The sequence below is a fragment of the Loigolactobacillus bifermentans DSM 20003 genome (assembly GCF_001434575.1).
Taxonomy (GTDB): Bacteria; Bacillota; Bacilli; order Lactobacillales; family Lactobacillaceae; genus Loigolactobacillus; species Loigolactobacillus bifermentans.
Genome location: NZ_AZDA01000082.1, coordinates 1 through 57671, shown reverse-complemented (window position 1 = coordinate 57671; position 57671 = coordinate 1). Strand labels below are relative to the sequence as shown.

The following is a 57671-nucleotide window of genomic DNA, read 5'->3' as shown; positions in this document are numbered from 1 at the left end:
ACGCAACTGCTTTAAGCTATACAGCCAAACCACGATCCCTTGTCGTTCTGTTTTTGTAAATGCCATCTACTCACCCTTTACTGTACAATGATGTGCTGTTGGTCGGCCAGTTTCGAAAAACGGATTGCCGGTTGCAACCATGATATCTTTTGAAATGCTGTTTGCAATTGTCACACTGATTTCATCTAACACAGTTTGCAGATCAAGCTCACACTGCCGAAAAGTAGCAACGCTTGGGTCTAATGCAACGACCCGTTGTGCCTTTTGTGCGCGGCGGCGTAATTGACGATAATCAGGCGCATACTGCCCATAATCTTTAATTTGATCGTAAGCAGCCTTTGCTTCTTGCAAAGCACTTACCTTGATCTGTGCCGCCTGATCTTGTGCAAGCCGACGTTTAGCCACTAAATAAGCCTGAAAAACAGAGCTTTCTTTTAATTTCGAGCTGACAAGATCGACTTGGTCGAGCATTGCAAACGTTGTCTCATTGATAATCACAGTTCTCATTCCTATTCGTTTTCTTCTTTTTCAGCCTTTAATTCCAATAATAAGTCATTACTGTCGATTAAATCACCTGGTTTAACATACAGATGACTAACACGTCCGGTAAATGGCGCTTGAACCGTTGTTTCCATCTTCATCGCTTCTGTTACCAACAAGGCATCCCCTTGTTGCACATTTTGCCCTGTTTTGACTAAGACTTTCAAAACAGTCCCTGTCATTGAGGCCCCAATTTGCTCACGGTTCGTTGGTTCTGCTTTCTTAGCAGTAACACTACTCGTTTGGGCGTGCTTGTCGTGAATGACAACTTCACTACGTTGTCCGTTAACAGTGAAGTATAAGGTCCGGTTACCTTCAATATCAGGTTGCCCGACTTCATTTAACGCAAGAAGCAGTGTCTTACCAGGACGTAATGACACTTCGATTCGTTCGCCAAGGCGCATTCCTTGGAAGAAGGTTGGCGTGTCTAAGGTCGAAACATCCCCGTATAGATCCAAACGGTCTTGATATTGTAAGAAGACATCAGGATACATGATATAACTTAAGACATCTTCATCCGTTGGCTCAGCCTTGATTTTTTCAGTTAATTCTTTTTTAACGGCTTCAAAATCAACTGCAGGCGCCAAGCTTCCTGGCCGAGCAGTAGATGGTGTCTTCCCTTTTAAAATAGCCTTTTGTAACTTCTTCGGGAAACCACCAACTGGTTGGCCTAAATTCCCCATAAAGAAGTTGATGACAGAATCTGGGAAATCAATACTTGCAGATTCAGCATAGATCCGTTCTTCTGTTAAATCATGTTGTACCATAAATAATGCCATATCCCCAACAACTTTAGAAGACGGCGTTACTTTAACAATATCACCAAACATTAAGTTAACGGTTCGATACATCTTCTTAACGTCTTCCCAACGTTCACCTAACCCAACCGCACGTGCTTGTTGCCGTAAATTAGAGTATTGCCCCCCTGGCATTTCAGCAGTGTAGTTTTCAGTTTGTGGGGCATTTAAACCGTTAGAGAAATCATCATAAAATGGCCGAATACCTTCAAAATAGTGATTTAAAGTTTCAGTTGCTTGAATATCTAAATCTGGTTTGCGATCCGTATTCGCTAAAGCATAGTACAAACTTTGCATACTAGGCTGACTGGTTGTCCCAGACATTGCACTTTGCGCAACATCCACAATATCAACACCGGCAGCTGCTGCCCGTTGATAAGTGATGACACCATTACCAGCTGTATCATGGGTGTGCAAGTGAATTGGAAGATCAACAGCGTCTTTTAAGGCACTTACCAAGGTGTACGCTGCTTCTGGTTTTAACAAGCCTGCCATATCTTTAATGGCTAAAATATGAGCCCCAGCAGCTTGCAATTCTTTTGCTAAATCCGTGTAATACTTCAAATTATATTTTTGTTTATCTGGATCTAAAATATCACCCGTGTAACAAATTGCAACTTCGGCCAGTTTTCCTGTATCTCGAACAGCTTGAATACTCTTTTCAAGTTGCGGTACCCAGTTTAAACTATCAAAAATCCGGAACACGTCAATACCGTCAATCGCTGATTGTTTGATGAAGGCTGCAATTGCATTGTCAGGATAGTTCTTATAACCGACTGCATTACTCCCACGGAATAACATTTGTAATAAGGTATGAGGCAACTTCTGACGTAACTTCTTAAGGCGTTGCCATGGGTCTTCAACCAAGAAACGATAGGCGACATCAAAGGTGGCACCGCCCCACATTTCATAAGAAAACAGATTTGGCATCGCTTGTTGCATATCATCAGCGATAGCTAACATATCATGTGTCCGCATCCGGGTTGCAAACAAGCTTTGATGCGCATCCCGCAACGTTGTATCTGTCAGTAACAATTGTTTCTGGTCCTTGATCCATTGAACGGCACCGTCTGTGCCAGATTCATCTAACACCGTCTTGGCCGTTACTAACCCCTTTGGAAATGGCTTGAATTCTTCCATAAATTGATTTTCAGGATAGTATTTCTTTTCATGGTGTTCAATGTCACCAAAGCCATTCACGGTAATATCCCCAATATATTGCAGTTTCTGTGCACTTGTATCGATTTCACGTGGGAACGTGAACAATTCTGGCGTCTCATCGATAAAGGTCGTTTCTGCTTCACCAGACAGGAATGTTGGATGTTTGACAACATTCTCCATAAACTTCAAATTCGTTTTGACACCGCGAATCCGGAATTCGTGCAACACACGTACCATTTTGTTGGCTGCTTGTTGGAACGTTAAACCGTGCGTGCAAGCTTTTACCAATAATGAATCGAAGTAGGGTGTGATAACGGCACCAGAATAAGCATTCCCACCATCTAACCGAACCCCATTGCCACCTGGTGACCGGTAAGTTTCAATGGTCCCTGTATCTGGCATAAAGTTATTTTGTGGGTCTTCCGTTGTGACACGACACTGAATGGCCGCCCCTGTAAAGGTTAAATCTTCTTGATGAGGCAAGCCAATTTCACTGTAAAGATCCATTCCTTGCGCAATTTTCAACTGTGTTTGGACAATATCAATGCCAGTGATCATTTCAGTGATCGTATGTTCAACTTGTACCCGGGGGTTAACTTCAATGAAATAAAATTCATCCCGTTCAGGTTCAAAAAGGAATTCAACAGTTGCCGCATTTTGATAATGCACGTGTTCCATAAATCGAACCGCTGCTTGACAAACTCGGTTCCGTTGCTCATCTGTCAATAAAATACAAGGTGCAACTTCAATCACTTTTTGATGCCGTCTTTGAACAGAGCAATCACGTTCAAATAAATGCATGACATGTCCATGTTGATCAGCTAACACTTGCACTTCAATGTGCTTCGCTGATTTAATGTAACGTTCAACGTAGATCTCATCACTGCCAAAAGACTGCATGGCTTCACTTTTAGCCCGTTCAAAACTTTCAGCCAAGTCTTCTGGTCGAGATACGACTCGCATCCCGCGACCGCCACCACCCATGGCAGCCTTGATCATCATTGGAAAGCCGTGTTTTTCACCAAAGGCCTTCACTTCATCCAAACCACTAACCGGTTCGTCTAAGCCCGGAATCGCTTGCACATTTGCTTCAGCAGCAGCGCGTTTCGCAGCTACTTTGTCACCGAACATTTCCAAAAGCTCAGGTGTTGGTCCAACGAAGGTAATTCCTTCTTCCTGACAACGCCGTGCTAAAACAGCATTTTCAGATAAGAAACCATACCCCGGATGAATGGCATCCGCACCACTTTCCTTGGCAATTTGAATAATCGCTTCAATATCCAAATAAGCCGCAATCGGTTGTTCCCCCTCGCCGACTAAATAGGCCTCATCAGCCCGGAAGCGGTGTAATGAATACTCATCCTCCTTTGCATAAATAGCAACCGTCTTCAAACCAAGTTCTCGACATGCACGAATAATCCGTACCGCGATTTCACCACGGTTCGCGATTAAAACCTTCTTCATGCTTTCATCACCTTTCATTTTTCTTTTTTGTTGTAACCTACAGCGCACTACGACGCTTTCAGCCGACGTTTCTCCATTGCACTAATATTCAATACCAGTCCAATGGATATCGTCAGCACCAACATCGAAGATCCCCCATAACTTACAAATGGAAATGTAACACCAGTAATCGGTAACAACCCCGAAACCCCGCCTAAATTAAACGTGGTCTGGATGAAAAGCATGGTACCGATGCCGATACACATCAACGCATTAAATGGATCTTTGGCACGAATACCAATCAGTGTGATCCGGACAGTTAAGAAGAAGATCAAACCAATCAAGATGATCACCGCGATCACCCCAAGTTCTTCTGCCGTTACTGCTATGATAAAGTCGGTATTGGGTTCTGGTAAATAGCCCTTTTTCTGAATGCTATTGCCTAAACCAGCACCGAACAAACCACCATTATGAATTGCATAGTACGAATTGATCAATTGTTGGCCTGCCCCTTTGGACAGTTTAAATGGGTCAACAAAGGCGAGTAGTCGTTGGGCTTGATAACCATGTAAAAACTTACCGACATTCAAATGGGTTACCAAAAAATAACCGACACAAACGCCTAATACCCCCATACCGCCTAAGCCAAAACCGGATCGCAACGTGACACCACTCGTCAACGCCATTACAAATGCAATTGTCAGTAAAATTGAAAAGCCACCAACATCCGGTTGTACTAAAGTTAACAATAATAACAAAAAGACAATGGTTAACGGTCCCCACGAACGCGTTAGCCATTGCGCCCACGTTTGCGCTTGTGGTAATTTTTTTTCGCGCAAACTAAACATATGGGCTAAATACAGAATCAAGCCAAGCTTCGCAAATTCACTGGGCTGAATGTTAATTGGTCCCAATGGAATCCAGGCCGCCGCACCATTCGTCGCCGTGCCATGAATTTTCAAATACACCATTCCAGCAAAAATGAAAAGCAAGTAAATCATCACATTGCGGCCTTTGTGGAATACGCTTAACCTCAAGCTATAAAAAAATGTGGTAACCCCTAATCCGACAATGACCCACATGACTTGTCGAATCAAATAGTAACTGGGGTTTTGACCACGCATACTCGCTAAATCTGAACTTGAACTATACACCATCACGATCCCCACTGCACATAGAATCAGGTAAGGGACTAAAATGTAATAGTCAATATTTCGTAACTTTTCTCGCACGTCCAGCTCCTACTTCCTATCTTTATTGCTCTTTCGATTTTTCGAAGCTATCCGCATAAATTTGATTCAGTCGTTTTTCAAGCTCACTGACCATATGTTGACCAGCTTTAGGCGTTAAGTAGCCCATGCGGACCACAAACGCCACTTCTTTCGAATAGCCAAACATTTGGGTATCCACAACTTCTTCAAAAGCCGGACACTGCGTTAAGCACAATGAATTCTGCTGTTTGCCGACTAATTGAATAATATTCTCTGCATCGTCCTTTAAAACTGATAAAGCACGTTCTTTTTCCGATGTATCGATCATCTTTAAACATCTCCCACAATCATTATACTGTTCAAGTCTTGGACTCAGCATACCATATCACTGCTGATGGTCAATTAAATCAGCACATTTGTGATATAAGTTTAAAATTCTCTATTTATTTAAATATTATAGCATAGCCCTTAATACTCCTAACGACTTTTCGAAAAAAATAAAAAAATGATTAAAAAAAGAGCGTCCTTTCTAAGGACGCCCTCATAAAACAAATGATTAACCTTTTTTAGAAGCAATCTTCTTACGCTTGGTAATCCGTTCACGATCACCTGTGTTTAAAATCTTTTTACGTAAACGAATGCTTTCAGGTGTTACTTCACAGTATTCGTCTTCGTTTAAGAATTCAATTGATTCTTCAAGTGTCATCTTACGTGGTACTGCAATCGCAGCAGAATGATCTTTACCAGAAGCACGGGTATTGGTCATCTTCTTACCTTTGGTAACGTTCACTGAAATATCATTTTCACGGTTACTTTGACCAACAATCTGACCTTCGTAAATATCAATTGCGGCGCCTAAGAATAATTGGCCGCGGCTTTCGATATTTTCCAAGCTATAAGTTGTGGTCTTACCAGAGTTGATTGAAACCAAGGCACCATTACGACGGCCAGGTTCCCAATTCTTGATCACTGGCAAATATTTAGAGAAGGTATGGTTCATGATCCCATAACCACCAGTTTGTGATAAGAATTCTGATGAGTAACCGATCAGGCCACGTGAAGGTGCTAAGAAAGTTAAGCGCGTTTGACCATTGCCTTCGCTTTCCATATTTTGCATTTCACCTTTACGTTGTGACATTGAATCAATGATCGTCCCAGTATATTCATCAGGTGTGTCAATGACAACAGATTCAAATGGTTCGCATTTTTCACCGTCAACATCGCGATAAATAACTTGTGGACGTGACAATTGTAATTCATAGCCTTCACGACGTAATTGTTCAACTAAGATTGACAAATGCAATTCCCCACGGCCTGAAACCGTCCAAGCACTTGCAGAATCAGTGTCTTCAACTCGTAACGACACATCAGTGTGTAATTGAACCTTTAAACGGTCTTCCAACTTACGTGCTGTGACAAACTTACCTTCTTTACCAGCAAAAGGTGAGTCATTCGCAACAAATTGCATTTGTAAGGTTGGTTCGTCGATCCGTAAAATCGGCAATGCTTCTGGATGATCAACTGGCGTGACGGTTTCGCCGACGAAAATATCTTCCATCCCTGAAACAGCAATCAAATCACCAGCCTTGGCTTCATTGACTTCAACACGTTGTAAACCGAAGAAACCAAATAACTTAGTCACCCGGAAGTTTTTAACTGAACCATCAAGCTTCATAACAGAAACTTGATCGCCTACTTTGATCTTCCCACGGAAAATCCGACCAATCCCGATCCGACCAACGTATTCGTTGTAGTCCAATAAGGCAACTTGGAATTGTAAAGGTTCGTCAGAATTATCAATTGGTGCTGGAATTGTTTTGATAATCGTATCAAACAATGGGTTCATCGTATGTTTTTGTGCAGCAGGATCAGAATCCATGCTTGAAGTACCATTAATAGCACTTGCATAAACAACTGGGAATTCTAATTGATCATCATCAGCACCTAATTCGATAAACAAATCAAGTACTTCATCAACGACTTCTTCAGGACGTGCGCCTGGGCGGTCGATCTTGTTAATGACAACAATTGGTGTTAAATGTTGTTCCAATGCCTTTTTAAGCACGAAACGTGTTTGTGGCATAGTCCCTTCAAAGGCATCAACAACAAGCAACACCCCATCAACCATTTTCATGATCCGTTCAACTTCGCCACCGAAGTCTGCGTGTCCTGGGGTATCTAAAATATTAATTTTCTTTCCTTGATAGTCAACGGCCGTGTTTTTCGAAAGGATCGTAATCCCACGTTCCTTTTCAATCGGGTTGGTATCCATTGCCCGATCCTCCAAATTAATATGTTCATCTAAAGTATCGGATTGTTTAAGCATTTCGTTGACCAATGTTGTTTTACCATGATCGACGTGGGCAATAATAGCGATATTACGAATATCATCTCTACGATTCACTGAATATTCTTCCTTTCAAGCCAGTTTTTTTCTGGTAAATTGCACTCGACTTTTAATTATAACAGAAAAAATCCGACTTACAAATGTTTTCTGAAAAAATATAAGATTTAGTGTGACTCACTGATTATTTTGTGTTGTGATCCCCTTGCATGATCTGTTGCACTTCTTGTAACGCCTGCGCATTGGTCGTCACAATCAATTCGCGCTTCAGCATGCTTAACGCATTTTCTGGTGGGACAACAACTTTTAACCCCACAGTTTCTGCCAACACGCGACCAGCCGCAACATCCCAAGGTGCTAAATAAGAACAATAGCCAATCGAATTTCCCAGCACCACTTGTTGGAATTCCAAACCGGCACTGCCTAACACGCGGGTTCCTAAACTGGCCAATGCCATATCTTGGACATGATAACGATTTTTCGCAAACATTGGGCCATTCACGCCAAACAGACCGTCCGCCAATGGTCGTGGTGTCACAGGTGCAATTCTGAACTGATTCAAATAAGCGCCCATGCTAGGGCCACCATGTACAAATCGTTGCCGACGCACATCTAAAATATTGCCATAAACTGGTTGGCCGTCTTCATAAAGTGCCACCATCATGGCAAAATTATCATGCTGTTTCACAAAGTTCAGCGTGCCATCAATCGGATCGACAAACCAAACGCGGCCTTTCAACGACTGTACGTGATCACCAAATCCCTCTTCACTAAAAATTTGATCATCTGGAAAAGTCTGTTTGATCTGTCCCACTAAAAACTGCTCCGTTTCACGATCTAAGTTCGTAACGAGATCGGAGCGGCCGCTTTTGGTGTTTACCTGTAACTGATCATCTAAATGTGCAATCAAACGATTTGCACCATGTTGTAGCCACTGCATCACTAACTGGTCAAGTGCCTGAATGTCCATAATTCGCCTCTTCTATGCGTCCGTATATTTTAACTGTTTCCGTTGATGGGTTTGCACAAACTTCACCGCGCGGTAAATTGAATAGCCTGACTCTTTTTGAAAATCACGATCAAGTTGTTTTTCCTCTGCTTTACTCGGAATCACAGCCTTAAAAGCCTGATAGGCAGCTAAAAATGTTGCCCTATCACAGTGACGCTCATAAAGCTGTTCCACTTGCTGATAAAAATCCGTCACTTTAATTAATTCGGCCGTGGTCACACCTTCCGGCAATGGGTATTGATAATTTGCTTGCATTTATTTTCCTTCCAATTTACCTGTTTCAATTTGGGTCAATAGTGCTCGCCCAGGTTGATAACTTGTCGTCACCGCTTCTTGCTCCGCCTCCGTCAATGAAGCGGTCATAAACTCGCGTGTTCCCGTTTGATTCAAATAAACAGGTAAACTATAACTTAATTGTTGATCATTGGTCTCAGTCAACACTGTTAATGCTGAAATAAAGCCGATTTCATGGGTTAAACCTTGCAGTAGTTTTGGCAAACTACTAACAGCTAGCGTTCGAGCATCCTGGGCCAACAACGCCTGTAAGCGTTGTGTCAATTCCGTTAGCAAGGTGGCATCCAAGTCATTATGTGCATCTGCAATCAAACGTAATAAAGGAAAACCACCAATCATCGTCCGACTCCAAATAATAGCCGGCTGTGCAAACGTCCCCAGTACATAAGTTCGCACGTCATGATCCCCTACATGAAATTTAGCTTGTAGTAGCCGCTGTAAGACTAAGGTTGCCGTAAAAGTCCCTAAGCCAAAAATTTGTTGCTGTGGCAAACCTGAAAATTTCCAAGCTAAATAAGTCCAAACTTCATCATAAGTTTGTAAACTACAGATCTGTCCTGCAAACCCCTGACTCATCGCATGACTGATTATTTCACGAAACTCAGGTAAATTAGCCGTTACAAATTCTTTCATTAATGTATCTGATGTAGCAGGTACAAAATCAACCAGTAGCAAGAGATCGGCTTCCTTAAAATAAGCCATTGGACTGCGGGTTAACGTGATATTAGGCGCTAACACACTTAACGCCATGAGTTGCTTAAAATTTGCTTCATTAAAGTAATGATCCTCAATAAAATGAATATCCAATTCCAAATCAGCATTGATCAAAGTCGTTGCCACTAGCTGGACTTGAGTTGAATCACCATAAATTACCACTTTTTTCTTCATACGCCCCAAACCTCCCTTCCTATTGTAACAAGTTTGTTGTCAATTTGCTGGAAAAATGGCACAATAGACACCGTTTGTCTGCAAAATATGCTAAAATTATTGCTAGCGAAACGTTTAATTATTGGAGGTCAACCGTTTGATTAAGATGAAAGATATTATCCGCGATGGTAAACCAACCTTGCGGGCAGAAGCTGCTAAAGTAACGTTCCCCTTAACAGCTGAACAAAAAAAATTGGCAGAAGATATGATGCTTTACTTGGAAAACAGCCAAGATCCTAAAATTGCCGAAAAATATCATTTACGCGCTGGTGTTGGCTTGGCAGCGCCACAGGTTGATGTTTCATTACAAATGGCAGCCGTATTAGTACCTGGCCCTGATAATGAGATCCTATTTAAAGATGTGATCGTCAATCCCGTCATTGTGAGCCATTCAGTTCAAGGTGCCGCGCTGTCTGAAGGCGAAGGTTGTTTGTCTGTTGACAAAGATGTTCCTGGTTATGTTGTTCGTCATGATCGCATCACTTTACGTTATGATGATGTTGATGGTAACGAACATAAAATTCGATTAAAGAACTATCCAGCAATTGTTTGCCAACATGAAATCGATCATTTACATGGCATTTTATTCTACGATCATATTGATAAAAAAGAACCATTTACCATGGACGACAGTGATTTGATCATTGAATAACTTAAAAGCACCTCATTTCACGTTATAACGTGAAATGAGGTGCTTTTTGATTACGCTTCTGTCGGTGTTGTTACTTTTTGCATATCACGCACATAATTCACAGTGGCCTGATTCGCCGTAAAGGCCACATCAACATGCCATTGTCCCGCCTGCTGCCAGCTATCAGAAATCACAAATGGTTGTAGCTGCTGACTGGCCGCAACTAACCCTTGCTCGATAGCGCTACGGTTTAAGGTTGTTTCAAACTGTTCTTTTAACGTCACAAGATCAACAGTCGGTTGTTGCAATCTGATCTCAAAGCTAAACAGTAGGACACCTCGTCCCCATATTTTTGAATTCACTTGTGACTGCGCCACTTCTTGATTTGAAAAACTCACTTGATCTGGATGTTGTTTCGTTAAGGCCACTAACGCGACTGTCACAGCTTGATTGGTTGTCTGTTGTGCATTCCGTTGCAGCATGAGCTGTACCCGCTTTTGTCGGCTGCGATGCACAAAAAAGCCTAGCAAAAGCACAAAAATGACAACTAAAATGATGCCGATCATCAGCACATTGCTCACCTCTCTTATTGAACACTGATTACTTAGCTTTAATGTACCATAAATCAAGATAGAACCCTATCTTAATGCTAATCCTAAAGAAACCTTAATTTCAGTAATCGAGCCGGTATACTTCTTTCTTAATCTATGCTAAAATTGCTGTACATGTTGTTTTCACAACCAATCGTTCGGTAATTGATCACAAAAATGGTATTATCTGTCCCACATTTCCTGTGTGGGTTTTTTAGGTAAACAAATTTAAAGGAGCGAACTATTGCATGATTTATAAAGTATTGTACCAAGAAAGTAAAGATCAGGCCCCACGGCGGGAAACCACCGAAACCCTCTATATGGAGGCCGAAAATTCAATTGAAGCTCGTGCGACGATTCAGGCAAACACGAACTATAATATTGAGCTCATTCAAGAATTAACTGGCAATCATTTAGACTACGAACAAAAGAGTGCCAACTATCACTTAACGGAGTTCACAAATGAAAAAACTGACCGTCAAGAATAATGAAACTGCCGTTTTCGCCATCGGAGGGCTTGGTGAGATCGGTAAAAATATGTACGGCATTCAATTTCAAGATGAAATTATCTTAGTTGATTGTGGCATCAAGTTTCCTGAAGATGATTTACTTGGGATCGACTATGTCATTCCTGATTTCTCATATGTCATGGCAAACCAAGCTAAAATCAAAGCTTTAGTGATCACCCACGGCCATGAAGATCACATTGGTGGGATTCCTTTCCTATTACAACAAGTTAATCTCCCCATTTATGCAGGGCCTTTAGCCTTGGCGTTGATTCGTGGCAAATTGGAAGAACGTGGTTTACTTAAAGATGCTGAATTGCATGAAATCAACGAAGATACCGTTTTGAAATTCCGTAAAACCAGTGTTTCTTTCTTTAGAACGACCCACTCTATCCCAGATACGTTAGGGGTAGCCGTTAAAACACCGCAAGGTATGATTGTTGAAACAGGCGATTTCAAGTTCGATTTGACGCCTGTTGGTGATCAGCCTGCACCTAATTTTCAAAAAATGGCTAAATTAGGTGGCGACGGTGTGTTATGTTTAATGTCAGATAGTACCAATGCCGAAGTCCCAAGCTTTACAAAATCCGAACGTTTTGTGGAAACCTCAATTCGACATATTTTTGATAAAATTGATGGCCGAATCATCTTTGCAACCTTTGCTTCCAACATTTCCCGTATTCGTGAAGCAGCGGATGCGGCACTGAAAAACAACCGTAAAATTGCAGTTTTTGGCCGCTCCATGCAAAATGCCATCGTCAACGTCACTGATTTAGGCTATTTGAACATTCCTGAGGAAATGCTCGTCGATGCCAACGAGATCAATCATCTGCCTGCAAATGAAGTCTTGATTCTCTGTACCGGGTCGCAAGGTGAACCAATGGCTGCCCTAAGCCGGATTGCCAACGGCACACATCGGCAGATTTCCATTCAGCCTGGTGACACCGTCGTCTTCTCTAGTAACCCAATTCCTGGGAATACCACCAGTGTGAATCATGTGATCAATGAACTAGCCGAAGCTGGTGCTGAAGTTATTCACGGTAAAGTAAACAACGTGCATACTTCTGGACATGGTGGCCAAGAAGACCAAAAACTCATGCTGCGGTTAATGAAGCCTAAGTTCTTCATGCCAGTTCACGGTGAATATCGGATGCAAAAGATCCACACTGAATTAGCAGAACAAACCCACGTTCCTGAAGATCATACGTTTATTCTACAAAATGGTGACGTGCTCGCCTTAACCAGTGATTCGGCACGAATTGCTGGCCATTTCAGTGCTGGTGATGTTTATGTTGACGGCAGTGGCATTGGTGATATTGGCAACGTTGTTTTACATGATCGGCAAGTACTTTCAGAAGAAGGCATTGTCATTGTTGTGGCCACCTTAAATCTGAAAAAGAAAGAAGTTCTGGCTGGACCAGATATTCTATCGCGTGGTTTTGTCTATATGCGTGAATCTGGCGAATTGATCAATCAAGGTCAACGGCGTATTTATCGGGTGATTCGGAATTGCTTCAAAAATAACGAAGCCGTTACGGAAGCCCAGTTACGCGAAGCCATTATTGCTGACCTGCAAGAATTCTTGTTTGATAAAACCGAGCGTCACCCAATGATTTTACCAATGTTAGTGACGATTTAAGAGGATTTTCGGATCCTCTTTTTTTATACCATCATCACCCCGTATCCTGCTTTTCGGGCTTGTCTTCCACAAATATCATCGCTATAATAAGAACATTGTGAAAAGGAGGACTCGCTTTTGGCAGCAAGTCAGCATTATGAAATTATTTTAAACCAATTTGCTGGTAGTGGCCGGGTACATATCGTCTGGCCTAAGCTACAGCAGCAATTGGATCACGCCCAAGTAACGTATCAAGTTCATGAAACACAGTATGCCGGGCACGCCAATCAATTGGCACAAGAAATTATAGATCAGCAATCTACACAAATTATTTTACTGGTTATTGGCGGTGATGGCACATTACATGAAGCCTTAAACGGTGTTGCCCAGCGTCCTGATCCATCAGTGACGCTGGCCTATGTTCCTTGCGGTTCAGGCAATGATTTCGCCCGCGGTGCAGGCATTGCCCTTGAACCGACAACTGCCTTACAACACTTATTAACACAGCCACAACAACACACACTTGATATTGGCTTTTGTGAAAATCTCGAAAACCATAATTGGTGTGTTTTCAGCAATAATATCGGCATTGGCTTTGATGCCCATGTCGTTCATCGAACCAATCTTTCCGCTTCAAAACGCTATTTAAATAAATATCATCTGGGTTCATTAGCTTACCTAGCATCTTTGATCGGCGCCTTTTTTAAACAACGGTCCTTTCCAATCCAGATTCAAACGCCAACCACAAAAGTACAATTTAAGCGGGCCTTTTTAGTAACAACCACCAACCATCCTTATTTTGGTGGCGGCGTGCCAATTATGCCACAGGCAACACTTCACGATGGCCGCTTAGATCTCGTGATTGTCGAACGGATTCCAACCGTTGCCTTTATTGGCTTATTCGCTTTAATGATGCTGCCAGGCCATTTACATACACGTTTTAAAGCGGTCCACCACTATCAGGCTGATACCTTAACGGTTGAAAGTACAACGCCACAATTTGGTCAAGCAGATGGCGAAGACCTTGGCAAGCGGTCCTTTCACTTTAAGTTTAGTGTCCGGCACCAGAAATTTATTTTTTAAACAGAAAACGGACAAGTTTAGCACCTCGTTGTGCTAAGCTTGTCCGTTTTTAATTAAGCTGTTTTAAAATCTTGCGGGGTTAAATTTTTCATACCAATCATCGGATCTACCTGTCGCTGTTCCACCATCGCAGTTGTTAAAATCGTCTGATCTGGTTCAGACATTGCCACGACTGGCGTCGCAGTTACGGTTTCAGCTGGTTCTTTTTTAGCCGGTGTTTGCACTGGTTGTTCGCCATTAAACACAGTTTGCAACCGTTGTTGTAGCGTCGTTTTGCGATTGATTGATTCATGTGCCACTGCTGTTGCAAACGCATCTTGCTCCCCAATTAGAATCAGTAAGTCTTGTGCACGCGTAATCGCCGTATACAGTAAATTACGCTGCAACATCCGTTGGTATTGGTGCACAATCGGCAAAATCACCATTTTAAACTCACTGCCCTGCGCTTTATGAATCGATGTACAAAACGCCAATGTGAGCTTCGACCAATCATTCCGCCCATAAGTCACCTCGGTGGCATCAAAGCGAATCGTCAGTTTATCCGTTTTATCTTCATTGCCCTTGTCCTTCGCCAATTCAACGCCTACGATTTCACCAATATCACCGTTAAAGACATTTAGCTCTGGACTGTTGACCAAATGAAGCACCTTATCCCCGACGCGAAATGTTTGCTGCCGAAATGTGATTTCCTTTTGGCGGGGGCCTGTTTTCGGATTTAAAATTTGCTGAACTTCTAGATTGAGCTTTGTGATCCCAGCAGCCCCACGATACATCGGTGCCAGCACTTGAATGTCCTGGCTGGTAAAGCCCTTGGATTTCGCCCGTGTCACAATTTGATCGATAGCTTGTGCCACTTGATAAGCACTACAAGGAATAAACGAACGATCTTTCTGATTTTTGGTAAAATCAGCTGGTAACCGACCACCTTTAATGGCATGGGCCAACGGAATAATTGAAGAACCATCATCTTGGCGGTAGATCTCCGTTAATTCCGAACTTGGTAAAATGTGACTCATTAACAAATCACTGAAAACTTGTCCCGGGCCAACAGAAGGCAGTTGATCCCGATCGCCGACTAGAATAACTTGCATATTATTAGAAACGGCCTGCATCAATAGTCGAAATAAGCTGGTATCAACCATCGACATTTCGTCAATGATCAGTAGGGCACCCTCTAAATCTTTGGTGATCACATCCCCATTTTCACGCCCGTTTAAACCTAATAAACGATGGATCGTACTTGCCGGTAACCCAGTTACTTCACTCATTCGTTTCGCCGCACGCCCTGTTGGTGCCGCTAGCAAAATTGGAAACGGCTTTTCTTTATAGTCGGTTAACTCTAATGAAAGGTCATTTAGCTTCGCAAATAATAAGACGATTGCATTAATAATGGTCGTTTTGCCAGTTCCTGGGCCACCTGTTAACAGAAATACAGGACTATTCAACGCCGCTTTGATCGTCGCAATTTGTGAATCGCCATAGGTCATTTTAAAAAGCTTCTCAATTCGACGAATTTCGCGATCTACCTGTGCGTCATCATAGTCTGGTAAGGACACCATTTTCATTAAGCGTTGTAAATTTTCCGCAATTTTCCACTCACTACGGTATAACTGACGCAAATAAATACGATTATCTTCACTGATAATATCCCCTTGATCAGCGAGTTGAATCATTTGATTCGCAACAGCATCAGGAGATAAGGCTTGTTGCCGACTTTCCCGCAACAAATTCAAGGTCGCATTCAAAAGTGGCTGCGCCTGGGTGTAGGTATCCCCTTCAGCTTGCGTTAATTCTGTGATCTCTTGTAAAATAGCGGCTTGGATCCGTTCAGGTGCGTCTGCCGCAATATGCTGTTGCGCAGCGATTTGATCTGCTTTTTTAAAACCAATTCCCGGAATGTCTTTCACCAATTGATAAGGACGCTCGGCCAACACCTGCAACGTCTCTTCATGATACTTTTCATAAATCGTGTAGGCCAACTGGCTTCCGAACCCATAGCTATTCAAGCCAATAATGATTTGATCCATCCCATTATTCTTAGTTAACTGTTCCACTAAGGTTTGAATGCGTTCTGTTTTGATACCTAAATTTTTCAAGACTGCTGGGTCTGCTAAAATCTTTTGAATCGCATCTAGGCCCAACGCACTAACAATTTTTTCAGCTGTTTTCTGACCAATACCAGGAAACTGATCACCTGCCAAATAGGCAATCAAGCCTGCCTTAGTGGTCGGTTGATCTTTTTCATAGTTACTGGCCTGAAATTGCATGCCATACTTCGGATGTGTGACCATTTTACCGACAAAACGATAACTTTCTTCCTCTTTAATGTCACCAAAACTGCCAGTAACCACAACCTCTTTATCTGTCCAATCGAAGTTCACTTGTTCAACTTGAACCAACAAAACTTTATAAAAATTGTCTGGATTTTGAAAAAAAATGGCGCTGACTTTGCCTGTTACCTCGGGTTGCGCTTTTTCTTCGGGAAATAAGGTCATTTCAGTTGCCATTATGCGACCTGCTTTCTAACAAATTTACTGTTGCTTCTTTTGTGCTTGTAAATAACGCTCAATATCAGCCAAACGTTGTTGTTGCTGTTGAAAATAATCATGATCCAATGCATCCGCTTTTTTAAAATAAGCCGCTGCATCTTCACCTGCGCCTAATAACGCTAAGCCAACATTAAAATAAGCAGCCGCGACATCAGGCTGTTGCGATAACACCTGCTGATAGGCTTGTTCTGCGGCCTTAAATTGCCCTAAACTTAGCCAAATATCACCAACGAGTTGCGTCGCATCTAATCGCTGAGGTGCCGCTTGCTGGGCGGTTAAGGCAAAAGCCAAGGCCCGCTTGTCATCTTGTTTTTGGTGATAAAGCGCACCTAACATATAATTTTGATCGGTTTTCAAACGTGAATCTGTTAGCTTTAAAAATAACGGTTCGGCTAGATCATAACGCCCGGCCGCATAATAAGTGGTTGCTAAACTATATTGAATATCCTGGTTATCCGGAAAGCGTTGCTGAACTTGTTGCAACAACTGTTGCGCTTGTTCAAAATCTTGCAACGTCGTCAAAAAAGCAGCCAGTTCCAAATAATTATCCACTTGATCTGGATGCTGTTCGATAACATTGACTAATGCTTTAACGGCTTCTTGCTGCTGCCCGGCTTGCCATAATGCCTTAATGTCTAATTTTTTCATTATATCACCTAGATCGTATCACTGGCTTCAGGTGTCTTCGATAAATAATGCACGTCATTCCACTTTACGAGCCGATAGTGTTCGCCATGATCAATCGTTTCTAAAGTGGTTAAACTCGTATTCGATAACCCACCATGGCTGCGCAATTCTGCTAAGGGTGTCCCGATCAAGGTTTGCAATAACGCGGTTAACGCCGCCCCATGACTGACAAACAAATAACAACCTGTACCGTGATCCGCTTGGGCCACTTCGTCGACAGCTGGGCGCATGCGTGCGACCAGTTCAGGAAAGCCCTCACCTGCAATAACGGTTGGGTCATAATCAGCTGGTGCATGGCGAAATGCATGTAGCTGCGCTGGAAACTGCGTCGCAACATCCGTAAAGCGCATCCCTTCCATTTTACCCAAGTTAAATTCCCGTAACCGATCATCAATGGTAATCGGAATTTGGCCTGGTAATTGGCGATCCAATTCCAGTGCCGTGGTTTTTGCGCGTAATAACGGACTACTGTAAATATGTCGAATAGGTTCTGGTGCGAGAAAGTGCGCCAACTCTTTGATTTCTTGATAACTTTCTGGTAACAAAGGAGAGTCCCCGTGCCCACCTTGATACCGTCCTTCTAAATTCCACTGTGTTTTACCATGCCGTACAAAATACAAAGTTGTCACAATTAACGCCCCTTCTAAATCATCCTATACAGGCTATTATGCTGAATTTAGCGCTGAAATTCAAGGCTGGACGTAAAAAAGCACCCGCTTGCGCAAGTGCTTTTCATTAAACATATTGTAAAACTTTCTCATCACGATAAGCAGCATCAATGGTCCCACTGCCTAAACATTCCTCACCATCATATAACACTACGGCCTGACCCGGTGTAATGGCCCGAACAGGCTCGTCAAAATCGATGGTTGCCGTTTGATCCATTGGGTTGTAATGAACCGTCACACCAGTATCTTGCTGCCGGTAGCGGAACTTTGCTGTTACATGGAAGGCTGTGCCACGACCGTTAATGTTATGCGTAAAATTAAACTTTGATGCCGTTAAATGGGTAGCATAGAGTTGTGGATTGTGAAAGTCTTGGCCCACATACAATGTATTGGTCTTCAAGTCTTTCCCAATTACAAACCAAGGTGCATTGCGCTTGCCATCGCCACCAATGCCTAGGCCCTGACGCTGACCAATTGTGTAATACATCAGGCCATCGTGATGGCCCTTGACTTCACCATCTAATGTCCGCATCTCACCAGGCTGCGCTGGCAAGTATTGACTTAAGAACTGCTTAAAATTCTTTTCGCCAATAAAACAAATCCCCATTGAGTCCTTCTTCTTAGCCGTTGCCAGATGATGTGCTTCAGCAATCTGCCGCACTTCTGGCTTGGTCAGATTACCTAAGGGGAACATCACCTTTTGTAATTGATCCTGTGATAACTGACTTAAGAAATACGTCTGGTCTTTGTTGCTATCAACGCCACGCAACATCTTCACTTCACCGGTAATGTCTTCACGAACAACACGTGCATAATGGCCCGTTGCAATATAATCAGCACCTAATTGTAAGGCATAGTCTAAAAAGGCCTTGAACTTAATTTCCTTATTACACATGACATCAGGATTTGGAGTGCGTCCTGCTTTATATTCAGCTAAGAAGTACTCAAATACGCGATCCCAATACTCTTTCTGGAAGTTCACAGAATAGTAAGGAATGCCGATTTGGTTGGCAATCTTAACCACGTCTTTAAAATCTTCGGTTGCGGTACAAACACCGTTTTCGTCAGTGTCATCCCAATTTTTCATAAATACGCCGACGACATCGTAACCTTGCTCCTTTAAAAGCAACGCTGCAACCGTCGAATCAACGCCGCCGGATAGGCCGACGACAACCCGTGTGTTGGCATTTGCGTTTTCACGCATGATTTGTCACCATCATTTCAAATAGATTCTGAAAATCCACGATTTGAAGGTCGTTGAATTCAGTATGTTTTATTATAGCAAGCAGTTACTAGAAAGCAACACTTTTAATGGGTCAATACTTTCCGATCCAATAAGTTTTGAATCACAAATTGAAATTGTTCCAGTTTATCCGCCATAGCCGGTTGATTGAAAATATCCACCGGCTGTAACCCGTTGGCGCTAACAACCCCCATGCTAAAATGTTGCAGATCTTTATTCACGGTGAGTTTAAGTTTGATTGATTTTTGCGGTAATACCGAAATATCCAAGGGCTGTTCCAATAAATAACTCCCATTCTTCTTTTCGATAAACCCAACATCCCGTAACGTATACCGTTTTACTTCTGGTGACAACTGATAAACTGTCGTATCACCTTTTAAGGTTGCTGTTGTTGCAAGTGCCATGCGCCTACCGCCTTTCCTTAAATCAATGTTTTTTGACGTGCTTTAATTTGTTGTACATTTTGAACTAACGCTTGCACAAAGGCATCGATTTCCGTAGCTGTATTATCCTTCCCAAAGCTGACGCGAATCGATTCGCTAATGCGTGGACTATCAGCACCATACATGGCTGTTAATACATGCGATGGTTCTAGGCTACCCGCTGTGCAAGCTGAACCACCTGAAATGGCAAAACCAGCAAGATCCAAATTCATTTGTAAAATAGTGGTGGAAACGCCTTTGATCCACAAGTTCAACACATGTTGTAAATTATCTGCTGCCAAGCTGCCATTAAGCTCAAAATCAATGTGTGCCGCTTTCAACCCAGCAATGATCTGCTGTTTAAACCCAGCATATTTCGCCTGCCGTTGTGCCTTTTCAGTCGGTGTGATCAAGCGCACCGCTTTAGCAAATCCAGCAATTGCAGGAATATTTTCAGTCCCAGCCCGGCGTTTGTCTTCTTGATCGCCACCTTTGACAAAACTAGGAAAGTTTAAGCCTTGACGACGGTACAAAAAGCCCAAAAATTTAGGTCCATTTAATTTATGGGCTGACACAGATAACAAATCGATGTGATCACGTTGCACATCAATATCCAATAGCCCATAGGCCTGAACCGCATCTGTGTGGAACCAAGCTTGATGATCTTTTAACAACTCGCCAATTTCATGAATTGGCATATGGCTGCCGACCTCATTATTCCCAGTCATAATGGAAACTAAAATGGTATCTGGTCGCAATGCATTTTTAAAATCTGTCATTGAAATCTGGCCATTTTCATCAACTGGCAAATAAGTCACTTCAAACCCTTGTGTTTCTAAAAAGTGCATCGGTTTTAAAATTGCTTCATGTTCAATTGCCGTGGTAATCAAATGCTTGCCTAAACTTTGGCGTGCAAAAGCAGTTTGCAGGACTGCCGTATTATCACTTTCCGTACCGCCACTGGTGAATACAATTTCTGATTCCTGAGCATGAATGCTTTGTGCTAATACCTGGCGGCTAGCATCCAATACTTGGCGCGCCTGCCGCCCAAAATAATGGATATTTGAAGCATTGCCAAAGTTTTCAGTCATCTGCTGCGTCATTTCTGTAATAACTTCTGGCGCCATCGGTGTTGTCGCCGCATTATCAAGATAAATATGCGTCATTTCAATTCCCCTTCACTATAAAAAAGTAAGCATATTTAGTATAACACATTCGGCTTTAATGACTAAGCCAAATGTCCTAGTAATGCCAAAACCAATGCCGCTGATTGCTTGCCAGCATCAATAATAAAATCATCAAAATTAACGCCGGCTGATTCATCGCCCACATCACTCATGGCGCGAATCACCACAAACGGAACCTTAAATTGGGTCGCCACCTGTGCAATGGCAGCACCTTCCATTTCACAAGCTAATGCATCTGGAAAGTTGGCTAGAATTTTGTCTGTTGCAGCTTTTCCTGCAATAAACTGATCTCCCGTTACGATTAGCCCTTCATGCGTGGCCAAACCGACTGTTTGAGCAGCTTGTTCAATGCGCTGACACCAAGTTGGATCCGCCGTAAAACTTGGCTGCTGCTCAGGTAATTGACCGATCTCATAGCCAAAAGCTGTGGCATCAACGTCATGATATAACACCTTCGAAGAAACAACTAAATCACCGATTTGAAGCCCGGTTCCAATACCACCGGCCGAACCCGTATTGATCACAACATCTGGTTGGTATTTTTCTAACAAAATACCTGTGGTCATTCCTGCCTGTACTTTGCCAATACCAGAACGCACTAAAATGACCATTTGATGGTCGATCTCGCCACAATAAAAATCGACCCCTGCAATCACTTCATGCTGCGGTTGTGTCATTTTTGATTGTAATAATTTGGTTTCTTCTGGCATTGCGCCAATAATTCCAATTTTCAAATTAACCCTCCTAATAGGTTGCTTACGAGTTTGCGGCCGTAAACTTTTATTTTATCGATTGTCATTACTATCATTCAAAGTATACTTGTCCTTTTCAGAGATTTCAATTTTTCTATGATGCGAATACCCACAATACCGTCCACCAAGTTCACGATCCAAACACTTGCGGCATGAATCACTTTATGGCGTCTTATAACACAACAGTAAAAACAATCAGCAAGCGTTAGCCAATCAAATCGGCCTATTTTGGGACACCCACTTCGCAACCAATGACGCTTAACGCTCGACTCATTATCCTAACAGCATACAAAGCTTTGGCTTAAAGCAAGATCGAGCCCCTATCACATCACAAAATCAACCTAGAAGTTGGAACTGACACCTTGGCCAGCGCCAACACAAAAAGACTTCATTAAAGGAGACCCCTATTTCAAATGGCAGCACATCTAAAATAGGATATTTTGTTGTCAACCGCCTTCCATTTAAAACACAAACAATATTTCAGACTAATTATTTTAATATTAAGATATATAACAATATCACACGCTATGTTAGCTTTAAAAAGCATATAATCGTAATTTTATCGAACATTATCGCAAAAAAGCTTTGAATCCTGTTTCGTTTTGTGCTAGTTTTGAAAGCATAAGGCAAACAACTTTGATTTTGCACGACTGGAAGCCCAAAATCTTTTTCTTGCCATGACAAACGGAGGTTTTTTGAATGAATCAAACAACACCTAACACTCAGAAAAAGCTTACAGATCAGGAAATGGTCTACCAGCTGGATGGTCGTCCCAAATTTTCAATTGCTTTTCCATTAGGGATGCAACACGTTTTAGCGATGTTTGCAGGTAATCTTGCACCGATGCTGATTATTGCCACGGTGGCAAAGGCTAGTGCCAGCGACACCGTTACCATGATTCAAGCTGGGATGCTTGTTTCAGGCCTAGCAACTTTTTTGCAATTGTATCCGATTAAAATCGGCCGTTTTCAAATGGGATCACGCTTACCCATCGTTATGGGAACTAGTTTTGCATTTGTGCCAACTGCCTCGGCCGCCGCTGCGGCTGGCGGGATTCCTGCCGTCCTTGGTGGTGCGCTGATTGGGAGTATCGTTGAAGGCTTGATCGGTATTTTTTATCCTTACTTAAAACGCTTCTTCACACCATTGGTGATCGGTTGCACCTTAATTGCGATCGGCATCAATCTTCTAAGTGTTGCGCGAGATTACTTTGCCGGCGGTGCTGGCGCTAAGGACTATGGCTCTTGGCAAAATTTAACCATTGCCTTTGTCACTTTCCTTTTTGTTGTTGTACTGCAACGTTTTTTCAAAGGTGTCGTAAAAACGGCGGCCTTACTATTCGGTCTGGTTTTCGGTTACATTGTGGCGTTATTTTTCGGAAAAGTCGACTTTAGTGCTGTCGGTTCAGCATCATGGTTCACAGTGCCAATGCCATTGCACTTTATCCCAACATTCGATACCAAAGTCATCGTTAGCTTTATTGCCATCTACATCACAGTCGCAATGGAAACCATTGGCAATACATCTGGTATCACAATTGCAGCCTTTGACCGTCCGGCAACTGCCATTGAAACTGCCGGTTCTGTCATTGCAGATGCCATCGGTTGTTTTGTCGCTGCTATTTTCGGCTCAATGCCGCAAACCGCCTTTGGTCAAAATGCTGGTATCGTATCGATGACAAAAGTCATTAACCGGTGGTGTATCTCACTAGGCGCAGCCGTCCTGGTTATTTGCGGCTTTTTACCAAAGTTAGGTGCCATCTTTGCATCGATTCCAAGCGCTGTGCTTGGCGGTGCCTTAATTTCAGTTTTTGCAATGATCACCATTAATGGCGTTAAGATGCTGGCACAGGCTGGCTTTAATGAGCGCAACATTATGGTAATGGGGATCACCTTCGCCATGGGCCTGGGCCTAGCCGGTAATGCCCAAGCAATTGCTGGTTTACCAGACTGGCTAAAAGTAATCTTTAGCGATAGCATTGCTGCGACGACCTTTGTTGGTATCATTACGAATTTAATTTTCCCAGCCGCTAAAACCGCCCCTAAAACTAAAAAAGCAGCTGCACCAGCAACTGTTGTACCACACTAATACCAACAATTATTCACTTGCGCCACATAATGCTCGTAAACGATGTTTACTATCTCACAAGGTAACTTGTTTTTTCAATTTAAACCCCTTACAATGAAGGTGACGACACCAGTAGCTGTCGTCACCTTCACAATTCACGTCCCCGTTCATTTGTTCACAGTACTTGGAGGAGTTTTTGCGATGAAATCTGATGACCGAGACGAGCTAGTGCCCACCTCAAATGCGTCCAGCCCTGACAGTCATGCCATGCGCCGTTACACAAATCGTATTGTGCGCCTTAGCTTATGGATTGCTTGTATCATCGTTGGAATTTTATTTTTACTAGGTGTTAACCTAGGCGTTTTAATTCCTTACCTACAGGTGATCGTACCGTTGGTTTTTCTCATTTTCTTATTTACAATGAAACGGCCTGAATAGCCTAAAAACACGTCTTGCACAGTTTGCAAGGCGTGTTTTTATTAGGCAATTTCACCATTATGGAACGCTTTGATCATCGTCCAAGTTAAACTAAGCGTTGTGTCATCATCTGGGATCACCTGACGTTCAAACCATTTCCGTTCAGAAAGCTCGCCACGGTCATCTTTATAAAGCGCGGTATCATACGCATCATCGGCTAGATCAGCAAAAAAGCCCATTAAAATCGATTGCGAAAAGCCCCAAGGTTGACTCTGAAAATACTGCGCATTTTTGACTTCTAATCCCGTTTCTTCAAAAACTTCCCGCCGAATCGCCCCTTCTAACGTTTCACCAATTTCAACAAAGCCCGCAATTAACGCATAATGGCTGTAGCCAGATTGAGCGGCATATTTTGTCAACAGCAGTCGTTCCCCATGCTTCACCCCAACAATAATCACTGGTGAAATCTTCGGAAAAATCTCCAAACCACAATTTGGACAAATGAGTTCGCGTTGCTCTGAGCCGCGCGTCAATATTTGACCACAACGTCCACAAAATTGATTATCACGGTACCATGCTGCTAAATGTGCTGCGGTAACTGCCGCAAAGGCCAACCACTTGGGTTGTAAAGTACGGAACACATTTAAGCTGGCATAGCGGTAAGCGTCATCGGTTGCCAACGTGGTGTTTAAATAGAAAAAATGAGTCTTCTCAACCGATAACAGATAAATCGGATCTGCTAACGATTGCGAATAGTGTTGTTGCAAATCAGCAAACGTTGGCAATTGTCCGGCTTCTAATAGGAGCTGATTGTTATGCAGGACAATCACATAATCAGCCGCCTGAACAGGTCTTGGTGTATATTTCGTATTAAGTGCGTGTGGTGCAATATCTTGGAACATCGGCTCATCTTCTTTTCTAATCTGTATTGAGATTACGATACAACGAGTCACCGCTCAACTCAAGTCCAAATTTAAATCAAATTATCAAAAAAAACTTCATTCATTCACAGCAGTGCACAAATATTCGAATTGAATCAACTGTCAACGCTCAATTTATTGCAAAAAAAATAAATGATATTGTTCGTTTGTGAATTTAACATTATGTCTTTTGTTTAGAAATTAATAATTTAAGCATTAGAATACCGTGATGTTCCCGCAGCAGTCTTTAAAAGCATAGTATATTGATATATCAGTATTGGAAACGCTTTTTATTTTAAAAATATTTTTCAAAAAACAATTGACAATCGCTTTAAAATCGTTTAAATTCAAAGTGGTTATTAAGTTAATATGCTTTTAATTTCACATACTAATCTGAATTAAAATCTTTTTCTGACTAAGCAACTGTTCACTGAGATAAAAACAAGCCTGTTACGGTTTGATTTTATGATACATGCATTAATCGTCGTCTGTCACTCGCTGCGGGGAAAGTCTTATCTGACCCCTTAGAAAGGAAGGACCACCATGTATAATCCAAAATCTCACGTTGCCACTGAATTTATCAGCGATGATGAAATTCAAGATACCTTGGCGTATGCCGACGCCAATAAAGAAAATGCGGCATTGATCGATCAGATCCTGGAAAAAGCACAACTACATAAGGGCTTAAACCACCGGGAAGCTTCTGTTTTATTAGCTTGTACCCTACCTGATAAAAATGCAGAGATCCTTGGTTTGGCCAAAGGGATCAAGGAGGCCTTTTATGGCAGCCGAATCGTTTTATTCGCGCCATTATATCTCTCTAACTATTGTGTCAACGGTTGTGTTTATTGCCCATTCCATGGTCAAAACAAGCACATTCCGCGTAAAAAACTGACCCAAGACGAGATCCGGCGCGAGGTAATTGCCCTGCAAGATATGGGCCACAAACGCTTAGCCTTGGAAACTGGCGAAGATCCTCGGAATTGTCCGATTGAATACGTGTTAGAATCCATTAATACAATTTATAGCATTAAACATAAAAATGGCGCGATTCGCCGTGTCAACGTTAATATTGCAGCAACGACTGTTGAAAATTATCGTAAATTACACGAAGCTGGTATTGGCACTTACATTCTATTCCAAGAAACTTATCACAAAGCAAGTTATTTGAAATTACACCCTTGGGGCCCTAAACATGATTATGATTATCATACTGAAGCGATGGATCGGGCACAAGAAGGTGGCATTGATGACGTTGGGATCGGTGTTTTATTCGGTCTTGATAAATACCGCTACGAATTTGCTGGGCTTTTAATGCATGCAGAACATCTGGAGGCCGCTTTTGGCGTTGGACCGCATACGATCTCAGTGCCCCGAATTCGGCCAGCTGACGATATTGATCCGGATACTTTCGACAACGGGATCAGTGAAGAAACGTTTGAAAAGATCGTCGCTTGTATTCGCATTGCTGTTCCTTACACTGGTATGATCATGTCCACGCGGGAAAGTATGGCCACACGTCGTAACGTTTTGGACTTAGGTATCTCACAAATTAGTGGGGCCTCTGTCACCAGCGTCGGCGGTTATGCAGGAACAGATCGCGATAGCTTAGAATCGAACCAGTTTGATACCAGTGACAAACGAACCCTTGATGAAGTGGTGCGTTGGCTAATGGAACTTGGTTATATTCCAAGTTTCTGCACAGCCTGCTACCGTGCTGGTCGAACAGGCGACCGCTTTATGTCGCTTTGTAAAAGTGGTCAAATTCAAAACTGCTGTCACCCAAATGCTTTGATGACCTTGAAGGAATATCTTGAAGATTATGCGAGTCCTGAAACAGTTGCACTGGGTAATCGGGTGATCCACGAAAAACTAACGGATATTCCAAACGAACGCATTCGTGAAGTCGTCGGTAAGCATATCGACGAAATTGCAGTTGGCGCACGCGATTTTAGAATTTAAGCTCACCTAAAAATGGCTTTCACCTTTTCAGTGAAAGCCATTTTTGTAACCTTATTTTTGAGCCTCAAAACGTTCAATATCAGCCTGATAGCCCTCTGTAAAGGTAATATCATCAATGCCTTTTAGTAACCGTTCCTGCCATAAGGTTTCAATTTCAAATGGCCATTGTTGCTGGCCTAACTGAACCGTTTTAGCAGCCAAATCAACCGTTACTTGCACATCGGCTGGTAATGCTGCCAATTGTTCCCACTGGGCGACTGGCAATGTGAGCGGTAATAAACCGTTATTCAACGCATTCATATAGAAAATACTATTAAAGCTTTTCGCAATGACCACTTTAAACCCATAATCTCTTAACGCCCAGGCCGCATGTTCCCATGAGGAGCCACAGCCAAAGTTTTCCCCCGTTACCAAAATTTGGGCTGCCTGATGCGCAGGATCATTTAATGGAAAATCAGGATTCGGTGCACCTGACGCCAAATAACGCGCGCCATAAAATAACCGATCAGCATAATTAACATTGTCATCAGTAGCTTTAAGCGCTGTCCGCGGTACTAACTGACCGGTATCAATATTATCTTTTAAAATTGCGACGGTTGGACTGGTAACCTTTTTGATAGCTTGCATCCTAGTCAACCACCTTTCTAATATCAATGAAATGACCATTTAAAGCCGCGTAAGCCACCATGGCTGGGCTGGCCAAGTGTGTTCGTGCCCCTGCGCCTTGCCGGCCTTCAAAGTTCCGATTCGTCGTTGAGGCACAATGTTCCCCTGCCGGAATTTTATCTGGGTTCATGGCCAGGCAAGCAGAACAGCCTGGTTCACGCCAATCACAACCTGCATCTTTAAAGATTTGATCCAGCCCCAACGCTTCTGCAGCCTGCTTCACTTGGCGGGAGCCAGGTACAACCAAAACCGTTACCCGAGGATCGACTGTTTTACCCTTTAAGATCTTAGCGGCTATCTTTAAATCTGATAACCGGCCATTTGTACAGGAACCAAAGAAAGCATAGGTGATTGGAATTTGATCGGCGGTCTGACCAGGCTGCAGCCCAATATAATTATAGGCCTGTTGTACATTTGCATCCCCGTCGATTTCTGGGAAAGGCTCATCAACAGGACCGGTCATCCCAGGATTTGTTCCCCATGAAACCATTGGTGCTAATTGACTGGCATCTACGTCAATGATCACATCGTAGTCCGCTGTACTATCTGTATAAAGCGTCTCCCAGTCTGCCTGCGCATTTGCAAAATCAGCTGGCGCATACTTGCGCCCTTGAATATAATCAAAAGTGGTTTGGTCTGGCTTGATACAACCATACTTAGCACCACCTTCAATGGTCATATTACAGATACTCATGCGCTCTTCCATACTTAGGCTATCGATTGTATCACCATAATATTCGACTGCGTAACCCGTTCCAAACGCAACACCTTCACGGCCAATCAATCCTAAAATAATATCTTTGGCATAGACCCCATTTGGCAACTTGCCATGAACGTGAACCCCCATATTCTTAGGTTTGGTTTGCCAAATTGTTTGGGTGGCCAGGACATGTTCCACTTCGCTGGTGCCGATTCCAAAACCAATTGAACCAAACGCACCGTGTGTTGCGGTGTGTGAATCTCCACAAACAATCACCATCCCTGGCTGCGTTAACCCTAATTCAGGTCCAATGACGTGCACGATACCTTGTTCTTTAGTCCCTAAATCCGCCAAACGAATTCCGAAATCTTTACAATTCGCTTCAAGGGTTTCAATCTGCTTACGTGAAATCGCATCTTGAATGTTAAAAATATCTTCAGTGGGGACATTATGATCAAGCGTTGCAAACGTTAACTCTGGATGCCGCACAGAACGCTTATTTTGACGCAAACCGTCAAATGCTTGTGGTGATGTCACTTCATGAATGAGCTGCAAATCAACATAGATCAGCTGTGGTTCACCATCTTTGCCAGCAACAACGTGGCGATCCCACAATTTATCAAATAATGTTTTTCCCAATCTGAAAAACCTCCTAAATCATTAGCGTAACTAAATTACGCTTATTGATGATAAATTCTTATATAGTTTCAGTATAGACAGCGCATAAAACCAAAGTCAATTAGTACCTTGACCTACTTTTAAAGATTAGAATTTCATGAATCCTATCACCATAGGATTTTTAAGTCGCAACAATTGACAGGCACTGATAAAATTCAGGGAAAGCACCTACACGTTTTATCATAAATCAATTCATTAAAAAAGATATTACTGATACCGATTCGCAATTAAAAAAGCCGATCAAGACAAATTATCCTGATCGGCTCATATCTCATGATCAATGTAATGCAAGTAAGCGCGCAACCTGTGCAGCAGGATCAGCTTGACCAAACACATAAGAACCGGCTACTAGCACATCAGCGCCAGCCGCTACGCAACGTTGCCCAGTCTCGCTATTGACACCACCATCAACTTCAATATTGAAGTCAAGGCCGTGTTCTTGACGATAAGCCGCAAGTTGTTCCATTTTACCCAAACAAGATGCAATAAACTGTTGTCCACCAAAGCCAGGATTGACGGTCATCACTAATACCTGCTTCACCAAGGGCAACAATTCTGTCACAGAAGCGACTGCTGTCCCTGGGTTTAACACCAAACTACTGGCACAGCCTAAACCGTTGATTTGCTGTAATAACGCATGAATGTGGTCATTACCTTCAAAATGCACGCTTAAAATATCAGCACCATTTGCAGCCAATTGTTCTAGATATTGATCAGGATTGCTGACCATTAAATGGCAATCCAATTTCATTTTTGTTTCAGGTCTGATTTGCTTAATAAATTCTGGTCCAAAGGTAAGGTTTTGAACAAAATGACCGTCCATCAAATCCAAATGGAGGTATTGTGCGCCTGCAGCTTCAACCATTTGAATATCTTGGCCTAATTGCATAAAATTGGCGCTTAAAACAGAGGGTGCTACTAACATCATTTGCCTTCTTTCTAACCTTTTATGAAGAACATGCGCAAAAAGCGCCGACTAAGTCGCCGCTTTCCGCTTAAAACCAATGCTTTTAAAGTGCTTTATATTTTGCAACAACATTTTCGACGCTAAACCCAAATTCTTTCAAGTTAGTGTCGCCAGGCGCAGAAGCACCAAAGCGGTCAATGCCTAAAGCAGCCCCTTTGTCACCGACATACTGTGCCCAGCCAAAGGTTGATGCTGCTTCAATACTTAAACGTTTGGTAACAGCAGCTGGCAAAACACTTGCGCGATAAGCAGCATCTTGCGCTTCAAAACGATCAAAGCTTGGAATTGAGATCACACTAACAGCCTGACCTTCAGTCGCTAACTGTGCTTGTGCTGCCAGTGCCAGATTGACTTCAGAACCAGTTGCGATCAACAACCCATCTGGCGTTGCCTTTTCAGCCGCTTTGACAACATAACCACCGCGTGTAACCCCAGCCAACGCAGTGCTAGCCGGATTTGGCAAGGTTGCCAGGCCTTGACGACTTAAGACGAGTACAGTCGGTCGATCCGTCGTCGCTAAAGCTGTTGCCCAGGCAGCCGACGTTTCATTACCGTCAGCTGGCCGTAAAACTTGTACATTTGGCATGCAACGTAAGCTGGCCAATTGTTCGATTGGCTCATGGGTTGGACCATCCTCCCCAACCGCAATCGAATCATGCGTCAAAACATAAATAACAGGCTGATGCTGTAACGCAGAAACTCGAATGGCAGCACGTAAGTAATCTGTGAACACGAAGAAAGTGCCGCCGAAGACGCGGGTTCCGCCATGAAGTGAAATACCATTTAAAGCCGCGGCCATTCCAAATTCACGAACACCAAACCAAATATTTCGCCCTGCATAACTGCCTGGTTCAAATGGCACTTCGTCTGCAATCGTGGTTTTATTAGAACCCGATAAATCAGCTGAACCACCCCAAAAATTAGGCAGTACTTTTGCTAATGCATTAATGGCTTTGCCGCTAGCAGCCCGTGAAGCGAGTTTGTCATCACCGGCATAAGTTGGTAAAGCACCTGCCAAACCAGCTGGTAAGGCTTGCTTAAACCCGGCTTCAAACTGTGCCGCTAAATCAGGATAGTCAGCCGCATATTTGGTAAACAAGGCATGCCATTGATCCTCTGCATCTGCGCCTTTGGTTTGAACCTCGGCTTTAAAACGAGCTTGAACGGCTTCAGGTGCTGTAAAAGCAGGATAATCCCAACCATAAGCCTTTTTAGCAGCTGCAACCCCTGCTTCACCTAAAGGACTACCGTGTACATCATGGGTGCCTTGTTTTGGTGCACCAAAGCCAATAACCGTTTTGATTTCGATAATAGTTGGTCGATCAGTCACTGATTTGGCTTCTGCGATTGCAGCGTCAATTGCGGCTAAATTCGTGCCATCTTCAACTAATAAATGTTGCCAGCCATAGGCCTCAAACCGCTCGCCGGCATTTTCGGTATAGGCAGCATCCGTCGGGCCATCTAACGAAATATTATTGGAATCGTACAATGCAATCAGTTTGCCTAACTTCAAATGTCCCGCTAAGGCAGCGGCTTCATGAGAAATGCCTTCCATTAAATCGCCATCACCAATTAAAGTATAGGTGTAGTGATCCATAATGGGATAATTCGGCTTGTTATATTGGGCGCCTAAATGCGCTTCAGCCATTGCCATCCCAACTGCCATACTGATACCTTGTCCTAAAGGCCCGGTTGTTGCTTCAACGCCATCTGTCACCCCATATTCTGGGTGGCCTGGGGTATGACTGCCCCATTGACGGAACTGTTTCAAATCAGCCGTTGATACTTGATAACCTGCTAAGTGTAACAAACTGTATAACAAAGCCGAACCGTGTCCTGCCGATAAGACAAATCGATCCCGATTTGGCCATTTTAATGACGTTGCTGGGTTAATTTTCAAATGGCGTGTCCACAACACATATGCCATTGGTGCCGCCCCAAGTGGCAACCCGGGATGCCCAGAATTGGCTTTTTGAATCATATCCATACTCAACGTCCGTAACGTATTAACCCCTAATTGATCTGTTTCATCGAACATGCGCAATCGCTCCTTTTCTAAACAATCGTTTTAGTTGCCTTGCTTGGCCTGAAAAGCTTGCCAATCCGCTTCAAACTGTTTCAAACCTTTATCAGTTAATGGGTGTGACCATAATTTACCAAAAACAGCAGCTGGAATCGTTGCAATATCTGCCCCAATCAACGCAGCATTTTCCACATGTTGCGGACCACGAATGCTAGCTGCAATAATTTCCGTATCAAAGTCATAAATATCAAGAATCTGACGTAATTTTTCAACTAATTCAAGGCCATCAGAACCAATATCATCTAACCGACCTAAGAAAGGTGAAATATAAGTTGCACCGGCTTTAGCAGCTAATAACCCTTGTGCTGCTGAGAAAACCAATGTAACGTTTGTTTTAATTCCTTGACCACTTAATGTTTTAACGGCCTTTAACCCGGCTTCTGTCATCGGAATCTTCACGACAATATTAGTCGCCCATTTTGCTAAACCTTGCGCTTGAGTGATCATGCCTTCAGCGTCTGTCGCCGTAACTTCGGCAGAAATTGGCCCGGAAACAACCTTGGCAATTGATTTGATGACTGTTTCAAAATCCTTTCCTTCGCGAGCAATCAAGGATGGATTGGTTGTCACCCCATCAACTAAACCTAATTCAGCGTAATGTTTAATATCCTCTAAATTTGCTGTGTCTAAGAAAAACTTCATTGCCTATTGGCCACCTTTCTAAAATCGCTTACAATTTATTTTTAAACAAAAACGTGTTGCTTATTTAAATGCTGCTGTTAATTGTTGCTGGATCAGTTGGTAGGCTGCTGCCGCATCAGTACACTTGACCAACTGCTTGACAAAAGCCGTGGTTTTCAGTTGCGTCAACCCTTGATAAATTTCTGGCAGAACGGCTTGTGCCGAATGATCCAATGCCAAAAAGAAAACTACCTGTACCGATTGACCATACCAATTAATCCCTTTTGGTGCGATCAGCATGGATAAACTAGGTTGCAACACTTCATTGACCTGTGCCGCCGGCATGGCTGTTTGACGAACGACTGTACTTGAAAAAATTTCCCGCGATAATGTGCTTACGAGCACCCCTTCTGTTGCAAGCCCCCGCTGAATCAACTGTTGTCCTAAGAAACGAATCGCTGCTGGTGCGTCTGGTAAATCAGAGCGCCAATAAATCGCAGTTGGATCAAGTAAATTTAGTAACGGCTGGGCCGGATCTTGAATCACCGTCAATTGTTGCAACGCCAATTGTATTTTTTCTTGGTCTAATTGGTTGAGTAGTGCACTGACCACCACCACCTTTGCCGTTGCCTGAGGCAATGGGACGGTTGTAATGATCAACGCGGTACTTACCGGCGTGCGCTGAAATTCAGCCAACGTCATGACCCGCTGAATCGTCATTTGGGACTCATACCGCGCCATCAAACGCTGTCGTAACAGACGCATCCAACCGGTCCCGCTACTGCAGACCACAATGGCTGAAATCTGATGTGTCTTGGCCTGACGTTCCAAAAAGCTTTGAAAATGCAAGGCAACATAGGCAATCTCATCATCTGACATCATCAACTGGTACTGATCACATAGCTGGCTGGCTAATTGAACCGCACGTTCAAAACTAAATGGAAATTGTTTTTTAATCGTTTCCGTTTCAGGATTATGGATCACAATCCCTCGTTTTAAACGTTCCAGCGTTTCACCTAGATGCTGGGCAAGTTCTCGAATCAACGTATGATCGACGGCCTCTGCTGCTAACGTTCCACGTAAAAAGCGTTCCAAAATTTGTTGAGACTGTTCTGAAGTTCCCGTTCGACTTTGCCATTGTAATGCTTGTAACTGCTGATCTAAAAGCTGCTGTTCGGCTACTGGTAACGTCACGGCCAACTGTTCCTGTACCATAGTGAGCCAAACCCGCGTCACTGGTAATAGTGGTTTTACAATTGTAGGTGCTGCTAGGACCTGATCGGCTTGTAGGCGCTGGACCATCACTGCTAATGTGATGACCAATGTTTTCAATTGATAGTCCGTATAATCCAACCGGTAAGTCTTTAAAAACAATTGCGTCATTTGCATTAAATGCTGCAAGTAGCCCTGATCAAATAACTGTGGCGCCGCAAGTTTAAAAATTTGCGGCGTCGCTGGTGATTCAAACCCTTGCCAATATTGTTGTAAAATAGCAGCTAATGCTCGTTGCTTTTGACTTTCCATGCCATTTACAACCAGACCACGATGCGTTGTTTTCAACACCAATTGCTGTGCAATCAGCTGCTGCCGAACCTGTTTTAAATCACCTTGTAACGCATTACGACTTAAGTAAAACGTTTCGGCCAGGCGTTTAATCGTTAATGGTGTTGTTTGTAAAAGCAACAATACTGTTAGTGCATCAACTCGACTGAGCTCTGAGGTTTGACTTTGTTGGCTCACCTGTAACAATTGCGCCGTATCCCCAGTAAGATACAACCCATCACCTTTTTTACGCACCAGTTGAATACCATGGGGCTGTAGTTGTTCGCTAATATGATCGAGTGTTTTCACAACCGTCATCCGTGACAAACCAGTCATCGTCATCAATTCCTGATAGTGCGTTTTACCCTGTGTTAAGAGATAAGTCACAATTTTGATTTCTAATGCTGTTAATGAAAACAAGTGACCGTCACCTCCAGTTAGCCTTTAGGGTACGATACCAAGATAGCATTGTATCCGCTTACTAGCCACATAATTTAATAGACTTATTAAGTCTATTAAATTGTCAAAACAGCGTTTTCATAATTCGATGTATGATTATAAAATCAATTCTTTTAAATAGTCTGATAATGTTTTACGAAGGATAGCATACCAATTTCAAATTAAGTTCTCACTAAATTCTAAGATGCCTTGCTGGTATAGTCCGTTTTAACCAACTAGCGAATAGACCAATTTAATCTTATCATACTAAGCCTGGTGCCAAAAAGCCACTTAAACGCGTTTCAAAAGGCACCTTGTTTTTAGTTAACGCAAGAAAACACCTTAAAAAGAGCACCTTATACAGATTCAACTGCATAAAGTGCTCTTTTAGTCAAAGCAGCGTTTTAATCATGGATTCACAATAAATTTAGCAGACTTACCCGCTGCAACAAGCAGGGTATTATCAGACACAATTTTTGCCATTGCATCGCGTGCCTCCACCGTAGCATTCCCAACATGTGGGGTTAAAATCACATTTTTTAATGCTTTAAACCCATCGTCCACTGCTGGTTCATGTTCGTAAACATCTAGTGCGGCCCCAGCGATTTCATTGGTTTGTAAAGCCGTTAGCAGTGCTGCCTCATCAACGATTGGCCCTCGTCCGACATTTACCAAATAAGCTGATTTTTTCATCTTCTTAAACGCTGCTGCATCAAATTGGTGATGATTCTCAGCTGTTTGCGGTGCGTTAATGCTAATAAAATCACTTGTTGTCATTAAGGTCTCTAAATCAACGTAGGTTACTTTCATGGACCGTTCCTCAGGGTCAGAAAGTGGATGCCGTTTATAGTACTGAACGTGCATCCCCAACGCATTTGCTTTCCGTGCAACGTCACTACCAATATTACCCAGACCGACGATGCCTAACGTTTTACCAGCAATTTCATGGCCTAAGAAATACAACGGCGCCCAACCAGGAAAGCCCTCGTGACGCATTTTCTGATCGCCTTCCACAAATCGATGGCTTAATGCCAGTAGTAACCCAATCGTCACTTCTGCCACGGCATTGGTTGAAACAGCCGGGGTATTGGTCACTGGAATCCCCTTTTCCTTGGCATACGCCACATCAATGTTATTAAAACCAGCCCCAAAGTTGGCAATCAGTTTCAGATTTGGCGCTGCATCGATCACTTCACGATCCACTTTAGTTGATAAAGGCGTGATCAAAAAATCAATATCCGGCACTTGTTTTAACAGTTCTTCATGTGAAATCAGACCATCACCTTCATAAACACTGACATCCAATCCATGTGCCGCAAGCGCATTCTGTGCAACAGCTGGTAGTTGTGCTGATAGATAAACTTTTGACATTTCAAAGCCTCCAAATGATTGATTGATACCACTTTAACTTTATGACAACTGATCTGCAGCTAAAATCAGCAGATCAATCGTTTACCACATTCATAACGCAAAAAGACCGAATCCAAAAGAATTCAGCCTTGAAAAGGAAAGTCTTTGATTTCCAGAATGAAGGCTGCATTCCTCCGCTGGTACTGGCCAGATCAGGTTCAAGGGTTCGATCTCAGCCAATTGGCGCCCCTTGCAGGTAACTTAAACTTACCACATTTGCGTTTAATTGAAAAGGGTTTCATGACGATTTTGATCAGTCGCTAACCGCTGCATAATGGTCATAATCACGGTCGCAACTTGTATTGGAGACTGTTGTGCGCCATTTTGCAACCACGTGGTGATCACGCGCAATGAACCACCTAGAAAAAAATCAAAATAATAATCGAGCATCACGGGGTCATCTGTTTGAAACCAATGGCGGTAATCTAACGCGGTTTCATGCCGAATCGAGGTTAAAAACTGTTGCAGTCGCGTTGATTCATTTAAGTTCCGGCAAATCACCAGTGTCGCTGCCTGCTGTTGCTGCAGCACCGTTAAAATTGCTGGTAAATCAGGTTCAGTCCCGGCAAGTAACGGTCGAATCGCCGTGATCAAATCGCTTTCAATTGCTTGAAATAATGCCATTGGGTCATGGTAATGGGTGTAAAAGGTACTGCGATTAAGATCTGCTTGTTGGCAAAGTTCCGTTACGGTGACTTTTGCCAGTGGTTGCTGTTGTAACAATTGAATCAGCGCCTGCTTAAGGCTCGTTTGTGTGTATTGTGTACGGCGATTATTTTTAATGCCTACCATTTTTTCGTCTTCTTTCCAACAGATTTTAAGAGAGTGCTGGCTCAATAACAAAATAACGCTGTTTGTTGGTTGTCGCACCTATTCGCGTCCCTTATAATCAATATAATACCAACACTGTGTCTAAATAATGGAGGAATGAGCATGAGTTATATTGAAGTACGCCATGAAACCAAAAGTTATCAAATGGGCGAAACCACGATCATGGCCAACCATGATCTTAATTTTAAATGTGAGCAAGGCCAACTGACCGTTATTCTAGGCCCCTCTGGCGCCGGCAAATCGACTGTTTTAAATATTCTTGGCGGCATGGATACACCGACCAGTGGTGAAGTTTTAATTGACGGTGTCGACATTGCCAAATTTAACGAAAAACAGCTCACCGCTTATCGGCGAACAGATGTTGGCTTTGTCTTCCAGTTTTATAATTTGATTCCAAATTTAACCACAAAAGAAAACGTTGAACTCGCCAATTCAATTGTGCCAGATGCCTTAGATGCAACTACCACCTTGCAACAGGTAGGGCTTGGCAATCGTTTGGAAAATTTTCCCTCACAACTTTCAGGTGGCGAGCAACAGCGCGTGGCGATTGCCCGCGCACTGGCCAAAAACCCAAAACTATTATTATGTGATGAACCGACTGGCGCCCTAGACTACGAAACCGGTAAACAAGTGCTGACCTTATTACAAAATGCCAGCCGACAAGATCACAAAACAGTTTTGATCATCACCCACAATGCTGCGTTAGCAAAAATGGCTGACCGCGTGATTCGCATCAACGATGCCAAAGTACGCTCGATTGAAGACAACGCCGACCCCATTCCGGTTAGCGCCATTGAATGGTAGGTGTCCTTCATGAAACCAATGACAAAAAATATGTGGCGCGAAATTGGGGCTAATAAAGGCCGATTCGTTGCGATTATTCTGATTATTTTATTAGGCACCTTGGTATTTGTCGGTATTAAGGCAGCCGGTCCCGGTCTGAATGATTCACTGGACACCACTGTCAAGCGTAGCCGATTAAGTGACGTCCAACTTCTTTCAACGACTGGCTTTACAGCTACTGACGTGAAAACCGCTGAAAAAATCAGTGGTGCCCAAGCCGAGGCCATTCAATACAAAAACGTAATTGGTGGCAAAGATAACGATGCGATTGCCCTTTATGGCTATACGCAAAAACAACAACAAAACCAATTGACCCTAGAAAGTGGTCACTTACCACGTTCAAATCGACAAATCGTTCTCGATCAACGGGCTAAGACCACTTATCATTACCGACTCGGAGAGACCATCACATTTGCCAAAAATGCTGGTTTAAAGCATCGTACCTATACAGTCGTTGGCTTCGGAGATGTGCCAAATTACATTGACGATAATACCCGCGGGGCAACCAATATCGGTGACGGGACCATTCATTTCTTCGCCTACTTACCTGCAGCACAGCTACAACTTAAAACAGCGACTTTATTAAATATCCGTTTTAGTGCCCTACAACGCTTTAACACCTATGACAGCGCTTATAAGACACGTGTGGCTAAAAAAGTGGCCGCGCTAAAGCAACACTTTAAACAACGTGCCAAAACGCGTAGTCGGACGCTTTATCAGCAGGCTAGTCAGCCTTTAAAAAGCCAACAGACACAGCTCACACAGTCCAAGCAGCAACTTGTTGCTGCCCAAAAGCAAGCACAAGCTAGTGGGCAGTCAACCAATGCTACTTTAACCGCGCAAGCGAAGCAACTTGCTGCGGCACAGTCCAAGCTGAATCAGGCCCAACAAGCCCTACGCTCAAAAACGGCCACCCACTACACTTGGCAAACCCGAGCCGATTTACCTGGTTTTAGTGATTACCATGATTCCTCAACGCGAATTGCGGCCATCGCCAACGTCTTTCCAGTTTTCTTCTTTCTAATTGCTGCTTTGATCACCTTTACCACCATTACGCGCATGGTTGAGGAAGCACGCAGTCAGATCGGTACGTTCAAGGCTTTGGGGTACGGTAAATTTGCGATTGCCCGCAACTATCTGACGTATGCCTTAATGGCCGGGATGATTGGCGCCGTATTAGGCGGCCTCATTGGAAACTTCACTTTGCCACGAATTGTGATTTCACTGTATCACATGTGTATTCCATTGATTGTAGACGTACCATTTATGTGGCCAATTTTTGGTTTGGCGCTTTGCTTTGCATTATTGGCCACGGTCGGGGCGGCCCTTATTGTGGTGCGGCGTGAATTATCTGAGAAACCCGCTGAACTCATGCGGCCGCGTGCACCTAAATCAGCCAAGCGAATCTTAATGGAACGGATCACGCCGCTATGGCACCGACTTAGCTTTAACCAAAAAGTTTCTTATCGGAATTTATTTCGCTATAAAAGTCGTATGATCATGACGATTATTGGGATTGCCGGTGGGACGGCACTACTGCTCACTGGATTTGGTTTGCGAGATTCTATCGGTGGAACGGCAAGCACTCAGTTCAATGATATTACCCATTACGACGCACTGCTTGCTTTAAAACACGATCATCAAGCAACACCGGCCTTAAAAATTTTACGCGCAAATCCGCACTATCAAAGTGCGACTCAAGCCAATTCAGCTGTTGGCAAATTGAAAACAACTGGTCAACAGTTAACTGACGTCACACTCATCACGCCACAAAAGAAATCGGCATTTAGCCATTATGTCACCTTAAAACAAGGTAACAAGCGCTTGACCTTGCCGCAACACGGTTTGGTCATTAGCCAAAAAATTGCAACCCAATTACATTTAAAAAAAGGCGATCGTGTGACATTTACGCCGACCACTGGTCAAACTGCAACGATTAAGATTGCCGCTGTAACCGAAAACTATATGGGCGTTTACGCTTACTTAAGTCCCGCCGCCTATCGTCAGGCATTCCATAAAACGCCGACCAGCAATACGTTATTCGTTCGGCTTAGTGCAATGACTGCAAAGCAGCGCAATACATTGGCGCACAAGCTTTTGGATCAAAAAGCCGTTATGGGAACAAGCTTCACGGCAACACAACTGACGGCTGTCAAAACGATGTCGAGTTCATTAAATCCAGTTGTTTTCATTTTTATTTTATTGTCAGGTCTACTGTCGTTTGTCGTCCTTTACAACTTGACGAATATTAATGTTTCCGAACGGATCCGTGAATTATCAACCATCAAAGTCTTGGGCTTTTTCGACAATGAAGTGACCATGTATATTATTCGTGCAAATATCATGTTGACCATTATCGGTATCGTGGTCGGTTATGGTGCGGGTTGGGCCTTGCTGGCATTTATTTTAAAACAAGCCGCTACTGCCCAAATCATTTTCCCAGTACTCATTCACTGGCCAGGTTACGTTGCTGCAACCCTTCTGATGATTGGGTTTACAGCCATTGTCATGCTGGTCACCCATCGCAAGTTGCAACACATTGATATGATTGAAGCCTTAAAATCAAATGAATAGAAAGCTGTGAGCCACTTGAAAATTGCCATTCGTTATTATTCTCGCTCCGGTAGTACCCAAAAGCTAGCCACCGCAATTGGTTCGGCCATTGGTGTGCCAGCAAAACCAATTTCTGAACCTTTGACTGAACCCGTTGAATTACTGTTTCTTGGTGGCGCACCATATATTGCTGGTCACCTCAATCGACACTTACAACAATTTATCCAAGCCTTAACCTCACAACAAGTCACTCGGATTGCCGTATTCAGTACGTCCAATTGGCAAGGGTCAATTGTCACACAAGTCACTAAAAACTTACGTGATCCTGCCTTGCAGGTGCTGCATTCAGATTTTGCCTGTCGTGGTGCTTTTGGCAAACTTAACCGACAACATCCTACCATTACTGAATGTGCCGCTGCAGGTCGCTATGCACAACAAATCGTGGCACAATTAAAAGATAGTTAAGCAAAACGGTCTCACAAAATATGTTTTGACGCATATTTTGTGAGACCGTTTTTAATGCAATTAGATTCATACTTGGTTGATCAATTGACGCACGTTCATTAAACCCCTATGATAAGGTTAACGCTTGGAGGTGGCTACACTGCTACGCTACTATTTAACCAGTATTTTACTTGTTGTGGCCAGTACCCAAGGTTTGGCTGTTGTCTACGATCAAATCGACCACGGTACGCGTCAAAACGCGATCAAACACCATTGGCTAAGTCCATTACAGGAAAACTACCCACAAATCTTATATCTTTGCTTGGTTATTGTCCTCTTGCATTTTATTGGTGTTGGGACAAATAATACACTTTACTGGATTCTATTGAATATTCAAGTGATCGTCATGTTGTATAGCAACCTTTTAATTCCTAACTTCCTGGCTTTTACAGTGGTACAAGTTGTTGGTGCAATGACATTCGTTGCGGCTGGCGGCATGACCTTCAGCAACTGGATCCTTTTTTTAATTGCAAATATGATTGTTTACGGCGAACACTGGTATGGCGATTACCTGGCTAAACGGCCAATTCTCTATTTGTTGCCGCCATTATTTGTAGGCGCGATGTTTTGGCTGAAACTACATACCATGTTTCCAGTACGTCTCAATTGGTGGTTTACGATTGGGCAATACATTGCCTTTGCCTGGGCTTACTATGCGTTATGGGTTTATGATAATACCCGCCAACACGATCAGCAAGTCATCACAAAATTAACCCGTGAGGCACAATATGATGCGCTGACCCGTGCACGCAATTGGTTTACCTTTCGACACGACCTTACGCAAGTGTATTCAGAACTGCCCACCCATTTTAGTTTAATTGTTTTTGATATTGATCATTTTAAGCAAATTAATGATCAACATGGCCACCTAGTGGGCAATCAAGTCTTAATGATGGTTGCAACTCAATTCAGCACCATTTTAAAACAACAAAACAGCCGTTATGACCTGTATCGCACTGGCGGTGAAGAATTTGCGATTATTTTACCCGCAACGGACCTCCAAACAGCTACTAAAATTGCGACCATGTGCCAACAACAATTGCGCACCATGTCAATCACAACGACTGATATTAATTTTCAAATTACAGCCTCTTTCGGACTCGCTTACATCAACGGTAACGATCATGACGCCACAGCAGGTTTTAAACGCGCAGATGATTATTTATACCAATCAAAGCGGAATGGCCGTGACCAAATAACAGTTGAGGGGCAATCGTTCCGTTCAGACCAATAAAAAATGCTTGTCTCATCATCGAGGCAAGCATTTTTTATTAATTTTATTCTTGGGGACCTTTGCCTAAGTAAGCAGAGATCATCCAAATATACTTATCAATTTCTGTGTGCGCCGCAATCAACATATCTTGGGTTGAGAAATCTTTTTCAGCATCCGTAATCTCAATTCCTTTTTGATACTGCGTATTCAGATACTTAAATTGATCATTTAACCGTGTCATCAATTCAACCATTGAATATTGATTCCAAGTGATTTTTTCATCAGGTAACCCAGTATGTTCGATAAATTCATGGGTCGTTGCATAAGGCGTCCCACCGATGGCAATTAAACGTTCTGCGACTTCATCTAACTGAGCTGCTAACGCATCATTATAGTCATCCATTAAAGGATGGATCTTGAAGAACTGTGGGCCACGAACAAACCAATGCGTTTGTTGAATATTGACTTGTAATTGACTGAGATCTGCAATGAGTTGGTTTAGCTGCTGCTTTGTTTGTGTAAAATCTGACATTTAAAAACCTCCAGTTAAATTTGATTGTCTTATTGACAACTATTATTATAAGAGAATCATTCTAAATAGTCAAGTGAAACTTAATTGTACAAGATTGAATTGTTGACTTACAATAATTTTGCATTGCGTAATAGTTCACCGATCCAAGTCCCACGAACTTTACGCACGATTCGGCGTTTAATCGGTGCTGGAATCGGTAGCTTGGTTTCAGTTAATTTTTTCTTATCGCCTAAATAATAGGTTGATTTTAATAATTCACGAATGTCATAAACGGAATTAAAGACTTCTGGCACGCCACGTTCAATCGCTAATAGCGTATAAACTGCCTCCATTGCCGTTCTCACAGAATATTCAGTGGTAAACACGGTATCTCGCGATGGTGACTCCGCAAAGTTTCCAATAAAGGCAATATTTTGTGAGCCTTTTGGAACAACAGCTGGCCGGTCACCTTTCAAACGAGGCATAAAGTATGCCGTAATGTAAGGCATATACACTGGATTTGTGTTAATCGATTCTTGTTGTGACAATTGACCAATCAAGCTGGTCGGGACACCTAAATGATACAACCACTCTTGGGTAATCTCTTCTCCGGTACAGTCTGTGATTTTTTTATGAATGTAATCACCTTCTGTATCAGAGTACAGCGCATAGATCCAAACCACCGTTTCATTTGGCTTTTGGTTCTTAAAATGTGGTTGCCGGTGAATGGTAAAACTAAGATCCCAGCTTGAATCTGTTACCGTGATAATCCCACCGGTATTGACTTTACCATCATGTAGATCCCGCTTTGTCAGACGTTCGATATACGGATCAACTGCTGTATTTTCAATCGTGGCCGTTGCGGATACAAACCAACTTTTAGCCGGAATATTCTTATAGAAGACTTTGGGATGACCGAAATCTGGTGATTGCTTGGCCAAATTTTCCCATAGCTGCCAGCTGCCACCGACTGCTTTGGAAACGGGTGCTGGTGTGTGATGATCCCCATAAGTTGTACTTTCAGTAATGGAACCGTTGGTCACGAAAACCAAATCATTGTCCGTTAAATTGATTTCTTGTGGTGCACCTTTTACCGTTAACAACAGCTTCTCAGCGTGTTTCTCGGCACCTTTAGTCGTCACGATCACGTTTTGCACCGTGGTATCGTACTGAATCGCAACCTGGTGACTTTCTAAGTACTTGATCAGTGGTAAGACCATTGAGTCATATTGATTGTACTTGTTAAATTTCAGTGCGGTGAAATCAGGCAAGCCATCAATATGATGAATGAAACGCATGGCATAACGCCGCATTTCAACCACTGAATGCCATTTTTCAAAAGCAAACATGGTTGACCAATAGATCCAAAAATTACTATCAAAAAACGCCGGTGTAAAGTATTCACCGATTGTTTGCTTGCCCAACTTAGCTTCTGGCGTCAGCACCAACTTCATAATTTCCTTTGATGTTTTGCCTAACGTATACTGGCCATCATCCGGCACTTGATTCCCACGTTGATAGATTAGGCGACAATTCGATGAGTTAGGATCATCTTTATCCAACCAGTAATATTCATCTAAATATGAGGCCCCTTCAATTTCTAAAGATGGAATAGAACGATAAAGATCCCATAAACATTCAAAGTGATCTTCCATTTCACGACCACCACGGGTTACAAAACCAATATCAGGCCGACTTTCACCGTCTAATGAGCCCCCACCTAATGGTAATTCTTCAAACAAATGAATGTGGTCTCCGGGCATTTGACCATCCCGAATTAAAAATGCAGCAGCCGCTAAACCGGCTAAACCGGTCCCCACAATATAGGCCGATTTCTGATCAACGCCAGCTGGTTTTCGTGGTCTGGCAAAAGCTTCATAGTTTCCATTGGTATAATGCATGCAAAAAACTCCTTTCGCTTTGTAACCTTTCAACATCCACAATCGTTATCACTAGTATGCCATGATTACGATATAAAAGAAAGGGGTTACACTAACATTCATCATAGCACTTCTGATCAAGAAAAACAGAGGCGACCACTTTACAGTTGCATTGTCACCAGCTGCTTTTGTATACTGATTTTAGAAAGGTGGTTGACTCATAAATATTGCTCTCATTGCCCACGATGAAAAGAAACCCTTTATGAAACAGTTGGTACTGGCCTACCGTGATATTTTGGCACAACACACACTATTTGGCACGGGCCATACTGGCACTTTAATTGCAGAAACGACTGGCTTACCTGTAACCTGTTTTAACTCCGGACCGCTAGGTGGCGACCAAGAAATCGGTGCCTTAATTGCGCAAAACAAATTGGACCTAATCATCTTTTTGCGCGATCCACTAACCGCCCAACCACATGAACCAGATGTTAACGCCCTGATTCGACTGGCTGACGTTTACAATATTCCTTTAGCCACCAATTTAGGAAGCGCTGAGGCGCTACTACGGGCAGCAGATGCGCACTTTCTCGACTTTCGACAAGTTGTCAACGGGGATGAAAGTCGCCACGATGGCTACCCAGCAGAATAACCAAACAAAATACTTGATGCAACAGTGACTGGCAAAGCTTTACCAAAACGCGGTCCAAGTAAATACCCGATTATCATGACCAAAGCTCGTCATGATAATCGGGTATTTGTTTTGTCGCTGCCATTCACAGTCTCTTGATAACGAGACACAGCTTAACAATCTGTTTTTAAATCTGAGTTTTCACCTTATTTTTAAGCTTGCGCCGCATGGTGGCCAGCGTTGCGACCTGAATAGAAAGCATACCCAACACAAGTGCCTGGCATATTGGGCCCATAGGTATCACCGGTTAAACCAGACGCGTCATTACCAGCAGCATATAGGCCTGGAATCGGCGTGCCGGCATTTGTTAAAACGGCATTGTCAGTTGTGACTTGTAAGCCACCCATGGTGCAAAACGCACCAACGTTTAACTTAAAACCATAAAACGGTCCTTTTGTAACTGGCACAAGATATTGCTGCGCCTTACCAAAGTCCTGATCGACACCAGCTGCACAAAACTGATTGTAAGTTAACACAGTTTGTGTCAAGGCTGTTTCCGACATCCCCATAGCCTGCGCTAACGCTTCAATCGTATCTGCTTTAAAAATAAACGGTTTATGGGCAGCCACAGTTTCATCTAACTCGGCCTGCAAAGTGGCCATTTTTTCACCACGCTTCACATAAACGCCAAGTCCCATAAAATGACCGTCAGTGGCCATTTTATCGATCACGCCTTGGTCTAAAATGCTGAAAACTTGGTTTTGCGTATACAACGCATTACCAGCATATGAAAAATTATACACAACAGATTCATCTACAAAACGCTCACCGTGTTCATTGACCCAAAGTAACGGCTGTTGACCAGCGGCGGTATTCATTTGGGATGCCATCAGTTTAAACGATGGTTCGTCTGGATCTTTGAGATAACCGCCAAATAACATGGCCATGCCAGTGCCATACTGTTTTGCACCTGCGTTCCAGGCTAACCGCAACCCATCGCCCGTGCCCTTTCCTGAGCTGACCGGCACCAAACGTGACGTGTCATAGGCCGTTAATTGGGCCATCATTTCAGGATTGTTCAAATAACCACCGGTGGCTAAAATCACGGCTGATGTTTGGACATTTTGCAAATCGCGGGTAATTTCATCTTGGATTTTAACCCCAGTGATCGCCCCTGTTTGATCCTGTAATAATTCAACTGCTGTGGTAGATGTTAATAATTCGACACCTAATTTTTCAGCCTGTGGTAATAAGTGATCATGCAACACAGACTGACCCATCCCATCATAAATGTGCCAAGTTGCTTCACCGGCCCCCATGGCCTGAACACCTTCATAAGTCACACCTTGATCACGTAACCATTGAACGGTATTTGCACTATCATCGACATACCGCCGCCAAATGCGTGAATCCGCTTTAAATTTTGAGTATTCAACTTCTTCTTTCAAAACATCTGTACCAGAAACCTGAATGCCTTGCTGCTTTTGGAGATATGAATCGACCGCAAATAGCCCTTCTGTATAATTACTACTGCCACCTGTATGGCGTCCCTTTTCAAGTAACAAAACAGTGGCACCTTGTTGTGTTGCTTCCAAGGCCGCTGATGTGCCAGCAGCACCTGTTCCAACTACGACAATATCATAACGTTCTTTTTGACTAATCGTCATCTATGATTCCCCCTTGCTTGACACAAGTTATAATTTGAACAATTGACGGTAAACGGCTTCTATCCTTATAATGAATAGATTGGTTGCCTCATGAAACAAGTCCATCATAACCGCAAACCAATCAAATTCAAACCGCTTAAAAAGTTCAACAGCCGAACTTTTTGTTCTGGTTCATCAGGTGATCAGTATCGATATTAATCGTTTAAGAACCTTTTTAAAAGTCGCACAATACGGCAGTTTCAAGCAAGTTGCTGCCCAGGAGTACTTGACACAACGGGCTGTGTCTAAACAAATGGCCCAGCTGGAAACGGAATTAAATGTGCCACTTTTCATTCGTGGTAACAACAAAATCACATTAACAACGCAAGGCAAAGTATTTTTGACTTCGGCTCAAGATATTGTGAATCATTATATGAGTGCGCTTACGGCATTACAACATTATGATCAAACACAGCAACGACTGCGCGTTGGCTATTTCTCGGCCTTCGAAAAGCACCTGCTACAAGATCCACTATTTCAACTTCGGCAACAATTTCCTAGATTAGCGGTTGACATTCATGAAAGTAGCAACGAGCACCTGACACACAATGTCAGTAATGGCGAATTAGATTTAGCGCTATCCATTGGTTATGGAACTGCCTCACTACCTGACGATTCAACCCTGATGGCGCAGTCCATTTATCAAGGTAAGATGGTCATTGGGGTGAGTACGTTAAATCCGCTTAGCCAACACACCCAATTGACACCGACAGACCTGCGGAATCGTCCAATGCTCTATTACAGTCCTGAAAGTTCAACCTTTTTATTAAATCGCTTTCTCGCAACAATGCCCTTTATTCACGATTACGAGCAAATTCAACGGGTCACCAGCACGGAACAAATGCATTTTTTAGTCGCACTGGATCAAGCCTACGCTTTTTATCCCAGTGGTCTGATTTCTCAAAAACAACTTCAAGCTGACCAACAAATTAATTATTTACCCATTGTCGATTCACACACGCAACGGTATGACATTGTGGCATTATACGATCCTAAAAACAAAAATCCCATGTTAAAGCCATTGTTGCAGGCAATTAAAAACGAGGCAGCGTCTCAAAATTGACGTTACCTCGTTTTTAGTTTAATCAAATAAATGGGCTGCCTTCGTATAATTGAATACGGGGCCATCTAAACACACATAGGTATCATTGATCTTACAATGGCCACATTTACCAACAGCACACGACATGCGACGCTCAAAGGAAACCCAGATTTTCTTAGGGTCAGCCCCATTTTTCAAACATTCTTGTGCTGAAAATCCCATCATCATCGGTGGTCCAACAATCGCAACATTATAGTCATCAAAATCAGCAAAGGGCACGTTTTTAATATATTGGGTGACAAAACCTTTATGAAAACCGGGTGCTTCACTGTTGTCCAAACAATACGTGGTGCGGAATTTCGGCTGTTCACTAAAGGTTTTCAATGCGTCCGTAAACAAGACACTGTTAATATCCTTAAAACCCACAATGAAATGTACCGATTTAGAAATTTCAGGATGATCCATAAAGTGTGTTAATACCGTTTTTACTGGCGACATCCCTGTCCCACCACAGATAACAACCAGATCTTTACCCTCAAAATCAGCAACTGGAAAACTATTGCCATAAGGGCCGCGCATAAAGAGCGTATCCCCTTTATCAAGGCCAAAAACCCCTTCTGTTAAGCGACCGACTTTGCGCATGGTGAATTCAAGGTAACCATTCCCTTTCCCACTCACTGAAATAGGCGCTTCCCCCACTTTCGGGATGGACAATTGGAAAAATTGATTATACTGGGTCGGCTTATCATACGCTACCCGAAAAGTATATTCTGCTTGCGTTTCTTTGACCACATCTAAGATTTGATGCGGTTCAGGCAACATTATATTTTCCATTTATTTCACCGCCTGTTCTTGTTTAGCCTGTGCGAAAGCAGCTGTAAAGCCATTAATCGTGTCGCTAAATGAAATATCTTTGGGACAGCGCATCACACAACGGCCACAGCCGACACACATGTTTTCTTCACCAAAACGTTGTTTGTAATCGTAAACTTTATGCAAGGTTTTAAAGCGCATATTATCGCCTGGTGTTTTCCGCGCGCGATTACCACCAGCTGTTTGGGTAAAAGTATCCAACATACAAGAAGACCAAACGCGCCGCCGTTCGCCTTGTTTGCCGCTTTCGTCATAAGTCACATCTAACGTGTCAAAACAAGTACACGTTGGGCACACTGTGTTACAGCCACCACAACCAATACAACGTTCATTAAAGGTTTGCCAATAATCCAAATGACCGGCTAAATCCAATTCTTCCCGCGAATTAATTTCAGGTAAGGTTACGGTTGCTTGATTCTCTGAAATAAACTGTGGTTGAAAATCACTGGTTTGCGCTGCTTGAAAATCAGCTAAGAAACTTGGGTCTTTCACATTAACATTCATTTGATGCTGATCAAAACGCACCGCCATATCATAATGATCCGACCGATTTGAATTCATCGATACACAGAAACAGTTCTCACAACTTTGTGTGCATTCCATCATGACAATTTTCACTTTATCCCGTAGCCGTTTATAATAACTATCCGTTAAGCCACCGTTTTTCATGAAAACGGTATCGGTTCGACGCAACGCATTAATATCGCAAGGGTGCATAAAAATCAGATAATCCTTATCGTCTTTCAACCGGCTTTCCTTCACCTCATGCTCCGTGAAGTAAAACATGGTTTGCATAATCGGATAATAAATTTCCTTGGCGGAAAAATCTGACTGACGATCGTAAACAATATCGCTGACCTGGTTGATTTCTTGGAAGCGGACTAATGGTCGGTGTTGATTACTGCGCCCGTTTACAAAGGCTGGCGCAAAAACATGATAATGTTGTTGCCACTGCTGAATCAGTGCATCAAAATCCGAATTGGCCATGGTAAAACTTGTGGCAGGCGCCTGCGCTGCAGTTTGCAGCGTTTCAATCAACGCTGCATCCCGTTTCAAAAAGCCCACTGTTAAATCAGCGATACCACGATAAAAATCGGTGTGGCTATACTTGCGTATATCTTCGCAAAAATCGACGATCCAATCTAACAAATGTGTTTTTAAAAACGTTTGTTGCGCTTCTAAATTGTTTTTTTCGCACAAGTAGGCCATAAACTTCAATTCAACTGCAATATGATCTTCTTTAATATCCGCCATTTCAGTGTCTAAGGCCAGCTTCTCTAAACCATAAATGGCGCGCACATCGGCCCAAGCTTGTTGCATGACTAATTTCTCATCACTAGTATAAACAGATTCATATGGAAAAGCAGCATTGCCTTTCGTTTCACCAGCTGCTAAGAAAACTTTGGCATAGTCGCAAGCCAAGTCTTCCTCAATGGCAGCAATTTGATGATTAACAAAATAGCGTTCTAACAAGCCATAACCACGATCCATTTCAGCCGAGCCCGTTTGCTTAGGAAACGTTACATGTACCAATTGTTGAATCATGCTCTGAGACAATTCATGTTGATACACTCGGGCTAACAATTGATAAAAATGAAGTCGATTTTGATTTAAGGTTTGCACTTCACTAGGGCTCATTTGCGCTTCCCCCTTCTGACACTGACACATTCTTGTGGTAAAACATCCAGCCATTTATCATTTTTTAAAATGTATTTTACGGAAGGCCCGTTACCAAAATCACGCAATGAATACACATTTTCTTCACCAGCGTCAGCAATCAACTTTGAAACATCACTGTTTGGATCGTTAAGATCACCAACATGTAACGCGCCCCCTGTACAATTTTTAACACAAGCCGGTAAATTGCCGGTTAAGCGCCGTAAGGCACACACATCACACTTATCAGAAACGTGTAATTCTTCGTTAAAGCTAATGGCCTCGTAAGGACAGGCACGAATACACGATTTACAGCCGATACATTTATCGCGATCAATTTCAATCACACCGTCCTCAGGATTGACGTGGCAGGCGCCAGTTGGGCAAACTTTGACACAAGTGGGATTCTCACATTGCTGACACATGGCAGGTAAAAAGTACATTTGAATATTGGGATATTCCCCTGTTGGTCCAATTTCCTTGACAGAAGTTCGATTGGTGCCTAATGGCAGGTGATTTTCCATTTTGCAAGCGACCTGACAGCCTTTACAACCAATACAGCGATCTAATTCCACTGCAAATGCGATTTTTTTCATTATACTGTTTCTCCCTTCGTCATATCAGGTGTTTTGGCCGAAGGCGTTGCTAAAAACGACTTAAATTCTTTTGGCTCTAAGTAAACCCCTTCTGGTGCGCCTTCTGGTGCAGGATAGATCTTAACCAAATAGCCGCGTAGCGTATATGTCCCAAATACGTCATTGTAAGGCCCTTTTGAACGGGCTAATACGTTAACGTTCATTTCTTGCCAACCATGGGTCTTGCTGTTTAAGTTTTCAGGGGCCCAGAAACGCTCCATATACACAGAACCTGGATTGATGCCTGAGGTAATATGAGCAATACCCCGGACTTTCCCGCGCAAAGATTCAACCCAAATCCATTGATCATCTTGAACACCGTACTTTTTAGCAGCTTGTGGGTGGATCCACACTTCAGGTGCTGGGTATAATTCCCGTGTCCAAGCAACGTTGCGTAACGTGCCATGATGGTAATAAGGAATCCGGCCATTGGTCATGACCAGTGGGTATTCTGCCGCCATTTTACTGCCTGGTAGTGGACTTTCATATGGCTCTTCATAGTATGGTAATGGATCGTAATCTTGAGACGCTGCTGGCAATTCACAATGACTGTAAGGCTGTCCTGTACGCCCTAACGTGATCATACTTTCCAAATAAAGTTCCAATTTCTTTGATGGTGTTGGGAAGCCTTGTGGTTGTCCAGCTGCATTCGGTTTCAAATAAGTGTAGTAACTGCGATATTCTTTTTCAGACATGTATTCAACTGGTGCCTCAGCCTTTAATTGTTGCCAAGTGAACTTGGTATTCTTTAGGTTAGCATCCAGTAATTCCTCCATTGAATCCCAATAAGGTAAGTCATCACCCATATACTCAGCATCAAAGGCTTTCCGGCAACCTTCATGGCCTAATTCAGCACAACGTTTAGCCAGTTTCGACCAAATGACTGTTTCATCAATGGTTTCCCACAAATGAGTCACCGCTTGACGGGCCATTAACTTATTACAGGTTTCAACGATCATGTCTGTTTCAAGCCATTCTTCAGTTGGTAATAACATATCCGCATAAGCTGAAAATGATGTTGGATACATGTACATATGCACAATGAAATCAACTTTTTCAGTTGCTTTGGCCCAGCGCTGACTATCCGCTAAATTCACTAATTTATTACCCGAACGTTCCAACCAAACACGTAATGGATAAGGGTCACCTGTTTCAATAGCATGCAACACAGAAGGCGCATGACCTGCTAACCACATGTGCAAGCCCTTATGTTCAATGGTGCCTAAACGCTTCTTCAACTGTTCATCTGGTAATTTTGATTGTGCGGGAGGTACACAGTAACCAATCATGTTGGTGGCGCCAGCTGAACCGAAGCGCTGCAGCAAGGCCCCTGGTCGTTCAACATCCCCCATTAACATATCAATGATCCCAGCGGCCATGGCAGCCTGAGCAGAGTTTGGTGACTGATCCGTAGCGACCCCAATGCAGAGGCCTCCAGGCATATTATTAGTAAAGGTTAAAATCGCTGCTTCAATTTTATCTTGAGGTACCCAGCAAATCTTCGCTGCTTCTTCAAGGGTATAGGCTTCAACACGCTCTTTTAATAATTGAAAACCCGTTTTATAAGTGACCCCGTTGATCACAAAGGTCCCTTCTAAAGCCACATCCAAATCCTCATTCCAAGGATAAGCAAGCGGTTGTGGCGCATTCGTCTTTTGATCCCACACCATAAATGTATCTGGCTGGTTTGAATCCGAACTTTTCGCGGCACGCCACTCCAACTTGGTTTCAACGTTGACCAAATAAGGTAAATTAGTCCATTTCATCACAAAGTCATGATTATAAAGTTTGTGATCAATAATATAGCGGATCCAAGCCAACTGTAAGGCTACATCTGAACCTGGTCGAACAGGCAACCACACATCTGCTTTCGCAGCGTCTGGCGTCATCCGTGGATCAATGACCACCGTTTTAACGCCATGTGCGCGTAAATTAACCAAAGCACTGCCACCGGAAGCCGGACTTGAATAGGATGGATCAGCCCCCCACAAAACCAATGACTTCATTTTTGTATCATGGGCAAAATAAATTTCCTGCGCGTTTGAATCCGCGATACTCGCATTGGTACCGCCATACATCATGTCATAAACACACATCCGTGGTAGATAACATTGCGCGCAGCCTGGTTCAAACCAGTTTGGTGTCCCAAAAATATTACAGAAACGGGAAATACTCCAGAATTCTGGGTTGCCCCCGCCACCTGTTGAACAAAAGACGCTTTCTGCGCCAAAATCTTTTTTGGCGGCCATTAATTTATGCGCAATTGTATCAATGGCTTCCTTCCAAGAAATGCGTTTCCATTTATTTTCGCCACGTTTGCCAACCCGAATCAGTGGGTACTTATTTCGATTTGGATTGTACAGCGCCTGAATTCCTGACAACCCTTTGGCACACATATGACCATTACTCATCGGATCTTCCGGATTACCTTCTAAGTGAATCACGCGACCATTTTTAACCGTCGCCAAGACGCCACAATTAGAAATACAGGCTCGGCAAGCCGTTTTGATAATTTTAACAGTATCGCCATCGTCCTCAGACGCCTGTGACGCATCAACGAACTTGGTTTGACTGTCGCCATCTAAGGTCAAATTCACCGCCATATTAGTCGCCGCTAAAAAATCTTCTTTCGACATCATGTTGCCTCCTTTAACTGGATCAGATTGTCATCAACACGTGATGACAATCACGACTACATTTTTCTTAAAAATCATATCATCTGATTTATAAGTCGATTATAGCAACGGTTAAGGCGTTTGAACCGAGATGTCAAAAAGTGATTAGATGATAATTTTGTGTATTCTTTCACTTTATAATCACTTTCAAAAATCCCGTTAAAACATAAAACGCGACAAATCTTACTTTCATTTTTTAATTGAGAACTGCTTTCAAGTAACTTGATCAAAGGGTTATACACTTTTTTTGTGTGGCGGCCGTAAATTCTTAAAAAGTAACCCTTTTATCTGACCATTCGTGTTAATCTGAACATATGGAAATTAAGCAAAGAAGGTGTTTCTCATTATGGACTTTCAACGATTACATGAATTTGTCGTTATTGCTGAAAAAAGCAGCTTTACAGAGGCCGCTAAATGTTTAGCTGTTAATCCGGCCACCTTAAGTCGACGTCAAAAAAGTTTTGCCAATCATCTTGGATTCCCACTGTTCACCTATGATCATGGCCAACTCATGCTGACCAAGGAAGCTGAAAACTTTTATCCTGAGGCTTTAAAGGCTTGTCAGGCTTATCGCACCTTAAGTAGCTCACTACGTAAAATTGCTCACGAACACCGTACCATGTTGAAGTTAGCGATTGCCGGTGAAGGCATGCCTCGTTTTTTACAAACTTTTTTGGTTAATTGGAACTTAGTCCATCCAGAAATCCATTTTAAAATTTTTGATGAAACGCAATTTGAGCTTCACCAGGGTCTCCGAAATCACCTAATCGACTTTTACCTTGCCCCTAGTGACCAACCACTAGCCGCCACTGACCTGGTTCAAATCAATCTGATGACTACCACACCACAAGTTTTGCTCCCTGCTGACCATGTTTTAGCCACCCAAAAACGGATTGCCCTTTCACAATTAAAAAATGAACAATTTATTTTGTACCCTACAACTAAAAATACGCTGATCCGTGATTTTCAGGTTCATCTTTTAAAAACCGCTCACTTTGAAACACAGCCTTATCGCCAGATCTCAACCTTATTGTTTTATAACGACCTGGTTGCCATGAAAAAAGGCATTTTGCTTTATCCAATGGCGTTCACCCAAGTCCCAACCGGCTGTGTTGCACGACCATTAACTGGCATTTCACAACGTCCAAATTACGCATTATTTGCCACAAAGCCCCCTTACTCAGAGGCTGGCAAAACCTTTATTGAAGAACTCAGCCGCTTTTTGAGAAAGGAATAGCTGAAATGGATACTCAAATGTTATATGAATTTATTGTGCTTTCAAAAACCTTGAACTTTAGTAAAGCCGCGAAAATTCTTTATATCTCACAACCAGTTCTTTCACGCCATATTAAAGAACTAGAACAAGAATTTAATGTCCCGCTATTAACACGTAGCACCCACCACGTCAACTTAACGGAAGCTGGCCGTGTCTTATCACAAAAGGCGCCGGAATTAATTGACCAATGCGACCGTGCCATTGTTAATAGTCGGTTCTGGCACAATGTCACAGAAGCCACCATTCGAATCGCTTGCGTGGTTGAATTATCTTATGCCCAACGCTTAATCGATTTTATTCAACAGTTTCGTTTGCAGCACCCTAATATTCGTACTGATATTCAAGTTCTAACAAATGGTACCCCTGAAGCCGTCTTGCAAGATCCTGCTTACGATATTATTCTCACACCTTGTCGCTTTGTAACCACCCCACCACACATTCAGAAGCGCTTTATTGATAGTCAAGCAGTGGCAGTGGCCTTACACCCGAAACATCCATTACGAACTAAAAACTTGATTTTAATGAACGACCTGATCGGTTAGAACTTACTCGTGCCGTTTGCCAATGAACTCTTTGGGCCTTATGCCAAAATTTGGAAAATTGCGGAAAATTATACTGAAAACAAGCTCACTTATTTAAAAATGCCAAACTTAGCAACTGCGCTTTTTGAAGCTTCAACTGGTTCGGGAATTGTCATTGTGCCAGAATTTGCACAGCGGATTGCACCGGACAACTTGCATTTTATTCCGCTAGCAAATCGGCATTGTCGTTATGATGAATACATTTATTATCGCGAAACAGACCACAACCCTGGCGCGCGCGTCTTTTATCAGGAATTTTGCCAGGCATTCCAGATTGAGAATATGGCGCTTTTTTAGCGACAAAAATACCGCAAGCCTGTTAGTCGGCTTGCGGTATTTTTTAATGGTTTAAGCGTCGGTAATCGGCATCAAAGTATTGACCTGCACGAATATCGTCCGGCAAAGTGGCATAAGGTGCCTCGCTAATCACTTCATTGTTATCCTGACCCGCATTACCCATGTACGTAATCGTTGCAAATTCAGGTACGACTAGTTTTGGATAAGTGGCATATTTTTCTCGTGCAGCATGCATCACATCGAGATGCTCATTTTGATAAGTCACTGTAATTTCAGGATGGTCTTGCACCCACTTTGGAAAGAAAATCGTTCCGTTAACCTTATGGTCATTTGGCAAAAAGTCCAACGCCACGTCTGTTCCTGTTGGCTCCGTCCAGGCAACCTTATAAATGCCAGCGGTCAGCATCACAATGTTGGCCGTCTGATCGGTTACCCAGCGTCCAGCCACCATACCACCATGAATCCGATAATCAACGGTATGGTCATTCTTAGCATACCATTCATATTCCCAACCATTATCATACGTATAAATAAAGTGTGTCCCTAAGAAATCATCTAACGTTTTGAATTGCTTATCCATTTGATTATGTTGTGTCATTACTGAATCGCCTCTTACTATTAATTTTATACATGTAATTATTTACATGTTTTTGTCGACCTAATTATGATAAACTATTTTTAAAACATCGTCAAGGGGGAAATTATGGCACAACGCAATATTTTACAATTTATTATTTTAGGTTTAATTCATGAACGACCTTTAACTGGATATGATTTAACAAAAGCCTTTGATAACGATATTGGCGAATTTTGGTCCGCCAAACACAGTCAAATCTATCCACAGCTTAAAACACTTGAAGCCAAAGCCTTACTGACACACACTGATGAAGTAACTGGTGAAAAATTAACACGTAAGCGTTACACCATTACTGAAACCGGCCAAGCCCTACTCAACCAATGGCTGCGTGCACCGACACCAGAATCACACAACGGCAAAGACGAATTTGTATTAAAACTATATTTTATTCAGCAACAAAATGATCCACGTTTGCGGCCAATGCTCATCGAACAACTAATGTTACATGAGCAACGTTTGAACCACCTGACACAGCAATTAACCACCAAATTTCCAACCGGTGCCAACGCCACTGATTTTGGTCATTTTTTGATTTTAACCCACGCTGTACGTCGTGAACGTGATTACACAGTGTGGCTGCAAGATGCACTGCATCAACTTTAAATCATATAAAAAAGGTGCCGATCATCAGCGCCTTTTTTATATGTTCTGCAACAACCTGGCGCCAACAATCCGCACGCTAAATGATCACAAAATACACTTAGCCATCTAGCTAGCAATCGTTATATACTTTTTAAATATAAACATTTCAAAGTTAACTAAACAAGCACTGTTAGCATTTACATTGATATGATTGGTATTAAGGCCATTAAACGGTTTCCTTCCTATTGTTGCAATGAATAAAGCGCTATTTTCTAATTGACATTCATATTCATTTGTAATATATTTAAAATGTTATTTATGTCATACATCCTAATTCATTTAAACAACAAAAAAGCACTTCCAATGAAGGAAGTGCTCAAAACAATCTGATTCAAATGCAATTGCATTTATTTGTTTTTATTATTTGCCGCCTTTTTTCATAGCAGCCATTTGGGCGTAGTTATTCGTACGCTGCTTCATATCGTCAACGGTCTTGTCGAACATCTCTTCAACGACAGCATCGTCTTTCTTCACACCATGTAAGCGTGAGAAACGCGTTTGTGTTTCCAAGAAGTCAGGGATCTTCGTGAAGTCAGCCTTCTTGTAGTCGAA

The 57671-nt window shown here is 42.7% G+C and carries 51 protein-coding genes, 1 pseudogene and 1 riboswitch (1 of these 53 running past the window's edge); of the genes and pseudogenes, 17 read left to right on the top strand and 35 right to left on the bottom strand.

The window, feature by feature from the left end; all coding sequences use genetic code 11:
- From FC07_RS09230 to FC07_RS09190, 9 genes are all read right to left on the bottom strand, one after another.
- Window positions 1-66, bottom strand: partial view of a YlbG family protein gene (locus FC07_RS09230; RefSeq protein ID WP_057904811.1) — the start only. It extends 276 nt beyond the left edge of the window; 66 of the gene's 342 nt are visible here — the first part of the coding sequence; it begins with the start codon at window positions 64-66; the stop codon falls past the left edge of the window.
- Complete coding sequence (locus tag FC07_RS09225; protein ID WP_235807491.1) at window positions 67-507, bottom strand: YlbF/YmcA family competence regulator; 441 nt, start codon at window positions 505-507, stop codon at window positions 67-69.
- Between the two features lie 2 nt (window positions 508-509).
- A complete protein-coding gene (locus FC07_RS09220) occupies window positions 510-3962 on the bottom strand; it encodes a pyruvate carboxylase (RefSeq protein WP_057904819.1) in 3453 nt (1150 codons plus the stop codon).
- Window positions 3963-4009: 47 nt separating this feature from the next.
- The gene (locus FC07_RS09215; RefSeq protein ID WP_057904810.1) at window positions 4010-5173 is read right to left on the bottom strand and encodes an FtsW/RodA/SpoVE family cell cycle protein; all 1164 of its coding nucleotides are present in this window, start codon (window positions 5171-5173) and stop codon (window positions 4010-4012) included.
- A gap of 22 nt (window positions 5174-5195) precedes the next feature.
- The gene (locus FC07_RS09210) at window positions 5196-5480 is read right to left on the bottom strand and encodes a DUF1507 family protein (protein WP_057904809.1); all 285 of its coding nucleotides are present in this window, start codon (window positions 5478-5480) and stop codon (window positions 5196-5198) included.
- 228 nt (window positions 5481-5708) lie between these two features.
- Window positions 5709-7556 (bottom strand): translational GTPase TypA, encoded by a 1848-nt coding sequence (typA, locus tag FC07_RS09205; protein WP_057904808.1) that lies wholly within the window; start codon window positions 7554-7556, stop codon window positions 5709-5711.
- A 124-nt stretch (window positions 7557-7680) separates the two neighbouring features.
- The gene (locus FC07_RS09200) at window positions 7681-8466 is read right to left on the bottom strand and encodes an inositol monophosphatase family protein (protein WP_057904807.1); all 786 of its coding nucleotides are present in this window, start codon (window positions 8464-8466) and stop codon (window positions 7681-7683) included.
- Between the two features lie 12 nt (window positions 8467-8478).
- A complete protein-coding gene (locus FC07_RS09195; protein ID WP_057904806.1) occupies window positions 8479-8760 on the bottom strand; it encodes a UPF0223 family protein in 282 nt (93 codons plus the stop codon).
- Window positions 8761-9687 (bottom strand): Rossmann-fold NAD(P)-binding domain-containing protein, encoded by a 927-nt coding sequence (locus FC07_RS09190; protein WP_057904805.1) that lies wholly within the window; start codon window positions 9685-9687, stop codon window positions 8761-8763.
- Window positions 9688-9823: 136 nt separating this feature from the next.
- On the opposite strand from FC07_RS09190, the gene def reads away from it, so the two are divergent.
- A complete protein-coding gene (gene def, locus FC07_RS09185; protein ID WP_083483264.1) occupies window positions 9824-10378 on the top strand; it encodes a peptide deformylase in 555 nt (184 codons plus the stop codon).
- A gap of 50 nt (window positions 10379-10428) precedes the next feature.
- On the opposite strand, the gene FC07_RS09180 is transcribed toward def, so the two are convergent.
- Window positions 10429-10929, bottom strand: coding sequence for a hypothetical protein (locus tag FC07_RS09180; RefSeq protein ID WP_057904804.1), 501 nt, complete (start codon window positions 10927-10929; stop codon window positions 10429-10431).
- A gap of 266 nt (window positions 10930-11195) precedes the next feature.
- Between FC07_RS09180 and FC07_RS09175 the strand changes: the two genes are divergently transcribed.
- From FC07_RS09175 to FC07_RS09165, 3 genes are all read left to right on the top strand, one after another.
- Window positions 11196-11435: a DNA-dependent RNA polymerase subunit epsilon gene (locus tag FC07_RS09175; protein ID WP_057904803.1), complete on the top strand. Its 240-nt coding sequence runs from the start codon at window positions 11196-11198 to the stop codon at window positions 11433-11435.
- Window positions 11410-13092, top strand: coding sequence for a ribonuclease J1 (rnjA, locus tag FC07_RS09170; protein WP_057904802.1), 1683 nt, complete (start codon window positions 11410-11412; stop codon window positions 13090-13092). Before FC07_RS09175 ends, rnjA begins: the two co-directional genes overlap by 26 nt.
- Window positions 13093-13209: 117 nt before the next feature.
- A complete protein-coding gene (locus FC07_RS09165; RefSeq protein WP_057904801.1) occupies window positions 13210-14154 on the top strand; it encodes a diacylglycerol/lipid kinase family protein in 945 nt (314 codons plus the stop codon).
- Window positions 14155-14207: 53 nt separating this feature from the next.
- Here the strand turns inward: FC07_RS09165 and recD2 are convergent, their stop codons facing one another.
- The 7 genes from recD2 to FC07_RS09130 form a co-directional block, all read right to left on the bottom strand.
- Window positions 14208-16661, bottom strand: a complete 2454-nt coding sequence (gene recD2, locus FC07_RS09160; protein WP_057904800.1) for an SF1B family DNA helicase RecD2 — start codon at window positions 16659-16661, stop codon at window positions 14208-14210.
- A 24-nt stretch (window positions 16662-16685) separates the two neighbouring features.
- Entirely contained in the window at window positions 16686-17351 is a 666-nt protein-coding gene (locus FC07_RS09155; RefSeq protein WP_057904799.1) for a tetratricopeptide repeat protein, read from the bottom strand.
- A gap of 8 nt (window positions 17352-17359) precedes the next feature.
- A complete protein-coding gene (locus FC07_RS09150) occupies window positions 17360-18019 on the bottom strand; it encodes a histidine phosphatase family protein (RefSeq protein ID WP_057904798.1) in 660 nt (219 codons plus the stop codon).
- Window positions 18020-18125: 106 nt separating this feature from the next.
- Window positions 18126-19262 carry a tRNA 2-thiouridine(34) synthase MnmA gene (mnmA, locus tag FC07_RS09145; protein ID WP_057904797.1) on the bottom strand — a complete coding sequence of 379 codons (1137 nt, stop codon included), beginning with the start codon at window positions 19260-19262 and terminating at the stop codon, window positions 18126-18128.
- A gap of 104 nt (window positions 19263-19366) precedes the next feature.
- Window positions 19367-19705, bottom strand: coding sequence for a cysteine desulfurase (locus FC07_RS09140; protein WP_057904796.1), 339 nt, complete (start codon window positions 19703-19705; stop codon window positions 19367-19369).
- 17 nt (window positions 19706-19722) lie between these two features.
- A complete protein-coding gene (locus FC07_RS09135; protein ID WP_057904795.1) occupies window positions 19723-20889 on the bottom strand; it encodes a cysteine desulfurase family protein in 1167 nt (388 codons plus the stop codon).
- A 62-nt stretch (window positions 20890-20951) separates the two neighbouring features.
- Window positions 20952-21644 carry a 5'-methylthioadenosine/adenosylhomocysteine nucleosidase gene (locus tag FC07_RS09130; RefSeq protein WP_057904794.1) on the bottom strand — a complete coding sequence of 231 codons (693 nt, stop codon included), beginning with the start codon at window positions 21642-21644 and terminating at the stop codon, window positions 20952-20954.
- A 717-nt stretch (window positions 21645-22361) separates the two neighbouring features.
- On the opposite strand from FC07_RS09130, the gene FC07_RS09125 reads away from it, so the two are divergent.
- Both FC07_RS09125 and FC07_RS09120 read left to right on the top strand, forming a co-directional pair.
- Entirely contained in the window at window positions 22362-23750 is a 1389-nt protein-coding gene (locus FC07_RS09125; RefSeq protein ID WP_057904793.1) for a uracil-xanthine permease family protein, read from the top strand.
- Between the two features lie 180 nt (window positions 23751-23930).
- On the top strand, window positions 23931-24167 hold the full coding sequence (locus FC07_RS09120; RefSeq protein WP_057904792.1) for a hypothetical protein: 237 nt from the start codon (window positions 23931-23933) through the stop codon (window positions 24165-24167).
- A gap of 41 nt (window positions 24168-24208) precedes the next feature.
- Here FC07_RS09120 and nudC read toward each other — a convergent pair whose 3' ends face one another.
- Window positions 24209-25048, bottom strand: a complete 840-nt coding sequence (gene nudC, locus FC07_RS09115) for an NAD(+) diphosphatase (protein ID WP_057904791.1) — start codon at window positions 25046-25048, stop codon at window positions 24209-24211.
- Window positions 25049-25609: 561 nt separating this feature from the next.
- Here nudC and hydG point away from each other — a divergent pair.
- A complete protein-coding gene (hydG, locus tag FC07_RS09110; RefSeq protein ID WP_057904790.1) occupies window positions 25610-27028 on the top strand; it encodes a [FeFe] hydrogenase H-cluster radical SAM maturase HydG in 1419 nt (472 codons plus the stop codon).
- A gap of 51 nt (window positions 27029-27079) precedes the next feature.
- Here hydG and leuD read toward each other — a convergent pair whose 3' ends face one another.
- From leuD to FC07_RS09070, 8 genes are all read right to left on the bottom strand, one after another.
- Complete coding sequence (gene leuD / locus FC07_RS09105) at window positions 27080-27655, bottom strand: 3-isopropylmalate dehydratase small subunit (protein WP_057904789.1); 576 nt, start codon at window positions 27653-27655, stop codon at window positions 27080-27082.
- A gap of 1 nt (window position 27656) precedes the next feature.
- Window positions 27657-29033 carry a 3-isopropylmalate dehydratase large subunit gene (gene leuC, locus FC07_RS09100; RefSeq protein WP_057904788.1) on the bottom strand — a complete coding sequence of 459 codons (1377 nt, stop codon included), beginning with the start codon at window positions 29031-29033 and terminating at the stop codon, window positions 27657-27659.
- Between the two features lie 316 nt (window positions 29034-29349).
- On the bottom strand, window positions 29350-29997 hold the full coding sequence (rpe, locus tag FC07_RS09095; protein ID WP_057904787.1) for a ribulose-phosphate 3-epimerase: 648 nt from the start codon (window positions 29995-29997) through the stop codon (window positions 29350-29352).
- An 85-nt stretch (window positions 29998-30082) separates the two neighbouring features.
- Window positions 30083-32077 (bottom strand): transketolase, encoded by a 1995-nt coding sequence (tkt, locus tag FC07_RS09090; RefSeq protein ID WP_057904786.1) that lies wholly within the window; start codon window positions 32075-32077, stop codon window positions 30083-30085.
- Window positions 32078-32107: 30 nt separating this feature from the next.
- Window positions 32108-32764, bottom strand: a complete 657-nt coding sequence (gene fsa / locus FC07_RS09085; protein WP_057904785.1) for a fructose-6-phosphate aldolase — start codon at window positions 32762-32764, stop codon at window positions 32108-32110.
- 60 nt (window positions 32765-32824) lie between these two features.
- A complete protein-coding gene (locus tag FC07_RS09080) occupies window positions 32825-34705 on the bottom strand; it encodes a BglG family transcription antiterminator (protein ID WP_057904784.1) in 1881 nt (626 codons plus the stop codon).
- 426 nt (window positions 34706-35131) lie between these two features.
- Window positions 35132-36094, bottom strand: a complete 963-nt coding sequence (locus FC07_RS09075; RefSeq protein WP_057904783.1) for a 2-hydroxyacid dehydrogenase family protein — start codon at window positions 36092-36094, stop codon at window positions 35132-35134.
- Between the two features lie 151 nt (window positions 36095-36245).
- Window positions 36246-36334, bottom strand: a riboswitch (TPP riboswitch).
- Window positions 36335-36355: 21 nt separating this feature from the next.
- Window positions 36356-37003 (bottom strand): TetR/AcrR family transcriptional regulator, encoded by a 648-nt coding sequence (locus FC07_RS09070; RefSeq protein WP_157050142.1) that lies wholly within the window; start codon window positions 37001-37003, stop codon window positions 36356-36358.
- A 63-nt stretch (window positions 37004-37066) separates the two neighbouring features.
- On the opposite strand from FC07_RS09070, the gene FC07_RS09065 reads away from it, so the two are divergent.
- From FC07_RS09065 to FC07_RS09050, 4 genes are all read left to right on the top strand, one after another.
- The gene (locus FC07_RS09065; protein ID WP_057904781.1) at window positions 37067-37768 is read left to right on the top strand and encodes an ABC transporter ATP-binding protein; all 702 of its coding nucleotides are present in this window, start codon (window positions 37067-37069) and stop codon (window positions 37766-37768) included.
- 9 nt (window positions 37769-37777) lie between these two features.
- Window positions 37778-40381 (top strand): ABC transporter permease, encoded by a 2604-nt coding sequence (locus FC07_RS09060; protein WP_057904780.1) that lies wholly within the window; start codon window positions 37778-37780, stop codon window positions 40379-40381.
- Window positions 40382-40396: 15 nt separating this feature from the next.
- Window positions 40397-40825, top strand: coding sequence for a flavodoxin family protein (locus FC07_RS09055; RefSeq protein ID WP_057904779.1), 429 nt, complete (start codon window positions 40397-40399; stop codon window positions 40823-40825).
- Between the two features lie 130 nt (window positions 40826-40955).
- On the top strand, window positions 40956-42098 hold the full coding sequence (locus FC07_RS09050; RefSeq protein WP_235807493.1) for a GGDEF domain-containing protein: 1143 nt from the start codon (window positions 40956-40958) through the stop codon (window positions 42096-42098).
- 43 nt (window positions 42099-42141) lie between these two features.
- On the opposite strand, the gene FC07_RS09045 is transcribed toward FC07_RS09050, so the two are convergent.
- Together FC07_RS09045 and FC07_RS09040 are read right to left on the bottom strand one after the other, a co-directional pair.
- On the bottom strand, window positions 42142-42609 hold the full coding sequence (locus tag FC07_RS09045) for a Dps family protein (RefSeq protein ID WP_057904777.1): 468 nt from the start codon (window positions 42607-42609) through the stop codon (window positions 42142-42144).
- 107 nt (window positions 42610-42716) lie between these two features.
- Complete coding sequence (locus FC07_RS09040) at window positions 42717-44489, bottom strand: oleate hydratase (RefSeq protein ID WP_057904776.1); 1773 nt, start codon at window positions 44487-44489, stop codon at window positions 42717-42719.
- A gap of 199 nt (window positions 44490-44688) precedes the next feature.
- On the opposite strand from FC07_RS09040, the gene FC07_RS09035 reads away from it, so the two are divergent.
- Entirely contained in the window at window positions 44689-45120 is a 432-nt protein-coding gene (locus tag FC07_RS09035) for a methylglyoxal synthase (protein ID WP_057904775.1), read from the top strand.
- A gap of 191 nt (window positions 45121-45311) precedes the next feature.
- Here FC07_RS09035 and FC07_RS09030 read toward each other — a convergent pair whose 3' ends face one another.
- On the bottom strand, window positions 45312-46766 hold the full coding sequence (locus FC07_RS09030) for a vinyl phenol reductase (protein WP_057904774.1): 1455 nt from the start codon (window positions 46764-46766) through the stop codon (window positions 45312-45314).
- 178 nt (window positions 46767-46944) lie between these two features.
- Here FC07_RS09030 and FC07_RS09025 point away from each other — a divergent pair, with 178 nt between their 5' ends.
- On the top strand, window positions 46945-47868 hold the full coding sequence (locus tag FC07_RS09025; RefSeq protein ID WP_235807490.1) for a LysR family transcriptional regulator: 924 nt from the start codon (window positions 46945-46947) through the stop codon (window positions 47866-47868).
- Window positions 47869-47886: 18 nt separating this feature from the next.
- Here FC07_RS09025 and asrB read toward each other — a convergent pair whose 3' ends face one another.
- The 4 genes from asrB to FC07_RS09005 are packed head-to-tail and all read right to left on the bottom strand — an operon-like array spanning window position 47887 to window position 53647.
- The gene (gene asrB / locus FC07_RS09020; protein ID WP_057904773.1) at window positions 47887-48681 is read right to left on the bottom strand and encodes an anaerobic sulfite reductase subunit AsrB; all 795 of its coding nucleotides are present in this window, start codon (window positions 48679-48681) and stop codon (window positions 47887-47889) included.
- Window positions 48682-50358: an anaerobic sulfite reductase subunit AsrA gene (asrA, locus tag FC07_RS15635; protein ID WP_162255872.1), complete on the bottom strand. Its 1677-nt coding sequence runs from the start codon at window positions 50356-50358 to the stop codon at window positions 48682-48684.
- On the bottom strand, window positions 50355-50972 hold the full coding sequence (locus tag FC07_RS09010) for a 4Fe-4S dicluster domain-containing protein (RefSeq protein WP_057904772.1): 618 nt from the start codon (window positions 50970-50972) through the stop codon (window positions 50355-50357). The genes asrA and FC07_RS09010 overlap by 4 nt, the downstream gene beginning before the upstream one ends.
- Window positions 50972-53647 carry a molybdopterin-containing oxidoreductase family protein gene (locus FC07_RS09005; RefSeq protein ID WP_202813447.1) on the bottom strand — a complete coding sequence of 892 codons (2676 nt, stop codon included), beginning with the start codon at window positions 53645-53647 and terminating at the stop codon, window positions 50972-50974. The genes FC07_RS09010 and FC07_RS09005 overlap by 1 nt, the downstream gene beginning before the upstream one ends.
- 385 nt (window positions 53648-54032) lie before the next feature.
- Here FC07_RS09005 and FC07_RS09000 point away from each other — a divergent pair, with 385 nt between their 5' ends.
- From FC07_RS09000 to FC07_RS08990, 3 genes are read left to right on the top strand one after another with little or no spacing between them, the layout of a single operon-like run.
- Entirely contained in the window at window positions 54033-54923 is an 891-nt protein-coding gene (locus tag FC07_RS09000; RefSeq protein ID WP_057904770.1) for a LysR family transcriptional regulator, read from the top strand.
- A gap of 5 nt (window positions 54924-54928) precedes the next feature.
- On the top strand, window positions 54929-55504 hold the full coding sequence (locus FC07_RS08995) for a LysR family transcriptional regulator (RefSeq protein ID WP_057904769.1): 576 nt from the start codon (window positions 54929-54931) through the stop codon (window positions 55502-55504).
- A 9-nt stretch (window positions 55505-55513) separates the two neighbouring features.
- Window positions 55514-55840: a type 2 periplasmic-binding domain-containing protein gene (locus FC07_RS08990; RefSeq protein ID WP_057904768.1), complete on the top strand. Its 327-nt coding sequence runs from the start codon at window positions 55514-55516 to the stop codon at window positions 55838-55840.
- A 43-nt stretch (window positions 55841-55883) separates the two neighbouring features.
- Here FC07_RS08990 and FC07_RS08985 read toward each other — a convergent pair whose 3' ends face one another.
- Window positions 55884-56420: a phenolic acid decarboxylase gene (locus FC07_RS08985; RefSeq protein ID WP_057904815.1), complete on the bottom strand. Its 537-nt coding sequence runs from the start codon at window positions 56418-56420 to the stop codon at window positions 55884-55886.
- Window positions 56421-56543: 123 nt separating this feature from the next.
- Here FC07_RS08985 and FC07_RS08980 point away from each other — a divergent pair, with 123 nt between their 5' ends.
- The gene (locus tag FC07_RS08980) at window positions 56544-57080 is read left to right on the top strand and encodes a PadR family transcriptional regulator (RefSeq protein ID WP_057904767.1); all 537 of its coding nucleotides are present in this window, start codon (window positions 56544-56546) and stop codon (window positions 57078-57080) included.
- A gap of 399 nt (window positions 57081-57479) precedes the next feature.
- Here FC07_RS08980 and FC07_RS15980 read toward each other — a convergent pair.
- Window positions 57480-57671: pseudogene (locus tag FC07_RS15980) on the bottom strand (thiamine pyrophosphate-dependent enzyme); the annotation flags it as partial.

Coding starts and splice junctions, on each gene's coding strand:
- FC07_RS09225 (WP_235807491.1), bottom strand. CDS start 507: ATGAGAACTGTGATTATCAATGAGACAACGTTTGCAATGCTCGACCAA.
- FC07_RS09220 (WP_057904819.1), bottom strand. CDS start 3,962: ATGAAGAAGGTTTTAATCGCGAACCGTGGTGAAATCGCGGTACGGATT.
- FC07_RS09210 (WP_057904809.1), bottom strand. CDS start 5,480: ATGATCGATACATCGGAAAAAGAACGTGCTTTATCAGTTTTAAAGGAC.
- FC07_RS09200 (WP_057904807.1), bottom strand. CDS start 8,466: ATGGACATTCAGGCACTTGACCAGTTAGTGATGCAGTGGCTACAACAT.
- FC07_RS09195 (WP_057904806.1), bottom strand. CDS start 8,760: ATGCAAGCAAATTATCAATACCCATTGCCGGAAGGTGTGACCACGGCC.
- FC07_RS09190 (WP_057904805.1), bottom strand. CDS start 9,687: ATGAAGAAAAAAGTGGTAATTTATGGTGATTCAACTCAAGTCCAGCTA.
- FC07_RS09175 (WP_057904803.1), top strand. CDS start 11,196: ATGATTTATAAAGTATTGTACCAAGAAAGTAAAGATCAGGCCCCACGG.
- rnjA (WP_057904802.1), top strand. CDS start 11,410: ATGAAAAAACTGACCGTCAAGAATAATGAAACTGCCGTTTTCGCCATC.
- recD2 (WP_057904800.1), bottom strand. CDS start 16,661: ATGGCAACTGAAATGACCTTATTTCCCGAAGAAAAAGCGCAACCCGAG.
- FC07_RS09155 (WP_057904799.1), bottom strand. CDS start 17,351: ATGAAAAAATTAGACATTAAGGCATTATGGCAAGCCGGGCAGCAGCAA.
- mnmA (WP_057904797.1), bottom strand. CDS start 19,262: ATGCGTGAAAACGCAAATGCCAACACACGGGTTGTCGTCGGCCTATCC.
- FC07_RS09140 (WP_057904796.1), bottom strand. CDS start 19,705: ATGGCACTTGCAACAACAGCAACCTTAAAAGGTGATACGACAGTTTAT.
- FC07_RS09135 (WP_057904795.1), bottom strand. CDS start 20,889: ATGACGCATATTTATCTTGATAATGCGGCGACAACACCGATGGCGCCA.
- FC07_RS09125 (WP_057904793.1), top strand. CDS start 22,362: ATGAATCAAACAACACCTAACACTCAGAAAAAGCTTACAGATCAGGAA.
- FC07_RS09120 (WP_057904792.1), top strand. CDS start 23,931: ATGAAATCTGATGACCGAGACGAGCTAGTGCCCACCTCAAATGCGTCC.
- nudC (WP_057904791.1), bottom strand. CDS start 25,048: ATGTTCCAAGATATTGCACCACACGCACTTAATACGAAATATACACCA.
- hydG (WP_057904790.1), top strand. CDS start 25,610: ATGTATAATCCAAAATCTCACGTTGCCACTGAATTTATCAGCGATGAT.
- leuD (WP_057904789.1), bottom strand. CDS start 27,655: ATGCAAGCTATCAAAAAGGTTACCAGTCCAACCGTCGCAATTTTAAAA.
- rpe (WP_057904787.1), bottom strand. CDS start 29,997: ATGTTAGTAGCACCCTCTGTTTTAAGCGCCAATTTTATGCAATTAGGC.
- tkt (WP_057904786.1), bottom strand. CDS start 32,077: ATGTTCGATGAAACAGATCAATTAGGGGTTAATACGTTACGGACGTTG.
- fsa (WP_057904785.1), bottom strand. CDS start 32,764: ATGAAGTTTTTCTTAGACACAGCAAATTTAGAGGATATTAAACATTAC.
- FC07_RS09075 (WP_057904783.1), bottom strand. CDS start 36,094: ATGTCAAAAGTTTATCTATCAGCACAACTACCAGCTGTTGCACAGAAT.
- FC07_RS09065 (WP_057904781.1), top strand. CDS start 37,067: ATGAGTTATATTGAAGTACGCCATGAAACCAAAAGTTATCAAATGGGC.
- FC07_RS09060 (WP_057904780.1), top strand. CDS start 37,778: ATGAAACCAATGACAAAAAATATGTGGCGCGAAATTGGGGCTAATAAA.
- FC07_RS09045 (WP_057904777.1), bottom strand. CDS start 42,609: ATGTCAGATTTTACACAAACAAAGCAGCAGCTAAACCAACTCATTGCA.
- FC07_RS09040 (WP_057904776.1), bottom strand. CDS start 44,489: ATGCATTATACCAATGGAAACTATGAAGCTTTTGCCAGACCACGAAAA.
- FC07_RS09030 (WP_057904774.1), bottom strand. CDS start 46,766: ATGACGATTAGTCAAAAAGAACGTTATGATATTGTCGTAGTTGGAACA.
- asrB (WP_057904773.1), bottom strand. CDS start 48,681: ATGGAAAATATAATGTTGCCTGAACCGCATCAAATCTTAGATGTGGTC.
- asrA (WP_162255872.1), bottom strand. CDS start 50,358: ATGAGCCCTAGTGAAGTGCAAACCTTAAATCAAAATCGACTTCATTTT.
- FC07_RS09010 (WP_057904772.1), bottom strand. CDS start 50,972: ATGAAAAAAATCGCATTTGCAGTGGAATTAGATCGCTGTATTGGTTGT.
- FC07_RS09005 (WP_202813447.1), bottom strand. CDS start 53,647: ATGTCGAAAGAAGATTTTTTAGCGGCGACTAATATGGCGGTGAATTTG.
- FC07_RS09000 (WP_057904770.1), top strand. CDS start 54,033: ATGGACTTTCAACGATTACATGAATTTGTCGTTATTGCTGAAAAAAGC.
- FC07_RS08995 (WP_057904769.1), top strand. CDS start 54,929: ATGGATACTCAAATGTTATATGAATTTATTGTGCTTTCAAAAACCTTG.
- FC07_RS08985 (WP_057904815.1), bottom strand. CDS start 56,420: ATGGATAAGCAATTCAAAACGTTAGATGATTTCTTAGGGACACACTTT.
- FC07_RS08980 (WP_057904767.1), top strand. CDS start 56,544: ATGGCACAACGCAATATTTTACAATTTATTATTTTAGGTTTAATTCAT.